Annotated in this window: 57 protein-coding genes, 1 tRNA gene and 1 other RNA gene (2 of these 59 running past the window's edge); 19 read left to right on the top strand and 40 right to left on the bottom strand. The window is 67.3% G+C overall.

What is annotated here, in order from left to right:
- The 18 genes from Q331_RS0103850 to nifA all read right to left on the bottom strand — a co-directional run.
- Positions 1 to 86: the start of an aminotransferase class V-fold PLP-dependent enzyme gene (locus tag Q331_RS0103850; RefSeq protein ID WP_026379586.1), read on the bottom strand. 1135 nt of this gene lie to the left of the window's left edge; only the first 86 of its 1221 coding nucleotides appear in the window; it begins with the start codon at positions 84 to 86; the stop codon falls past the left edge of the window.
- Between the two features lies 1 nt (position 87).
- Positions 88 to 327 carry a NifU family protein gene (locus Q331_RS24025; RefSeq protein WP_210164900.1) on the bottom strand — a complete coding sequence of 80 codons (240 nt, stop codon included), beginning with the start codon at positions 325 to 327 and terminating at the stop codon, positions 88 to 90.
- A 182-nt stretch (positions 328 to 509) separates the two neighbouring features.
- The gene (locus Q331_RS0103840; RefSeq protein WP_026379585.1) at positions 510 to 830 is read right to left on the bottom strand and encodes a HesB/IscA family protein; all 321 of its coding nucleotides are present in this window, start codon (positions 828 to 830) and stop codon (positions 510 to 512) included.
- Between the two features lie 138 nt (positions 831 to 968).
- Positions 969 to 1574 (bottom strand): nitrogen fixation protein NifQ, encoded by a 606-nt coding sequence (locus tag Q331_RS0103835; RefSeq protein ID WP_026379584.1) that lies wholly within the window; start codon positions 1572 to 1574, stop codon positions 969 to 971.
- 2 nt (positions 1575 to 1576) lie between these two features.
- Positions 1577 to 1876, bottom strand: coding sequence for a ferredoxin III, nif-specific (gene fdxB, locus Q331_RS0103830; protein WP_026379583.1), 300 nt, complete (start codon positions 1874 to 1876; stop codon positions 1577 to 1579).
- 97 nt (positions 1877 to 1973) lie between these two features.
- Positions 1974 to 2453: a NifX-associated nitrogen fixation protein gene (locus tag Q331_RS0103825; protein WP_026379582.1), complete on the bottom strand. Its 480-nt coding sequence runs from the start codon at positions 2451 to 2453 to the stop codon at positions 1974 to 1976.
- Between the two features lie 5 nt (positions 2454 to 2458).
- The gene (gene nifX, locus Q331_RS0103820) at positions 2459 to 2944 is read right to left on the bottom strand and encodes a nitrogen fixation protein NifX (protein WP_026379581.1); all 486 of its coding nucleotides are present in this window, start codon (positions 2942 to 2944) and stop codon (positions 2459 to 2461) included.
- A complete protein-coding gene (gene nifN / locus Q331_RS0103815; RefSeq protein ID WP_026379580.1) occupies positions 2916 to 4313 on the bottom strand; it encodes a nitrogenase iron-molybdenum cofactor biosynthesis protein NifN in 1398 nt (465 codons plus the stop codon). Before nifN ends, nifX begins: the two co-directional genes overlap by 29 nt.
- A 13-nt stretch (positions 4314 to 4326) precedes the next feature.
- A complete protein-coding gene (gene nifE / locus Q331_RS0103810; protein WP_026379579.1) occupies positions 4327 to 5763 on the bottom strand; it encodes a nitrogenase iron-molybdenum cofactor biosynthesis protein NifE in 1437 nt (478 codons plus the stop codon).
- Between the two features lie 20 nt (positions 5764 to 5783).
- Complete coding sequence (gene nifK / locus Q331_RS0103805; RefSeq protein ID WP_026379578.1) at positions 5784 to 7319, bottom strand: nitrogenase molybdenum-iron protein subunit beta; 1536 nt, start codon at positions 7317 to 7319, stop codon at positions 5784 to 5786.
- Between the two features lie 43 nt (positions 7320 to 7362).
- Positions 7363 to 8865, bottom strand: coding sequence for a nitrogenase molybdenum-iron protein alpha chain (gene nifD / locus Q331_RS0103800; protein WP_026379577.1), 1503 nt, complete (start codon positions 8863 to 8865; stop codon positions 7363 to 7365).
- Between the two features lie 68 nt (positions 8866 to 8933).
- Positions 8934 to 9824 carry a nitrogenase iron protein gene (nifH, locus tag Q331_RS0103795; RefSeq protein ID WP_026379576.1) on the bottom strand — a complete coding sequence of 297 codons (891 nt, stop codon included), beginning with the start codon at positions 9822 to 9824 and terminating at the stop codon, positions 8934 to 8936.
- Between the two features lie 229 nt (positions 9825 to 10053).
- On the bottom strand, positions 10054 to 10929 hold the full coding sequence (locus tag Q331_RS19860) for an SIR2 family NAD-dependent protein deacylase (RefSeq protein ID WP_051630514.1): 876 nt from the start codon (positions 10927 to 10929) through the stop codon (positions 10054 to 10056).
- On the bottom strand, positions 10926 to 11141 hold the full coding sequence (nifT, locus tag Q331_RS0103785; protein WP_026379575.1) for a putative nitrogen fixation protein NifT: 216 nt from the start codon (positions 11139 to 11141) through the stop codon (positions 10926 to 10928). Before nifT ends, Q331_RS19860 begins: the two co-directional genes overlap by 4 nt.
- A complete protein-coding gene (locus tag Q331_RS0103780; RefSeq protein ID WP_026379574.1) occupies positions 11138 to 11437 on the bottom strand; it encodes a nitrogen fixation protein NifZ in 300 nt (99 codons plus the stop codon). Before Q331_RS0103780 ends, nifT begins: the two co-directional genes overlap by 4 nt.
- Positions 11438 to 11454: 17 nt before the next feature.
- Positions 11455 to 11649, bottom strand: coding sequence for a 4Fe-4S dicluster domain-containing protein (locus Q331_RS0103775; protein ID WP_026379573.1), 195 nt, complete (start codon positions 11647 to 11649; stop codon positions 11455 to 11457).
- Positions 11650 to 11662: 13 nt separating this feature from the next.
- Positions 11663 to 13102, bottom strand: a complete 1440-nt coding sequence (gene nifB, locus Q331_RS0103770; protein WP_084174754.1) for a nitrogenase cofactor biosynthesis protein NifB — start codon at positions 13100 to 13102, stop codon at positions 11663 to 11665.
- A 256-nt stretch (positions 13103 to 13358) separates the two neighbouring features.
- Entirely contained in the window at positions 13359 to 15107 is a 1749-nt protein-coding gene (gene nifA / locus Q331_RS0103765; RefSeq protein ID WP_084174727.1) for a nif-specific transcriptional activator NifA, read from the bottom strand.
- A 360-nt stretch (positions 15108 to 15467) separates the two neighbouring features.
- On the opposite strand from nifA, the gene Q331_RS0103760 reads away from it, so the two are divergent.
- The gene (locus Q331_RS0103760) at positions 15468 to 15665 is read left to right on the top strand and encodes a hypothetical protein (protein ID WP_026379570.1); all 198 of its coding nucleotides are present in this window, start codon (positions 15468 to 15470) and stop codon (positions 15663 to 15665) included.
- 112 nt (positions 15666 to 15777) lie between these two features.
- Here the strand turns inward: Q331_RS0103760 and Q331_RS0103755 are convergent.
- Positions 15778 to 15853, bottom strand: a tRNA-Lys gene (locus Q331_RS0103755).
- A gap of 210 nt (positions 15854 to 16063) precedes the next feature.
- Here Q331_RS0103755 and betB point away from each other — a divergent pair.
- Complete coding sequence (betB, locus tag Q331_RS0103750) at positions 16064 to 17464, top strand: betaine-aldehyde dehydrogenase (protein ID WP_407637761.1); 1401 nt, start codon at positions 16064 to 16066, stop codon at positions 17462 to 17464.
- Positions 17465 to 17504: 40 nt separating this feature from the next.
- Positions 17505 to 18815, top strand: coding sequence for an aspartate aminotransferase family protein (locus Q331_RS0103745; protein WP_026379568.1), 1311 nt, complete (start codon positions 17505 to 17507; stop codon positions 18813 to 18815).
- Positions 18816 to 18864: 49 nt separating this feature from the next.
- On the opposite strand, the gene Q331_RS19855 is transcribed toward Q331_RS0103745, so the two are convergent.
- The 4 genes from Q331_RS19855 to Q331_RS0103725 form a co-directional block, all read right to left on the bottom strand.
- On the bottom strand, positions 18865 to 19677 hold the full coding sequence (locus tag Q331_RS19855) for a heparan-alpha-glucosaminide N-acetyltransferase (RefSeq protein ID WP_051630512.1): 813 nt from the start codon (positions 19675 to 19677) through the stop codon (positions 18865 to 18867).
- A 32-nt stretch (positions 19678 to 19709) separates the two neighbouring features.
- Entirely contained in the window at positions 19710 to 21281 is a 1572-nt protein-coding gene (locus Q331_RS0103735) for a 2-isopropylmalate synthase (protein ID WP_026379567.1), read from the bottom strand.
- A 306-nt stretch (positions 21282 to 21587) separates the two neighbouring features.
- Complete coding sequence (locus tag Q331_RS0103730; RefSeq protein ID WP_026379566.1) at positions 21588 to 22487, bottom strand: PhzF family phenazine biosynthesis protein; 900 nt, start codon at positions 22485 to 22487, stop codon at positions 21588 to 21590.
- 28 nt (positions 22488 to 22515) lie between these two features.
- Positions 22516 to 23760 (bottom strand): cation:proton antiporter, encoded by a 1245-nt coding sequence (locus tag Q331_RS0103725; protein WP_026379565.1) that lies wholly within the window; start codon positions 23758 to 23760, stop codon positions 22516 to 22518.
- 204 nt (positions 23761 to 23964) lie between these two features.
- On the opposite strand from Q331_RS0103725, the gene Q331_RS0103720 reads away from it, so the two are divergent.
- Positions 23965 to 24216 (top strand): PilZ domain-containing protein, encoded by a 252-nt coding sequence (locus Q331_RS0103720; protein WP_026379564.1) that lies wholly within the window; start codon positions 23965 to 23967, stop codon positions 24214 to 24216.
- 57 nt (positions 24217 to 24273) lie between these two features.
- Here Q331_RS0103720 and ilvC read toward each other — a convergent pair whose 3' ends face one another.
- Positions 24274 to 25293: a ketol-acid reductoisomerase gene (gene ilvC / locus Q331_RS0103715; RefSeq protein ID WP_026379563.1), complete on the bottom strand. Its 1020-nt coding sequence runs from the start codon at positions 25291 to 25293 to the stop codon at positions 24274 to 24276.
- A gap of 426 nt (positions 25294 to 25719) precedes the next feature.
- On the opposite strand from ilvC, the gene Q331_RS0103705 reads away from it, so the two are divergent.
- Together Q331_RS0103705 and Q331_RS0103700 are read left to right on the top strand one after the other, a co-directional pair.
- The gene (locus tag Q331_RS0103705) at positions 25720 to 27015 is read left to right on the top strand and encodes a radical SAM/SPASM domain-containing protein (protein WP_026379562.1); all 1296 of its coding nucleotides are present in this window, start codon (positions 25720 to 25722) and stop codon (positions 27013 to 27015) included.
- Positions 27008 to 27262, top strand: a complete 255-nt coding sequence (locus Q331_RS0103700) for a hypothetical protein (protein ID WP_026379561.1) — start codon at positions 27008 to 27010, stop codon at positions 27260 to 27262. Before Q331_RS0103705 ends, Q331_RS0103700 begins: the two co-directional genes overlap by 8 nt.
- Before the next feature lie 50 nt (positions 27263 to 27312).
- Here the strand turns inward: Q331_RS0103700 and Q331_RS0103695 are convergent, their stop codons facing one another.
- From Q331_RS0103695 to Q331_RS0103685, 3 genes are all read right to left on the bottom strand, one after another.
- Complete coding sequence (locus Q331_RS0103695) at positions 27313 to 28335, bottom strand: hypothetical protein (RefSeq protein ID WP_026379560.1); 1023 nt, start codon at positions 28333 to 28335, stop codon at positions 27313 to 27315.
- A 9-nt stretch (positions 28336 to 28344) separates the two neighbouring features.
- Positions 28345 to 29709, bottom strand: a complete 1365-nt coding sequence (locus Q331_RS0103690) for an MBOAT family O-acyltransferase (RefSeq protein ID WP_026379559.1) — start codon at positions 29707 to 29709, stop codon at positions 28345 to 28347.
- Positions 29710 to 29874: 165 nt separating this feature from the next.
- Entirely contained in the window at positions 29875 to 31011 is a 1137-nt protein-coding gene (locus tag Q331_RS0103685; protein WP_026379558.1) for an ATP-dependent DNA helicase, read from the bottom strand.
- A 274-nt stretch (positions 31012 to 31285) separates the two neighbouring features.
- On the opposite strand from Q331_RS0103685, the gene Q331_RS23375 reads away from it, so the two are divergent.
- On the top strand, positions 31286 to 31888 hold the full coding sequence (locus tag Q331_RS23375; RefSeq protein ID WP_084174723.1) for an NYN domain-containing protein: 603 nt from the start codon (positions 31286 to 31288) through the stop codon (positions 31886 to 31888).
- A gap of 40 nt (positions 31889 to 31928) precedes the next feature.
- Here the strand turns inward: Q331_RS23375 and Q331_RS0103675 are convergent, their stop codons facing one another.
- A complete protein-coding gene (locus tag Q331_RS0103675) occupies positions 31929 to 32366 on the bottom strand; it encodes a hypothetical protein (RefSeq protein WP_026379557.1) in 438 nt (145 codons plus the stop codon).
- 345 nt (positions 32367 to 32711) lie between these two features.
- Between Q331_RS0103675 and Q331_RS0103670 the strand changes: the two genes are divergently transcribed.
- On the top strand, positions 32712 to 33029 hold the full coding sequence (locus Q331_RS0103670) for a hypothetical protein (protein WP_026379556.1): 318 nt from the start codon (positions 32712 to 32714) through the stop codon (positions 33027 to 33029).
- Between the two features lie 123 nt (positions 33030 to 33152).
- Entirely contained in the window at positions 33153 to 33584 is a 432-nt protein-coding gene (locus tag Q331_RS19850; RefSeq protein ID WP_156953253.1) for a cysteine rich repeat-containing protein, read from the top strand.
- A 65-nt stretch (positions 33585 to 33649) separates the two neighbouring features.
- Here Q331_RS19850 and Q331_RS0103655 read toward each other — a convergent pair whose 3' ends face one another.
- The 3 genes from Q331_RS0103655 to Q331_RS0103645 all read right to left on the bottom strand — a co-directional run bounded on the left by Q331_RS0103655 (position 33650) and on the right by Q331_RS0103645 (position 36741).
- Entirely contained in the window at positions 33650 to 34243 is a 594-nt protein-coding gene (locus tag Q331_RS0103655) for a LysE family translocator (protein ID WP_026379555.1), read from the bottom strand.
- 89 nt (positions 34244 to 34332) lie between these two features.
- The gene (gene ilvN, locus Q331_RS0103650) at positions 34333 to 34929 is read right to left on the bottom strand and encodes an acetolactate synthase small subunit (RefSeq protein WP_156953252.1); all 597 of its coding nucleotides are present in this window, start codon (positions 34927 to 34929) and stop codon (positions 34333 to 34335) included.
- A 51-nt stretch (positions 34930 to 34980) separates the two neighbouring features.
- Positions 34981 to 36741 (bottom strand): acetolactate synthase 3 large subunit, encoded by a 1761-nt coding sequence (locus Q331_RS0103645; protein ID WP_026379553.1) that lies wholly within the window; start codon positions 36739 to 36741, stop codon positions 34981 to 34983.
- A gap of 328 nt (positions 36742 to 37069) precedes the next feature.
- Here Q331_RS0103645 and Q331_RS22860 point away from each other — a divergent pair, with 328 nt between their 5' ends.
- Positions 37070 to 37930 (top strand): glycosyltransferase family 17 protein, encoded by an 861-nt coding sequence (locus Q331_RS22860; protein ID WP_051630509.1) that lies wholly within the window; start codon positions 37070 to 37072, stop codon positions 37928 to 37930.
- 175 nt (positions 37931 to 38105) lie between these two features.
- Positions 38106 to 39479: a sensor histidine kinase gene (locus Q331_RS0103635; RefSeq protein ID WP_026379552.1), complete on the top strand. Its 1374-nt coding sequence runs from the start codon at positions 38106 to 38108 to the stop codon at positions 39477 to 39479.
- A gap of 19 nt (positions 39480 to 39498) precedes the next feature.
- Here Q331_RS0103635 and miaA read toward each other — a convergent pair whose 3' ends face one another.
- Positions 39499 to 40413 carry a tRNA (adenosine(37)-N6)-dimethylallyltransferase MiaA gene (gene miaA, locus Q331_RS0103630; RefSeq protein ID WP_051630507.1) on the bottom strand — a complete coding sequence of 305 codons (915 nt, stop codon included), beginning with the start codon at positions 40411 to 40413 and terminating at the stop codon, positions 39499 to 39501.
- Here miaA and serB point away from each other — a divergent pair.
- Entirely contained in the window at positions 40412 to 41323 is a 912-nt protein-coding gene (serB, locus tag Q331_RS0103625) for a phosphoserine phosphatase SerB (protein WP_026379711.1), read from the top strand. The two genes, miaA and serB, sit on opposite strands and share 2 nt — an antisense overlap.
- On the top strand, positions 41320 to 41889 hold the full coding sequence (locus Q331_RS0103620; protein WP_034490935.1) for a GNAT family N-acetyltransferase: 570 nt from the start codon (positions 41320 to 41322) through the stop codon (positions 41887 to 41889). The genes serB and Q331_RS0103620 overlap by 4 nt, the downstream gene beginning before the upstream one ends.
- Positions 41890 to 41902: 13 nt before the next feature.
- Here Q331_RS0103620 and Q331_RS19840 read toward each other — a convergent pair whose 3' ends face one another.
- The 7 genes from Q331_RS19840 to Q331_RS0103585 form a co-directional block, all read right to left on the bottom strand.
- Positions 41903 to 43423: a DegQ family serine endoprotease gene (locus Q331_RS19840; RefSeq protein ID WP_051630505.1), complete on the bottom strand. Its 1521-nt coding sequence runs from the start codon at positions 43421 to 43423 to the stop codon at positions 41903 to 41905.
- A gap of 40 nt (positions 43424 to 43463) precedes the next feature.
- A complete protein-coding gene (locus tag Q331_RS0103610) occupies positions 43464 to 43649 on the bottom strand; it encodes a DUF2065 domain-containing protein (RefSeq protein WP_026379549.1) in 186 nt (61 codons plus the stop codon).
- A complete protein-coding gene (gene hflC / locus Q331_RS19835; RefSeq protein ID WP_084174721.1) occupies positions 43646 to 44737 on the bottom strand; it encodes a protease modulator HflC in 1092 nt (363 codons plus the stop codon). The genes Q331_RS0103610 and hflC overlap by 4 nt, the downstream gene beginning before the upstream one ends.
- On the bottom strand, positions 44734 to 45873 hold the full coding sequence (gene hflK / locus Q331_RS0103600; protein ID WP_026379548.1) for an FtsH protease activity modulator HflK: 1140 nt from the start codon (positions 45871 to 45873) through the stop codon (positions 44734 to 44736). The genes hflC and hflK overlap by 4 nt, the downstream gene beginning before the upstream one ends.
- 206 nt (positions 45874 to 46079) lie before the next feature.
- Complete coding sequence (locus Q331_RS0103595) at positions 46080 to 46592, bottom strand: dihydrofolate reductase (RefSeq protein WP_026379547.1); 513 nt, start codon at positions 46590 to 46592, stop codon at positions 46080 to 46082.
- Positions 46589 to 47383 (bottom strand): thymidylate synthase, encoded by a 795-nt coding sequence (locus Q331_RS0103590; RefSeq protein ID WP_026379546.1) that lies wholly within the window; start codon positions 47381 to 47383, stop codon positions 46589 to 46591. Before Q331_RS0103590 ends, Q331_RS0103595 begins: the two co-directional genes overlap by 4 nt.
- Before the next feature lie 62 nt (positions 47384 to 47445).
- Positions 47446 to 48090, bottom strand: a complete 645-nt coding sequence (locus Q331_RS0103585) for a TetR/AcrR family transcriptional regulator (RefSeq protein ID WP_156953251.1) — start codon at positions 48088 to 48090, stop codon at positions 47446 to 47448.
- A 204-nt stretch (positions 48091 to 48294) separates the two neighbouring features.
- On the opposite strand from Q331_RS0103585, the gene ssrA reads away from it, so the two are divergent.
- The 6 genes from ssrA to Q331_RS0103560 all read left to right on the top strand — a co-directional run bounded on the left by ssrA (position 48295) and on the right by Q331_RS0103560 (position 52296).
- Positions 48295 to 48685: a transfer-messenger RNA gene (gene ssrA, locus Q331_RS23370) on the top strand.
- A gap of 113 nt (positions 48686 to 48798) precedes the next feature.
- Positions 48799 to 49398 (top strand): SspB family protein, encoded by a 600-nt coding sequence (locus Q331_RS0103580; RefSeq protein ID WP_026379544.1) that lies wholly within the window; start codon positions 48799 to 48801, stop codon positions 49396 to 49398.
- A 99-nt stretch (positions 49399 to 49497) separates the two neighbouring features.
- Positions 49498 to 50892 (top strand): class II fumarate hydratase, encoded by a 1395-nt coding sequence (gene fumC / locus Q331_RS0103575; protein WP_026379543.1) that lies wholly within the window; start codon positions 49498 to 49500, stop codon positions 50890 to 50892.
- 34 nt (positions 50893 to 50926) lie between these two features.
- A complete protein-coding gene (locus tag Q331_RS0103570; protein ID WP_026379542.1) occupies positions 50927 to 51121 on the top strand; it encodes a DUF4169 family protein in 195 nt (64 codons plus the stop codon).
- A gap of 8 nt (positions 51122 to 51129) precedes the next feature.
- Entirely contained in the window at positions 51130 to 52074 is a 945-nt protein-coding gene (locus tag Q331_RS23655) for a hypothetical protein (protein WP_026379541.1), read from the top strand.
- A 12-nt stretch (positions 52075 to 52086) separates the two neighbouring features.
- Complete coding sequence (locus Q331_RS0103560; protein ID WP_026379540.1) at positions 52087 to 52296, top strand: ribbon-helix-helix domain-containing protein; 210 nt, start codon at positions 52087 to 52089, stop codon at positions 52294 to 52296.
- 48 nt (positions 52297 to 52344) lie between these two features.
- Here the strand turns inward: Q331_RS0103560 and Q331_RS0103555 are convergent, their stop codons facing one another.
- A protein-coding gene (locus Q331_RS0103555; protein WP_281173884.1) for an AsmA family protein crosses the window boundary here: on the bottom strand, positions 52345 to 54779 show its 3' portion. Its footprint extends 1420 nt past the window's final position; only the last 2435 of its 3855 coding nucleotides appear in the window; its start codon lies off the right edge, out of view; the stop codon is at positions 52345 to 52347.

The raw sequence follows: 54779 nt of genomic DNA, 5'->3' as shown, positions 1-54779 counted from the left end.
AGCATCGCTTCAAGGACGAGCGGATCGACCCGCGTCGTGGCGTTGGCGTCGAGATAGACGGAGCGTTTGTGGACCTTTGCCGACATCTCAGCCCTCCGCCTTGACGGGGACGACGCGCACGGGCACGCCGAGCCTTGCCATCAGCTTCATCTGGATGCCGCCCACGGTGACGGAGGCGAGCTGGCAGCCGATGCAGGCGCCCGTCAGCGCGATGAAGACCTTGTTGCCCTGAACATCGACGAGCCGGCAATCGCCGCCGTCGCGGGCGAGATAGGGTCGGATTTCCGCAAGCGCCGCCTCCACGCGCCGGAATTTTTCCGCGCGCATTTCTTCCCGCTCCGGCGCGGCCGGCGCCACGGCGGCGGCCTCCGGCCTGCCGGTGCGGGAGCCCTCGCTACGTTGTACGGAAGAAAGCGGGACAAGAATCGTGCGCCGCGGCGCTGTCCGGCTTTCTCCCGGACGCGGCGCGCCAGCGCGCTTCAACTGGGTCTGCGACATCGCCGCCTCCCTCAGCCGAAGGACTTGCCGCAGGCGCAGCTCCAGGCCGCCTGCGGATTGTCGAAGGTGAAGCCGGCGCCTTCCAGGCTGGAGACGAAATCGACCGTCGTGCCGGCAAGATGCGGCAGGCTCTCCTCGTCGACGAAGAGGCGGATGCCCCCGCTCTCAAAGACGGCGTCTTCGGGCTCGCCGGATGCCACCAGCCCCATCATGTATTTGAAGCCGGCGCAGCCGCCGACCTCCACCATCAGGCGCAGGCCCTCCACGGGATGCTCGGCCCCTTCAATCGCTTGCCGCAGCGCCGATGCGGCCGTCTCGGTGAGATGGATCATGGCAAGGCTCCTTCCGGCAGAGACGGAGCAAGGGCCGTGCCAGTCGCTAAGTGATTGAAAAGGCGGGGCTCGACAGCGCCCGCCAATGTCGGCTTCTTCCCATTGTCGCAAAGCCGACAGGCCGGTCGGAGACGCCGCTCAGATCGCCGCCTCGGCCGCGCGGCGGGTGCGCGCGAGAAGGCTCTCGCCCGTCTCCTCGCCGAAGCAGGCCTCGAAATCGCAGCATTCGGAGCAGGAGGGCGCCGTGCACAGGGCGTAGGCCGCATCGGCGCAGATCGTCCGGTAGAAGAATTTCTTCCACTTCATATCCTGGTGGTTGCGCGCCGCCAGCGGCGCGAAGTGCCGCCGCATCAAGAGGCCGAGCTCGTCGCGGCTTTGAAGGCCGAGATCCTGCCACAGATGGTTTGGCCGCTGCGCCCGGCGCGCCACCATCGCCGCGAAATAAGGCTCCAGCGCCGAGCGCCCGGTGGCAAAGCGCTGCAAGAGGTGAAGAAGCGAGGCCTCCTCCTCGCCGCGTTCCGGCGCTTCGCACGCCGCTATCGGCTCCAGCAGCCAGCCCGCATCGGCGAACAGCGCCTCGACGAAAAAGGCGAGTTCGCCTCCCGCAAGCCCCGAGCCGGCGCAGAGCCCCCCTTCCTCTGCGCCGGCAAGGGCGAGGACCGAGGCGGCGACATGGCAATCGAAGCGATCCGCCGCGCCGCCGCGCCCCGCCATCAGCCGGTCGTAGGTCTCGACCGGCTGCATCCTCAGGCCGCCAGGCTCTCCGGCGCATGCGTCTGCGCGCCGGTGGGACAGACGCGGTAGCAGGCGCCGCAACCGATGCAATTGCCGCCATCGGCGATCACCATCACCTTGCGCTCCAGCTCCTCCTCGTCCTCGTCATCCATATCGACGAAATCGCCGTCCTCGGTGACGCCGCGTAGCGTCATCACGGCGCGGGCGCAGACCTTGAAGCAGCGCCCGCAGCCGATGCAGACCTTCGGGTCGATCGCCGTCAGATATTCCGGCACCCATGGCCGCCCGTCGCGCGTCGCAAACCCTGCCATTTCGTCATCCCCTCGCTTGTCGGGCCCCTTGCTTTTCGGGCCGCTTGCTTGTTGGGCCCCTGCTCGTCGGGCGCCCCCGCGCCCTTGTCTTCACCTCTCAGGCGCGCGCCACCTGCGGATAGGCGGCCATCTCGCGCCGCGCCTCCTCCACCAGCTTCGTCCCCGCCTCCGCCAGCGCCGCAAGGCTTGAAAAGCCGAAGCGGTGCACGTCGCGCAGCGATCTGGCGAGAACGACGAGCTTGCCGGTCGTCACGATCACCCGGCCGAAGCCCTCGTAATGCAGGCTCATCATCGGCGTCGCCATCAGCCCGGTCTCGCGCTCCAGGGCGAGGCCGACGGCGCGGTAGAATTTCTCCACCCGTTCCACCTGGTCGGGGTCCGGGTCGCCGATGATCGGGATCTGGCGCCGCGCCTCGGCCGTGACGACATAATCGCCAAGCAGCTCGCTATCGGGCTTGTCCTCCCAGACGCCATAGGTGTCGTCGGCGCGCAGAAGCGCCGCCAGCGCCCGGATGAACGGCGTGGAGAGCGCCTGCGCGTCGTCCATCACCTGCCGCGCCACGGTCTCGGCCGCCATCGCCCTCACCCCTCGCCCTGGAGGAAATCCAACTTGCGCGGCGCCGCCGCGCCCATCGCCTTGCGCAGCCAGGGCGGCGGCGTTCCCGCCATCATCTGCTGCACGCGCGCGATCACCTCCTCGATCGGCTCCGGCGCCGGCAGCTTCACCGGATGGATGCGCGCGTTGATGACCTTGGCCGCCGATGGCCCGCCGATGGCGAGGCAGAAGAGGAGATGGCAGCCGGCGAGCGCCTCCACCTTCGGGGCGATCCGGTCCTCGCCCTCCTGGCGGTGGGCGCCGCTCTCGTCGGCAACCTCCTCGAAGGCGGCCGCCGCCACGAAACGGCTGTCCCGCGCCGTCACCTCGTAGATGGCGAGTTTCCGCGCCGAGCCGAAATGAGCGTTGAGGCTTTTCATGTCCTGCGTGGCGATGGCAACGCGCAGTTTCGGCTCCCCCGCGCCCGCCTGCCCCACGCCCTCCTCAACCAGCTGCAAATGTCGCGCCAGCATGGCGGCCCTCCTGAAGCGTGACCGCCGGCACCTCGGCGGCCGCAAAATCCTCCGGCCTCGCCTCGCCGATATCGGCGAGGAACATATTCGCCACCTCGTAGAGAAGCTGGCGCGTGCCGGCATAGCCAAGGCTCGTGCGGTGCTGCACGCCGAGCCGGTCGAAGATGGGAAAGCCCATGCGCAGATGCTTGACGCCAAGCCGCTCGGCGGCCTGCCTGCCATGGCTGTGGGTGACGATCATCTCCGCCCCCGCCGCGCCGGCCCTTTCCTCCAGATCCATGAGGTCGCCGACGACGACCTCCTCGCAGGGAAGCGACGCCAGAAGCGGCGAATGCGAACTCGTCGTCACGGCCGTGACGATCTTTGCCCCGAGCCCGGCGAGGAAGAAGGCCATGGCCGTCAGAAGGTCCGGATCGGCGGCAATGGCGATGCGCCTGCCGCCGAGGAAGAAATGGCAGTCGAGCATGGCGTCGAGAAGCTGGCTGCGCTGGCGCTTTATCTCCGGCGGCGCCTCCTGCCCGGAGAGCTTCGACAGATGGGCGATGAGCGCGTCCGCCGGCTCAAGGCCGGTCAGGCTGGCGAAGAGCCGCGAAGGCACCCCGGTCAGCCCTTCCAGCGCCTCGGCCGCCGGGCGCATATGCTCGCCGATGGCGATGGTGGCGAGCGCCTCGCCGAGATCGGCGATGTCGGCAAGCGCCGTGCCGCCGGAGGTGGTCGGCGAGAAGGCCTCGTTCACATGCCCGTCGAGCGAGCCGGAAAGGTCCGGCAGCACCACCGGGACAAGGCCGAAGGCGGCGATCGTGGCCTTCAGCGCGTCGATATCGGCCGCCGTCTGGTGCACGCCGGCAAGCACGTTCACCTGCCGCGCCGCCCTTCCCCGCCGCTCGCCGGGCACGACGAGGCTCTCCATGATGGCGGTCACCGCCCGCGACCATCCCTCCTCCAGCGCCCCGGCATAGTCGGGCGTTGCAGCCATGACGACGGCGGTGCGGTCGAGCTCGCGCCGCCGCCGCAGGATGGCGGCGAGATCGGCGGCGAAATCCTCGCCGCGCGTTTCCATCAGCGCCGTGGAAGCGATGCCGATGAAGGCCGGCTGCATGCGCGCCGCGACATTGACAAGCGCCTCCTCCAAATTCTCCGCCCCGCCGAGCACCGTCTCCACCTCGCCGATGCCGGTGGTTTGCAGCGGCATGTCCTCCTTGAAGTGCCGCACCGTCAGCGTCAGCGCGAAGGAGGCGCAGCCCTGCGCCCCGTGAAGCAGCGGCACCGCCCCGTCGATGCCGAGATAGGCGAGCGCCGCGCCGAGCGGCGCCGAGCTCTTCAAAGGATTGATGGAAACGTCCTTTTTCGGCGCGACGACAATGGCCATTTTTCCTTCCCCCTCAGGCGCTTTGCGGCAAGGGCGCCGGCGCTATCTCGGCGGCTTTCTCGCCCGCCGCCTCCCAGGGCGCCGGGCGGCGGACATCCTCCCAGACCGGGTTGGTGAGCGAGCGCGCCAGTTCCGCGACGAGGTTCGCCATGCCGTCATAGCCGGCATAGGCCTGGTGGCGCTCCTGGTTGATGTCGAGCCAGGGCACCTTGGCCTTCAGCGCGGAAAACTGCGACTTGCCGCCGGAAAGGAGGATGTCGGCCTCGCCGCGTTTGAGGCGCTGGTACATCTCCCGCGCCGGCACGGCGCCGACCATCTGCGGGTCCTCCATCAAGTCGGTGATGCGCGCCTTGTCGCCCTCCGTCGATTTCCTCACCGAGGTGGCGACGACGACCATGCCGATCTCCTGCAGCGCGGAGACGATCGACCAAGATTTCACCCCGCCGGTGTAAAGAAGCACCCGCTTGCCGGCGAGCGCCGCGCGGTAGGGCTCAATCCGCCGCCAGGCGCGCGCCTCCTCGGCTTCAATCAGCGCCTCGGCGCGCTCGCCGAGATCGGCCGGCGCCCCCCTTTCCACCAGCATCCGCGCCAGCGTCCGCAGCGCCTCGGAGGTATCGGAGATGCCGTAGAAGCTGCCCTCGAAATAGGGAATGCCCCAGCGCTCCTGCATCTTGCGGGCGAGGTTGATGAAGGCGGCCGAGCAGCTCACCATCGTCACCCGCGCCCGGTGGGCGCTCGCCACCTCGCGGTAACGCGCATCGCCGGTGATGGAGGCAAGCACCCGGATGCCGAGCTTTTCCAGGAGCGGCTTCACCTGCCACAGCTCGCCGGAAAGGTTGAACTCACCGAGAATCGCGATGTCCGTCGGCCCCGTCCTATCCGGCTCCACCGTGCCGATGACATGCTCCAGGAGCGCCTCGCCGGCGAGCTTGTTGCCGAGATTCTTCGAGCCGGCGAAGCCCGGCGCGTGCACGGGAATGCAGGGCGTGCCGAGCTTTTCGCTGGCATGCTTGCACACCGCGTCGATGTCGTCGCCGATCATCGCCGGCACGCAGGTCTCGTAGACGAAGATGGCCGGCGGGCGATAGCGGGCGAGCGCCTCTTGGATCGCCCCCCAAAGCCGTTTCTCGCCATGGCCCATGACGATATCAAGCTCCGACATGTCGGTGGTCATGCCGAGCCGGTAGGTCTTCGGCCCGGAGGAAGCCACGTTGCGCCCGTCCCAGGCATTGCCCTCGCAGGCGAGCGGGCCGTGCACCAGATGCACCGCGTCGGTGATCGGCTGCAGCGCGATCTTCGCCCCGTCGAAGGCGCAGCCGCCGGCGGCGGCCCCCGGCGTCAGCCGCCTGGCGCAGCCCTTCTTGCGCTCCGCCTCGCTCTTGGCCTGGTTGGTGGCGCAGCCGGGCTCGTTGAAGAGCTCGGCCACTTTCGCCTTGAGGTTCTCGCCCATCGGGGCCTCCCTCACCCGGCCTAGCGGGTCAGATCGAAGGAGATGTCGGCGCCCGCCGCGCCCGCCGCCTCGTCGAGCTTGTCGAAGATGGCGTCGAGCAGCGTGACCAGCACCCTCAGCCCGCCCTGGTAGCCCAGGACCGGGAAGCGGTGATGGTGGTGCCGGTCGAAGATCGGGAAGGTGAGGCGCACCAGCTTGGTGCCGGTGTCGCGCTCCAGATACTTGCCGTAGGAGCTGCCGATGAGAAGGTCGACCGGCTCCGTGGCGAGCAGCGAGCGCATGTGCCACAGATCCTTGCCCGGCCACGCCTTGCAGCCCTCCCCGAAGGGCGAGGTGGCGAACAGCGCCTCCATCTTCTCGCCCCAGGCCTTGGTGGCGTTGGTGGCGAGGCAATGTTTCGGCTCGCCGCCCGTCTCCAGGACGAAGCGGGCCATGCCGTAGACGAAATCGGGATCGCCGAAGATGGCGTAGCTCTTGCCGTGCAGATAGGACTGGCTGTCGGCGAGCGCGTCGACGAGGCGCCCGCGCTCCTTCCTCAACTCCTCCGGGATCGGCTTGCCGGAAAGCTCCGACAGCTTCATGACGAGCTCGTCCGTGCCGGCGACGCCGAGCGGATAATGAAGCGCCGCCGTCGCCTGGCCGAAGCTCGCCGCGTATTCCAGCGTCTTGTGGCTGCAGGCCTCCTGCAGGCTGAGCGTCGCCCTGGCGCCCGCCGCCGCCTCGGTGGCGGCCAGGCTGGTGCCGCCGTCATACATGCGGAAGGCGCCGTCGGAAGGCGTGTCGAACTGGTCGGAGACGTCGGAGAGGATCGTCGCCTTTATCCCCATCAGATAGAGGATGCGCTTCAATTCGCGGTTGTTGCCGACCGCATAGCCGTCGAAGCCCGGCACGATGTTGAGCGTGTCGTTCCTCTCAGCCTCCTTGCCCTTCCAGAAATGCTCCAGAATGCCCTTCAGCATGTTGTCGTAGCCGGTCGTATGGCTGCCGACGAAGGCGGGCGTATGGGCGAAGGGAACGTGGAAGTCCTGCGGGATCGCCTCCTTCTCCTTGGCGTTGATGATGAAGGATTGCAGATCGTCGCCGATCACCTCCGCCATGCAGGTGGTGGAGACGGCGATCATCTTCGGTTCGTAGAGCGCGTGCGCGTTGCGCAGCCCCTCGATCATGTTGGCAAGGCCGCCGAAGACCGCCGCATCCTCCGTCATCGACGAGGAAACGGCCGAGCACGGCTCCTTGAAGTGCCGCGCCAGATGCGAGCGATAATAGGCGACGCAGCCCTGGCTGCCATGCACGAAGCTCAAGGTCTTCTCAAACCCGGCCGCCGCGAAGACGGCGCCGAGCGGCTGGCAGGCCTTGGCCGGGTTGATGCACAGCGACTTGCGGGCGAAGTTCTTCTCCCGGTAGTCCCAGCTCTTCGTCCAGTCGGCGATTTCCGCCACCTTCTCGGCGGGCGGCATGTCCTCCACCTCGGCCCGCTTTCTGGCGAGCATCTCCTGGTATTCCGGCTGGCGGAACAAGGGCGCGTGGTCGAGGACCTTTTCTGCGGATTGCGGCATCTTTCGTCCCTTTCCTGAAGGACGTTGAACGTCTCGGCGGCGCCTATTCGGCGGCTTCCGCCAGCTCGGCTTGGCTTGCGGCCCAGGGCGCGTCGAACAGGCCCCAGACCGGGTTGTTGATGGCCAGATCCATGTCGCGGGCGAAGATGGCGAAGCCGTCATAGCCGTGATAGGGGCCGGAATAGTCCCAGGAATGCATCTGCCGGAACGGCACGCCCATCTTCTGGATGGGGTACTTTTCCTTGATCCCGGAGCCGACGAGGTCCGGCCTGATCGCTTCGATGAAACGCTCCAGCTCGTAGCTGGTCACGTCGTCGTAGATGAGGGTGCCTTCCTTCACGTAATGGCCGGTGCGCTGGTAATCGTCGTTATGGGCGAATTCGTAGCCCGTGCCGGCGATCTCCATGCCCAGATCCTCATAGGCCGTGACGACATGACGGGGCCTGAGGCCGCCGACATAGAGCATCACCTTCTTGCCTTTCAGGCGCGGCCCGTATTTGGCGATGACGGCATCGACCAGCGGCTGGTACTTGGCGATCACCTTCTCCGCGTTCGCCTTGATGGTGTCGTCGAAATGGCTGGCGATATGGCGCAGCGACTGGGCGATCTGGCTTGGCCCGAAGAAGTTGTACTCCGTCCAGGGAACGCCGTACTTCTCCTCCATGTGCCGGCAGATATAGTTCATCGACCGGTAGCAATGGATGAGGTTGAGCCTGGCCTTGGGCGCCCGCTCCAGCTCCTTCAGCGTCGCATCGCCCGACCAGGAAGCGAGGACGTTGAGGCCCATCTCTTCCAGGAGGATGCGCGAGGCCCAGGCATCGCCGCCGATATTGTAGTCGCCGATGATGTTGACGGCGTAGGGGCCGATCTCCTCCTCGTCCGCCTCGCCCTTGCCCAAGACCCAGTCGCGGATCGCATCGTTGGCGATATGGTGGCCGAGCGATTGCGACACGCCGCGAAAGCCCTCGCAGCGCACCGGCACGACGGTCTTGCCGGTCTCCTTCTTCTTCTTGCGCGCCACCGCCTCGATATCGTCGCCGATGAGGCCGATCGGGCATTCCGACTGCACGGTGACGCCCTTGGCGAGGGGGAAGAGCTCGTTGATCTCGTCGATGATCGTCTCAAGCTTCTTGTCGCCGCCGAAGACGATGTCCTTCTCCTGGAAATCGGAGGTGAACTGCATCGTCCCGAAGCTGTCGACGCCGGTCGTGCCGGTGTAGTAGTTGCGCCGCTGCGACCAGGAATACTGGCCGCACCCGACCGGCCCGTGGCTGATATGCACCATGTCCTTGACCGGGCCCCAGACGACGCCCTTGGAGCCGGCATAGGCGCAGCCGCGGACGGTCATCACGCCGGGGATCGACTTGATGTTCGACTTCACCCCGCATGCGCTGACGAGGCCCTCGCTCTCCTCCTCCGCGCTCGGCGCGGCGGCGGCGGCAAGGTGCCGGCGGCGCTTCTTGGCCGCCTTGTCGGGATAGGCTTTCAAGACCTCTTCGATGAGGTCGGCGCTGGCGGCGCCCGCATTCTCGTCATCCAGGCTCATCGCTGTGTCCTCGAAAAGGAAGGTTGGGAGGGCGCTGGCCGCCGCGGCCGCCGCCCCGGTGTCTTGCCTCAGGCCGCTTCCTGCTCCGCCTCCTTGGCGGCGAGCTCGGCGAGGGCCTGCTCCTCGGTCTTCATGATGCCGAAATCGAGCAGCATCTGCTCAAGCTCGTCCATGGAGACCGGCGTCGGGATGGTGCCCTGGCCGGAATTTTCGTGGATCTTCCGGGCCAGCGTCCGGTATTCCTCCGCCTGCTTGGAATCGGGCGCGTATTCGATGACCGTCTGGCGGCGCAGCTCGGCGTGCTGGACGATGTTGTCGCGCGGCACGAAATGGATGAGCTTGGTGTTGAGCTTCTCCGCCAGGGCCTCCGACAATTCGATCTCGCGGTCGGTCTGGCGCTCGTTGCAGATGAGGCCGCCGAGGCGCACGCCGCCCGAATGGGCGTATTTCAGGATTCCCTTGGAGATGTTGTTGGCGGCGTAGAGCGCCATCATCTCGCCGGACATGACGATGTAGATTTCCTGCGCCTTGTTCTCGCGGATCGGCATGGCGAAGCCGCCGCACACGACGTCGCCGAGAACGTCGTAGGAGACGTAGTCGACATCGTCGTAGGCGCCGTTCTCTTCCAGGAAATTGATGGCGGTGATGACGCCCCGCCCGGCGCAGCCGACGCCCGGCTCCGGACCGCCGGACTCCGTGCATTTGATGCCTTTGTAGCCGATCTTCAGAACCTCCTCCAACTCAAGGTCCTCCACCGAGCCGGCCTCCGCGGCCAGACTCAGCACCGTGTCCTGCATCTTGGTGTTGAGGATGAGACGGGTGGAATCGGCCTTCGGATCGCAGCCGACGATCAGGATGCGCTGGCCCATCTCGACCAAAGCGGCCAGGGTGTTCTGCGATGTGGTGGATTTGCCGATGCCGCCCTTGCCGTAGAACGCGATCTGGCGAAGTGAGCTCATATCCTTGTCTCCTCAGTGTCGGGTTCGAGGAATCTCGTCGGCGCTGTGGCCGCCCGCTTTCTTCCACGCAAAGCCCGTGCCAGAAGGCCCGAGAAGAAAAAACAACGTAATGTCAGTGACTTGAGAAAAGGCGCCCGAACGCGCCAACCCGACAGTCGCTGTCCGGTCTCCGACAATCGCGACAGCTCTGCGGCGTCGAGGGGAGGTTTTGTCGTGCGTGGGGGGAAGCTCAGGCGCGCGGCGCCAGTGCCTCCGCGAGGCAGTCCGGGCTCGCGGCCACCGGCAGGATCGCCTGGCTGGCAAGAAAGCGCCATTCGTTGCGCGTCAGCCGCTCCGGCGCCACCAGGGCGTAATGCGGTCCGCGCGATCGCTTCATGATCTGGCGGGCATAAAGGCGCAAGGTCTGCTCGTCGAAGCGGCAGCCGAGAAAGACGAAGCCGCGCTCCCGGCGCCGTGTCTTCACCAGTTCCGGGATCGGCGTCTGGATGTCGATTTCCGTCAGCACTTCCACATAATCGGCATCGGCGACGAGGAAGTTGCCGGCCGGCGCCGCCGCCCCGTGCGGCTTGTAGAGGAGGCTCGCCCAGCCATGCGCCGGCGGCGCGACGATCTCCGCGCCCGTCACGTCGTAAAAGGCATACCAGCGCGCCTCCCCGACGCCGGCGCGGCAAATGCCCTGCGCCTCGCCCCAATCGGAGCGGCACGACAGGGCGGCGCGCATCGCCCCGTCATACCAGGTGTCGACGATGAGCGGGATCTGCGAGAGCCTTGCCAGCGCGCCATGCAGCGCGCTCGGCGTCACCGGCTTGCCGAAGGCTTGCGCCATCAGGGCGTTGAGCGTCTTGCGGTGCCGGCGCGTCTCGATGAACTGGGCGGCGGCGAAAGCATTGCCGCGCGCCCGCCCCGGCAGCGCCACCTTCGCCGCCAGGAAGGCGGCAAGCTCGCCATGGCTTTTCGGAACGCCGCCATCTTCCCCGCCGGCATCTTCCTCAAGAACGCCCGGCCCGAGATAGGGGATGAGCCGGCCCTGCGCGAGCCCGTCGGCGATGGCGGCGAGCGCGGCCCCCCTTTCCGCGACGGCCGGCCGTTCCAACGGGGCGCTCACGCCGACGCGTCCGCCAGCTTCCTGGCCTCCACCGTGATCGGCAGGCGCGTCTCGGCCGGCATCTCCGGCATTTCCAGCACCCAGCCGTTCTTCAGCTTCACCCAGCCGCCCCAGAGCGTGTCGTGCTCGCTCGCCACGATAGGCTCTTCAAGGTCCTTCTTGGCGACATAGGCGAAAAGCCCTTTCGCCGTGCGGCGGATCATCACCTTCATGGCCTCCCCTCCTCCTCGCTCGTCCGTTCTTCGCCGGCCGAAATCAGCTCGCGGGCGAGCATGCCGACGACATGGCCGCTGGCGATGAACTCCACGGCGTAGACGTAGTGGCGCTGCAGGTAGGTGCCGATATCGCGCACATACCCCTCCTCGCCCTTCCTCGCCAGCACCTCGCCGATCTCCCGTCCGGCGAAGGTGCCGTCGTTGCGCACGAGCTTCTCCGCCCGCACGCGCGCGCCCGGCGCGAAGGCCGGCGGGCGGTGAAGCTCGCTCTCAAGCTCGCGGCCGAGGCCCATCGCCACCTCCCGCTCGCTCAGGCCGGCACGCAGGTATCGGGCACCGGGCACACGGCGGCGCATTGCGGGGCATCGAAATGCCCCTCGCATTCGGTGCACGTGTCGGCGTCGACGACATAGGTGTCGCCCTTGAACTTGATCGCCGCGTTCGGGCATTCGAACTCGCAGGCGCCGCACACCGTGCATTGCGACTTGATGATCTTGTAGGCCATGTCGTCTCTCCTTCTATCCGGCTTTCAAGGTTGACCGCCCCGTCTCGCTCGTCGTCGTGAAGGCGGCCGCGTACCAGCCGGCGATGCCCGCCTCGATCCATTCGTAGGCATGGGCCTCGCTGGCCGTAATGCCGGCGGCCGCCAGCTTCTTCTTCGGCGCCTCGCCGATCTTGGCGACGAGGACGACCGCGACGCCTTCCAGCGCCGCGATGGCGCCCTCAAGCGCCTCCGCCTCGCCGAAGCCGCCCTTGCAATAGCTCTCCACCCGGCGCGCCCCCACGAAGCCGACGCCCTTCGCCGACACCTCAAAGACGAGGAATTCCGTGGCATGGCCGAAATGCTGGTTGATGCGCCCGCCGCCGCGGCTCGCCACGGCGACGAGGCGGCTCGGCGCCGCCTCGATCCGGCGCAGCTGCGCCTCCGCTTTTCGTCGGCTTACCGCCAGCTCGCCGCGTTCCCTGACGACCACCTCGCGGTATTCGGCGCGCCCTGCCGGATCGTAGGCGGCCTCATCGGGAAGCTTGCCGAGGGTGAATTCCTGCCCCCGATCCTCGCCGAGAATGCCGACCGCATCGGCCCGGCATTGCCGGCAATGGCGCATCAACCGCGCCCCCTCGCCGAGCCTGTCCTGCAGCGCCTTCAGTTCCATCGGCCGCGGCCCGCGCTGGCCCGTCAGGCCGAAATGGGTGCCGTGCGCGGGATCGGAGATGAGCGGCATGACGTTGTGAAGGAAGGCCCCGGCCTCCTTCATCGCCGCGCCGACCTCCAGAAGATGCGCATCGTTGACGCCGGGGATCATCACCGAATTGACCTTCACCAGGACGGAGCGCTCCACCAGCATGCGCAGCCCGAGCATTTGCCGCTCGTGCAGGATCCGCGAGGCCTCCACGCCCTCCCAGCGGCGATGCTGGTGGAAGATCCAGGGATAGATCCTCGCCCCGACCTCCGGCTCGATCATGTTGATGGTGATCGTCACATGGTCGATGCCGAGCGCGGCGATCTCCTCCACCCGTTCCGGCAGGGCGAGCCCGTTGGTGGAAAGGCACAGCGTCAGGTCGGGGATGGCCTCCCGCACCGCCTCGAACGTCGCCTTCGTCCTTGCCCAGTCGTAGCAGGCGTCCCCCGGCCCGGCGATGCCGAGGACGGAGAGCTGCGGCACCGCGTTGGCGACGGCGACGACCTTCCTCGCCGCCTCCTCCGGCCTCAGCCGTTCGGAGACGACCCCCGGCCGGCTCTCATTGGCGCAGTCGAATTTCCGATTGCAGTAATGGCACTGCATGTTGCAGGCGGGCGCCACGGCCACATGCATGCGGGCGAAATAACGGTGCGCCTCCTCCGCATAGCAGGGATGGTCCTTCACCTTCTCCCAGATCTCGGCCGGCATCGCGCCCGCCCCGCCCGGCGCCCCGCAGGCCCCTGCCGCGCAACCATCCTTGCCGAGCTCGGCGCGCATCGCCTTGCTCGAGCTCGGCCCCTTCAGACCGTCAAGAGAGATAAGCTCCGCCACGCATGCCTCCGCGCCATGACCCGCAAGCCGGCCCGCGAGACGACCTCGCAGGCCTTCAATCGCAACGCAGCAAAGCCCGTGCCAGAACGCGGCAGGCGCGATTTCAGAGGCTTAGGGCGAAAAGCGCACGGGCCTCCCTGTCGCCCCTTCGACAGGATTGTCGGGTCTGCGACACAGCCCCGGAGCGTCGTCGGCCGGCGCGTCAGAACCGCTTGATGGGGATGGAGTGCTTTCGGAGCGCGTAGCCGATCTGGCGCGGCGTCATGCCGAGAAGCCGCGCCGCCTTGGCCTGCACCCATCCGGCCTTCTCCATCGCCTCCACCAGCCGCTCGCGCTCCGAGCGTCCCTCGCCCCCTGGCACCGGGCAGGCCCCCGGCGCCGGACAGGCGCTCTCTGCCCGCTCGCCCACGGTGGAGGCGGCCGCCTGCGCCGGCGGCGCGGCCCTGCCGCTTGGCGAGATTGCGGCCGGCATCACCGGCAGCGGCGTGAAGCCGCCGGGAAAGGTCGGCGCCGCCGGGCTTCTCGTCCCCTGCCACAAGACGGAGGAAAGGCAGCCCTCATCGCGGCAGGCGAAATCGTCGGCGGTGATCTTCGCCCCGCGCGCCAGCGTCGCCGTGCGCCGGATGCAGTTCTCAAGCTCGCGCACATTGCCGGGAAAGTAGCACCCGGAAAGAAGCTGCATCGCCTCCGGCGCCAGCATCAGCGCCGTGCCATGCTCCTTGTTGAAGCGGGCAAGGATGTCGGCGGCCAGGAGCGGCACGTCGCCGGAGCGCTCGCGCAGCGGCGGCAGGAAAATCGGCACGACGGAGATGCGGTAGTAGAGATCGGCGCGGAACTCCCCGCGCGCCACCGCCCCCTCCAGGTCGCGGTTGGTGGCGCAGACGAGGCGCACATCCACCTTGATCGATTTCGTCCCACCGACGCGCTCGAACTCGCCCTCCTGCAAGACCCTGAGGAGCTTGGCCTGGAAGGCAGGCGAGATCTCGCCGATCTCGTCGAGGAAGAGCGTGCCGCCATCGGCGAGCTCAAAGCGCCCCTTGCGCTGGGCAATCGCGCCGGTGAAGGCGCCCTTCTCGTGACCGAACAGCTCCGATTCCAGGACGCTCTCCGGCAGGGCGGCGCAGTTGAGCTTGACGAACGGCCCCTCGCGCCGCGGCGACAATTCGTGCAAGGCGCAGGCGAAGAGCTCCTTGCCGGTGCCCGATTCCCCGCGCAAGAGCACGGCGGAGCGGCTGCGCGCCACCACCTTCACCTTGTCGAGCGCCGCCATCAACGCCGGGCTCTCGCCGACGATGCCGCCCACCTTGCCCGTCGCCGGCGTGATCTTCGCCGCCGAAAGCTGTTTCTCCAGCCGCCGCTGCTCCTCCATCAGCCGCTCGCGGTCGCGCGCCACGGTTCTGTGCAGCCTGAGCGTCTGGCCGACGAGATTGGCAATCAGCGTCAGAAAGCGCACATCCTGGTCGAAGGGCACATGCCCGAGTTCCGAATAGGCGCGGTCGATGGTCAGCGTGCCGATGACCTCGCGCTCCTCCTTGATCGGCACGCCGATCAAGGAGAAGGGCATGTCGTCATCGGGCCCCCAGCCGGCGAGGTCGGAGCCGGCGAACAGCCGGTCGGTGCGCACATTCGGCACCACCAGCGGCATCTTGGTGGCGATAATGCGCCCGATCGCCTCTTCCGGCAGGCGGCGGAAGTAGCGCTGCGCGCTCGCCTCGCTCCAGCCGGAGCCGACGACGATCTCAGGCTCGCCGCTCTTGTCCAGAAGCGCGATCAGCCCGTGGCGCATGTCCAGGAAGCTGGAAAGAAGCGACAAGACGCCGGCCAGCGTCGTCTCCAGCCGGTTCGGCAAGGCGAGAAGCTTGGAAATCTCGTAGATGCCGGTCAGCTCCACCTCCGCGCGGCTCGCCGGCCGCGGTAGGGCGGAAGGGATCGGTGTGGCTGCAATCGTCACGGCAGGTGCTCCGCAATGCGCCCCGGCCGGGCGCTCATACTGTGTTCAAACCTCTTGTGCATATGCGAAAGAAACGGGCATCGGCATGAGAGGGGCCGCCGCCGAAAAGCGGCCCGAAAGCCGCATCGAGGCTGCAAGAATTCTGAAGAGAACGCCTGGCCACCTTTCATCCACCGATCCGCCTCTAAGTCTATCGATGCAGAATCCGTGCCAGACGCCCCCTATATCGCCGCAAATTCTTGCTACGTCTTGACGTATATCAAGGTCGCCTTGCCACCACGACGTAAGCTGCGCAACTGGGGAGACATGCCGCCGGCGGCCCGACAGCAGGAAAGGCTCTCCCCGGGGGGAGACGGGACCATGGGAATCCTCAAGGACATTCTGGCCAAGCTCGGCATCGCGCCGGGCGAAACGCAAGCGCCCGAGACGCGCGGCGCGGCGGCGTCGGCCGAGCCCGACGAGCCTATGGGCGACGCGCAGGAGGCAGCGCCGGCCGAGGCAGCGCCGGCCGAAGAGCCGCAGCCGAAGCCGCCCGGCGAGGAGCCGCGAGGCGGCTGAGGAACGCCCTGCGCACGAAAGGCCGCGAGCTCCGTCGACCGTTCGGCCCCTTCTTGCGGCCGCACGGTCCCGAACCGCCCTCAGGCGCCATCCGCTAAGTGCTTGAAAAGATTGGTGGGTGAGCAGGGACTCGAACCCTGGACCCGCTGATTAAGAGTCAGCTGCTCTACCAACTGAGCTACACACCCGTCCGTGTGGGCGCTGTATAGTGTCGCCGGCCCGCCTCTGCAAGCGCTAGCCGGCTTGCAAAGGCGCGTTTGCGGGAGAAATTGCCTTTCCGCCCGCTCTTCGACAATTTGGGCACCCACCAGCATAGCGGCGGCCCTCCCATGAACGCACCCCTCTTTCCTCCCCTTGCCTGCCACATCGGTGGCCACAAGCTTCCCGGCGGCGGGCAGATGCTTCTCACCGAGAATCCGGCGACCGGCGAGGCGCTGGCGCATTTCGCCGCCGCCGATGCCGCCGCCGTCGACCGCGCCGTGGCCGCCGCCGCCGCCGCGCAGCGGCACTGGCTCGCCATGGCGCCGGCCGCGCGCGGGCGCGTGCTTTATCGCGTCGCCGCCCTCCTGCGCCAGCGGGTGGACGACTTGGCGCGGCTGGAAGTGTTCGATACCGGCAAGCCCATCCAGGAAGCACCGGAGGCCGATATCGGCTCGGCCGCCGATTGCTTTGAGTTCTTCGCCGGCCTCACCCAGGTCGTCCACGGCGAGCACATGCCGCTGACGGACGAGGCCTTCGCCTATACGCGGCGCGAGCCGTTCGGCGTCTGCGCCGGCATCGGCGCCTGGAACTATCCGCTCCAGATCGCCTCCTGGAAGACGGCCCCGGCACTCGCCGCCGGCAATGCCATGGTCTTCAAGCCGAGCGAATTGACGCCGCTGACGGCCCTGAAGCTCGCCGAGATCGTCGAGGAGGCCGGTGCCCCGGCCGGGCTCTTCAACGTCGTCCTCGGCGCCGGCGAGACGGGCGCGGCGCTGACCCGCCATCCCGGCATCGCCAAGGTCTCCGTCACCGGCTCCGTGCCGACCGGGCGGCGCGTCATGGCGGCGGCCGCCGAGACCTTGAAGCACGTCACCATGGAGCTCGGCGGCAAGTCGGCGCTCGTCGTTTTCGCCGATGCCGACATGGATGATTCGGTTTCTGCGGCGATGCTCGCAAACTTCTATACCCAGGGCGAAATCTGCTCCAACGGCACGCGCGTCTTCGTGCATGAATCGATAGCGGAGGAATTCCTCGCAAGGCTCGTTGAGCGCACCGAAAACATCCTTGTCGGCGACCCGCTCGATGCGGCGACGCAGATGGGGCCGCTGATTTCCGCGGCGCATCTTGAAAAGGTGCTCGGCTTCGTGGCGCGGGCCGAGCGCGCCGGCGCCAGGCTCTTGACCGGCGGCAGGCGCCTGACCGGGGACGGGCTCGGCAACGGCCATTTCATGCGGCCCGCCATCTTCGCCGCCTGCCATGACGGCATGGAGATCGTGCGCGAGGAGATTTTCGGGCCGGTGATGAGCGTGCTCACCTTCGCCGAGGAGGAAGAGGCGGTGAGAAGGGCCAATGCCAGCCAGTACGGCCTCGCCGCCGGGCTGATGACGCGCGACCTTGCCCGCGCCCACCGCGTCGCCGCCGCGCTTGAGGCCGGCACCGTCTGGGTGAACGCCTATAACCTCACCCCCATCGCCATGCCCTTCGGCGGGGTGAAGCAATCCGGCATCGGCCGCGAGAACGGCCTCGCCGCGCTCGATTTCTACACCGAGCGCAAGAGCGTCTACGTCAATCTCGGCAAGGTCGAGGCGCCCTATTGAGGTGGCCTCGCGCCACGAAAGGCTGCCGAAGGAGAGGCATATGTCGCTGAACGAAGACCCCGCATTCTGGGCCGCCGCCGGCAAGCACCTGACCCGGTACGGGCCGAGCTTTGAGAAGATCATCGTGGAGCGGGCTGCGGGCAGCTTCGTCTACGACGCCGATGGGCGGGCGATTTTGGACTTCACCTCCGGGCAGATGAGCGCCGTCCTCGGCCACACCCATCCCGATATCGTGGCGACCGTCGAGCGGCAGATGGGCGAGGTCGCCCATCTGTTCAGCGGCATGCTGTCCCGGCCCGTCGTGGAGCTCGCCACCCGGCTTGCGGGCCTCGCGCCCGGCCTTGAGCGCGTGCAGCTTCTGACCACCGGCGCGGAATCGAACGAAGCCGCCATCCGCATGGCCAAGCTCGTCACCGGCGGGCACGAGATCGTCGCCTTCGCACAAAGCTGGCACGGCATGACCGGCGCGGCCGTCTCCGCGACCTACAGCGCCGGCCGCAGGGGCTACGGTCCGGCCGCTGTCGGCTCCTTCGTCATTCCCGCGCCGAACGCCTACCGTCCGCGCTTCGCCCATCCGGACGGCACGAACGACTGGCAGAGCGAGCTTGACGACGCCTTCTGGCTGATCGACCGCCAGTCGACCGGCAATCTTGCCGCCTTCATCGCCGAGCCGATCCTGTCGAGTGGCGGCGTCTTGGAGCTGCCGCCCGGCTATCTCGCCGCGCTGAAAAGCAAATGCGAGGAGCGCGGCATGCTCCTCATCCTCGACGAGGCGCAGACCGGCATCGGGCGGACAGGCCACATGTTCGCCTTCCAGCGCGACGGCGTCACGCCCGACATCATGACCCTATCGAAGACGCTCGGCGCCGGCCTGCCGCTCGCTGCCGTCATGAGTGCCGAGGAGATCGAGGAAAAGGCGTTCCAGAAGGGTTTTCTCTTCTACACCACGCACGTCTCCGACCCGCTGCCGGCGGCGATCGGCGTGACGGTCCTGGATGTGGTGGAGCGCGACGGCCTCGCTCGGCAGGCCGCAAGGCGCGGCGAGCGCCTGCGCCAGGGCCTCCTGGCGCTGCAGCAAAGGTTCGAATGCATCGGCGACGTGCGCGGGCGGGGCCTACTTCTCGGCCTGGAAATCGTCACCGACCGGAAGACGAAGGCCCCTGGCTACGAGCTTGGCGTCGCGATCATGGAGGAGGCCATGAAGCGCGGCCTCAGCATGAACATCGTCAAGCTCCTCGGCATGGGCAGCGTCTTCCGCATCGCCCCGCCGCTGACCGTTTCCGATGCCGAGATCGACCGGGCGGTCGAGATCATGTCGGACGCGATCGAGGCGGCCGTCAGCGCGCATTGACCGCCGGGCCGACGGAACCGCCGCGCCGCCCGCCGGCTTGCGGGGACCCCTACCGATAGATCAGCCAGGCATAGGCATAGACGGCGCCGAACAGCACCGGCTGGTGGAGAAGATAGATGATGAGCGAATAGCGCCCGGCGAAGGCGAGCGCTTCGGATACCGGCCCCTTCAGTGGCTTGCCCAGCACCCGGCGCGCCGCCTCGCTCGCAACGATCAGCCGCCCCGCCACGATGCCGCCCAGCACCACCCCGAACCAGGGAAAGACCGGCACGAAATCGTTGCTCACCGGCCAATAGGTCATCAACCCGAGGAATTGCAGATAGCGCCAGTTGAAGGCCGGGCCGGCGAGAAATTCCGCCCCGAAGAGGAAGAACAGCGCGGCGAGCGCGACGAGCCAGGTCGGCAGGCGCAGGAAGGCGAGCCCGAGTACGCTGGCAAGCGCGATCTGGTGCAGGATGCCGAAGAAGACATAGGCGCCCGGGAAGGCGAGATAGGTGACGAGCGTGATCGCCGCCGCGCCCGCCACCACCTGGGAAAGCCGCTTCAGGAACGGCCGCGCCCGAATGCCGGAGCGATGCGCCAGGACGAGGCTGACGCCCACCAGCGCCAGGAAGGATCCGGCGATGGAGCGCGCGAAGACGATCCATCCCGGCGAGCTGGCGACCTGCGCCTCGGTGAAGCCGAAGAAGGCGAGATCCCAGGAGAAATGATAGACCGCCATGGCGACGAGCGCCGCGCCCCTGGCGACGTCGATCCAGGGCAGGCGCGCGAGCCGTCCGGCGGCCGCCGCCGGTTCGAGGCGCGCTCCCGCGCGCCCCGCCCTCGTCTCGTCGATCTCGGCCGCCGGCGCTTTTCGCTGCAAGAAGGCTCCGCCTGCCCTTGAGGCCCGGCCGCTCAGACGGCGAGGCGCTGCGGATGCAGGCGCTCGCCGCGGGCGATCAGCTTGTTGACGGCGGCAAGATACGCCTTGGCCGAAGCCACCAGCGTATCGGGATCGCTCGCCCGTCCCGTCATCGCCCGCCCGTCCTCATCTTCCAGGCGCACCGAGACTTCCGCCTGCGCGTCGGTGCCGCCGGTGACGGCATGCACCTGGTAGAGCGCCAGCGTCGCCTCGTGCGGCACCAGGCCCTTGATGGCGTTGAAGGCCGCGTCCACCGGCCCGTTGCCGCTCGCCTGGAAGGTGCGGTGCGGGCCGCCCTCCTGGCTGATCGTCAGCGTCGCCGATTGCGGGCCCATCGTGCCGGCGATGACGGTGAGCGCCTCCAGCTTGATGCGGTCGGCGGCGTTGGCGATGTTCTCGTCCACCAGCGCCTCGATATCCTCGTCGAAGACGTGCTTCTTGCGGTCCGCCAGCGCCTTGAAGCGGTTGAAGGCGTCGGCGAAGGCGTTCTCGCCGAGCTCGTAGCCGAGCTCCTTCAGCTTGGTGCGGAAGGCGTTGCGGCCCGAATGCTTGCCCATGACGAGGTTGGTCTTCGACACCCCGACCGATTCCGGCGTCATGATCTCGTAGGTCTGGGTATGTTTCAGCATCCCGTCCTGGTGGATGCCGCTTTCGTGGGCGAAGGCGTTCCGCCCGACGATGGCCTTGTTGTACTGCACCGGGAAGGAGGTCGCCGCCGCCACCATCTTGGAGGCGCGCGTCAGCATCTTGGTGTCGATGCCGGTATGATAGGGCAGGACGTCGCGGCGGGTGTCGATCGCCATGACGATCTCCTCCAGCGCCGCATTGCCGGCCCGCTCGCCGATGCCGTTGATGGTGCATTCGATCTGCCGGCAGCCGCCGGCGACCCCGGCCAGCGAATTGGCCACCGCCATGCCCAGATCGTTGTGGCAATGCACGGAGAACACGGCCTTGTCGGCGTTCGGCACCGCCTCGCGCAGGCGGATGAAGAGGTCGCGATATTCGTCCGGCGTCGTGTAGCCGACCGTATCGGGGATGTTGATGGTGCCGGCGCCGGCGTTGATCGCCGCCTCAACGCAGCGGCACAGGAAGTCGAACTCGGTCCTTGTGCCGTCCTCGGCCGACCATTCCACGTCGTCGACGAAGCCCCGCGCCCGCGTGACCGATTCGGTGACCAGCCGCAGCACCTCTTCCGGCTCCTTCTGCAGCTTGAATTTCATGTGCACCGGCGAGGTGGAGATGAAGGTGTGGATGCGCGGTCGCTTGGCGTGGCGCACCGCCTCCCCCGCCCGGTCGATATCGCCCGGATGGGCGCGGGCGAGGCCTGCGATGACGGCCGTCTTCGCCCGCCGGGCGATCTCCGCGACCGCCTGAAAGTCGCCCTCGGAGGCGATCGGAAATCCCGCCTCGATGATGTCGACGCCCATGGCGTCGAGGAAGGCGGCGACCTCCAGCTTCTCCTCGAAGGTCATGGTGGCGCCGGGGCATTGCTCGCCGTCGCGCAAGGTGGTGTCGAAGATGACGACGCGATCGCCCTCGGCGCGTACTTCGTCGGTGATGGACATGTCTTGTATCTCCTGGCCGGTCACCCGGCTGGCCTACCTGGAGGCGCTGAACGTTTCACTTCAAGGTTCGCTTGATCCCCTGAGTGTCCGCCCTGCGCAGCTTGACAAGCCCGGGCTGTCGACGCTCAGGGGCGCCTAAGGAGAAGCAGGTCGAGCGGAAGGGCCGTGTCGCGCAAGGCGCGGCCGGCCGCCAAGGCGCTGCGATGTGTCGCTTCAAAGCGCATCGTTGTGGCGTCTCGCTCGTATCCGTTGCGTCTATTTACGCCCGCTCGGGTAAAAAATCAACGAAGGCCCGCCCGGACCGGCTCAGGCGCTGAGCATGCCCTCCATCACCCTGACCGCGCCGCCGCCGATGCGCACATTGGCAAGGCTGGCGCGGCTGACGGTGATCTCCAGGCGGATGATCGAGGGCCTTCCCATCTCGTAGCCCTGCTCGATCAGGATGGCGTGGTCGCCTTCCGTCGGCTGGTCGAATTTCAGCACCGGCCCGGCGAAGGCGGCGGCCGCCGAGCCGGTCGCCGGATCTTCCGCGATACCGGCTGTCGGCGCCAGCATGCGGGCGCGGAACTGGTGGTCGTGGCCTTCCGGGTCGCGGCAATAGAGAAACACCCCGTCCTTCTTGAAGGTCGCCTCCCAGGCCGGCGCGATCGCCTCCACGGCGGCGAGCGCGGCGCGGTTCTGCACCGGGATGAAGTAATAGGGCACGCCCGCCGACCAGACGCTCGGCCGGTGATTTTCGAACAGCAGCTCGCCGCTGGTCAGCCCGCAGGCCGCCGCGATCGCATCGGACGAAGGGGCCGGGCCGATCTCGGCCGGCAGTTTGGGGCAGTCGAACTCGGCGAAGCCGGAATGGTCGAAAAGCCTGACGCCGCAGCGCACCGGGCCGATCGCCTCCTCCAGCACCACCACCGCGTCCTGCTCGCCCTCCGGTTCGCCGAAGCGCTCCGCCGCCAGGCACACGGCCGCGCCCACCGTCGGATGGCCGGCGAAGGGCAGCTCGCAGGCCGGGGTGAAGATGCGGATCTTCGCCGAATGCGCCGGATTGTCGGCCGGCTCCACGAACACCGTCTCCGACAGGTTGAATTCGCGGGCGATCGCCTGCATGGCGTCCTGGGCCAGGCCCTCCGTATCGAGCACCACCGCCAGCTGGTTGCCGGCAAGGGCTTTCTCGGTGAAGACGTCGTAGATTCGGTAACGGCGCTGCATGTGGCTCCCGATCGCTGCTTAGCCGGACCTAGCGGAAGACGACCCGGCGCACCAGCCCACCGATGGTCAGACCCTGAACGACGACGGAAAAAACCACCACCACATAGGTCGCCACCAGGATCGGATCCTTGGCCGCGCTCGCCGGCAGCGACAGCGCCAGCGCCACGGAGATGCCGCCGCGCACGCCGCCCCAGGTCAGCACCGGGATGGAGCCGGCGGTGAAGGTGCGTTTGAGCGACAGCAGCGTGATCGGCACCAGGACGGCGACGAACCGCGCCATCAAGACGAGCGGGATGGAGGCGACGGCGAGCCCGGCCAGCGAGGGATCGATGGCGATGATGACGACCTCCAGCCCGATGAGCAGGAAGAGGACGGAATTGAGCAATTCGTCGACAACCTCCCAGAAGCGGAAGAGATAGCCCTTCGTCTCCTCGCTCATCGCCATGCGCTGTCCGCGATTGCCGACGACGAGGCCGGCGACGACGACGGCGATGGGCCCCGACATGTGCAGCGCCAGCGCCATCGCGTAGAGCCCGGTGACCAGCGCCAGGGTGATGAGGATCTCCATGGCGTAATCGTCGATCGAGCGCATCAGCCGCACCGCGGCCCAACCGCCGGCGAGACCGAGGAGCACGCCCCCGCCCGCCTCCAGAAGGAAGATCTCGCCGATTTCGATCGCTTGCAGCTCCCCGCCCCCCGCGGCGATCGCCACAAGCACGGTGAAGACGACGATGCCCACGCCGTCGTTGAAAAGGCTCTCCCCGGCGATCTTCACTTCCAGGCTCTCCGGCACGCGCACCGATTTCAGGAGCGACAGGACGGCGACCGGATCGGTCGGGCTGATCAGCGCCCCGAAGACCAGCGCCCAGGCGAGCGCGATATCGACGCCGAGCCAGCGCGCCAGGAAGAAGAAGCCGAAGCCGACGATGGCGGTGGAGATGACGACGCCGAGGCTGGCCATCAGCCCGACCGCCCATTTCTCGTCGCGCAACAGGCCGATATCGACATGCATGGCGCCGGCAAACAAGAGGAAGGCCAGCATGCCGTGCATCAGCGTCTCGAAGAAATCGACCTGACCGACGATGCCGGCGAAGGCCTCGCCCACTTGCATGCCCGGCAAGAGCGCGTCGAGCGCCAGCACCGCCAGCGAGGCGCCGAGCGCCATGACGAGCATGGCGATGGTGTGCGGCAGCCGGATGAAGCGCTCGTTGAGCCAGCCGAACAGCGCCGAGACGACCAAGAGCAGCGCCGAAATATCCAAAAGACTGAGCATCGCCTCCCCCCGGGGCTTCAATTCTGTGCGGTTTATTGCTCCCTGGCGCCGCATCTGCTGCGCACCGGGCCGAAAATGCAAGCACTGCGAGCGATCCATGCTCGCAATAACGGGCGGATCGACCGTCAGAATTGGCGTTGCATTTACGCTTCCTGAACGGCCCTCAGCTTAGGATGGAGCACCTAAGAACAGGAATGTAAAACGATGGAAGGACAGGAAAAGCGCTCTCAGCATCGGGCCAGGGCCTTGAAGGGTGCCAAGATCGTGCTCAACAGCCGGCATTCGACGATCGACTGCCTCGTGCGCGACCTCTCCGAAGACGGCGCCAAGCTGAAGGTGGAAGACCCCCTCAACGTGCCGGAGAGCTTCGAGCTCCTGATGGGCGCCGATGAGAGCCTGCGCCGTGCGCGGGTGATCTGGCGCGAGGGGCAGTTCGTCGGCGTCAAGTTCGAATGAACTTCAATGAAAAGGGGCGCCGCGGCGCCCCTTGACGGTTCAGGCCTTCCGGAAGGCTCAGTTCTTATCTTTGTCGACGAGCTGGTTCGCCTTGATCCAGGGCATCATGCCGCGCAGCTTGTCGCCCACTTCCTCGATCGGATGGGCGTCGTTGAGACGCCGCGTCGCCTTGAAGCGCGCCTGCCCGGCCCGGCACTCCGCCATCCAGTCGGAGGTGAACTTGCCGGTCTGGATGTCCTTGAGGACGCGGCGCATCTCCGCCTTGGTCTCCTCGGTGACGATGCGCGGGCCGGAGACGTACTCGCCGAATTCGGCCGTGTTGGAGATCGAGTAGTTCATATTGGCGATGCCGCCCTCGTAGATGAGGTCGACGATGAGCTTCACCTCGTGCAGGCACTCAAAATACGCCATCTCCGGAGCGTAACCGGCCTCCACCAGCGTCTCGAAGCCGCCGCGGATGAGCTCCACCAGGCCGCCGCACAACACCACCTGCTCGCCGAAGAGATCGGTCTCGCACTCCTCCTTGAAGGTCGTCTCGATGATGCCGGAGCGCCCGCCGCCGATCGCCGAGGCATAGGAGAGCGCCAGGTCGTGGGCATTGCCGGTGGCGTCCTGGTCGACGGCGATGAGGCAGGGCACGCCGCCGCCGCGCTGATATTCGGAGCGCACCGTATGGCCCGGCCCCTTCGGCGCGATCATCAAAACGTCGATGGTGTCCTTGGGCTCGATCAGCGAGAAATGCACGTTGAGGCCATGGGCGAAGGCGATCGCCGCCCCGTCCTTCAGGTTCGGCGCGATGTGCTCGGCATAGGTGTCGCCCTGCAACTCATCCGGGATGCACATCATCAACAGGTCGCCCCAGGCGGCAGCGTCGGCGACCGACATCACCTTCAGGCCGGCCTCTTCGGCCTTCTTCGCCGAGGCGGAGCCGGGACGCAGAGCAATCGCCAGCTCCTTGACGCCGGAATCGCGCAAATTCAGCGCATGGGCATGGCCCTGGCTGCCATAACCGACGATGACGACCTTTTTGTCCTTGATGAGATTCACGTCCGCATCGCGGTCGTAGTAAACGCGCATGAGGCCACCCTTCCTGAAGGCATGAGAGCCGGCCCGCATGGCGGGGCCGGATGATGAGATCGGCGGCGTTCTAGCTGGCGGATGCGTCAGGGGCAACCAGGGGCTTGCCGCCCCTCCCGCGGTTGCGCCGTCAAGGCCAGCCCTCGCCTCCCAAGAGCGCGCGCCTGCCGGCCGCCCATCCCCGCCGGGCGCCCTCCCCGAAGGCCGACTGCTCTTGCGCATCAACGGCAAAGAAAATCAGCATATCCAATAAGTTGCCTACCAAAAACAAAGAAAAAAAACACAATTGTCAATAAATCTTCATATATGATAGGAATATACTTCTAAGATGAACATCTTTACTTCTGATTTCATGCATGATAACCCTACGTAAACAAGAAGACATGATGCGTCTTGCGCATGTCATCAAGAGCGGGATTCTGTCAAATGGCGCGCTGGTCCAGCTACAATATCTTTGCGCCGCAAGAAGATGGCGCCGCCCTGTGCTTCAATGCGCGCACCGGCGCCATCCTGCGTCTCGACGCGGCGCGCTACGCCGAAATCCTCCGCGAAGAAGACCTCGACGACGACGTCTTCGCGTTGTTTTTCGAACAGGGCATCATCGTGGAGGACGACACCGACGAGATCGCGCTCATTGAGGCGCGCCACGAGGAGGCGCGCGGCGACCCTTCCTCGCTCTCCATCACCATCGAGCTGACGGAAGCCTGCAATTTCCGCTGCGCCTATTGCTATCAGGCCCACGCCAAGGAGCATCTCACCGAGGAGGCGGAGCGGCGCATCGGCCTCTTCCTCGCCCGCAAGCTCGATGAGCTGAGCCATCTGCATATCAACTGGTTCGGCGGCGAACCGCTCACCCGTCTGCCGGTGATGCGGCGCCTGGCGACCCGGCTCGCCGCGCAGGCGCGCGAAAGCGACTGCCGTGTGACCCAGCATGTCACCACCAACGGTTATCTCTTGACGCCGGACGTCGCCGCCGAGTTGAGGGAGCTCGGCATCGGCAATGTGCAGATCACGCTCGACGGGGCGCGCGCCGCGCACGACGCCTCGCGCCCGCTCGCCTCCGGGCTGGGCAGCTACGAGCGCGTCCTGGCCGGCTGCCGCAACGTCATCGACGCCGGCATGGAGCTGCTGGTGCGCATCAACCTCACCCGCCTCAACTGCGATACGGTGGAGGAATTGCTCGACGACCTCATCGCCCACGCCATCACGCCCGACAAGGCGGCGATCCATGTCGTGCGCGCCGTCGATCACGGCAATCTCGGCGAAGGCCCGGCCTCCATCTGCTTCCGCAATGCCGAATTCGCCGAGCGCTGGGGCCGCATCCTGGAAAGCGTCGCTCAGCGCGGCTTCGGCACGCCCTCCGTGTCGCCGATTGCCTACAACTGCCCCTTTGACCTGGAGCAGGCGGTGATGATCGGCCGCGACGCGAGCCTGCGCCAATGCTCTTCCACCGACGGGGTGATCGCACAGATCGGGCCAGACGGCGAGGAAGTGAAGGCGGGCGGCGCCTATCAGCGCATCAAGACGCACCGGCCGACCGACGACGCGGGCTGCCGCAGCTGCCGGTTCCTGCCGCTGTGCATGGGCGGCTGCGCTTATCTGCGCGAGCGCGGCGAGGAGGCATGCAATCCGGAGCGCTACATCATGCCCCAGCTCGTGACGCTCTATGCGCGACAGAGCTCTCCTCAAGAAACGGAGAGGATAGGAGGAAATGATGGCTGATCTTCAGACTGCGCTCGACACCACCGTCAATTGCTGCAACGGCCGGGTCGGGCGGCGCATCATGGAGCTGGCGGCGCAGGACGAGCGCTTCGCCCGGCTCGCCCAGCCGACCGGTATCGAGCTCGTCCAGGCGGCGGCCAAGGCCGGCCTTGCCGCTTCCGATACCGTCAATTGCTGCAACGGCCGCGTCGGCCGGCAGATGAACCTGAAGGATATCGTGGCCGAGCTTTCCGCCACGGCCGAATGATCGGCGGCGCCAAGCCGTGCTGAGTTGGAGGCCTCGCCATCGGCGGGGCCTCATTGCGTGCCGGCAAGCGCCGCCGCCCCGCTTTCGGCCGCCGCCGCGGCCATCGCGGCGATGATCTCATCGCCGACGCCGAGCCGCCAATGCAGCCGGTCCCAGTAATTCTCGTCCTTGCGCGTCATCTGCGAAGGCACGCGCAGATCGACATAGGCCGCGCCGTGGCGCCCGGCGAGTTCGGCCACCCGCCGCTTGCATTCGCCCTCCCGCGCCGCCTCGCGCGAGCCCGGCACCGGCTGGGCGGCGACATGCACCGGCATGAAGGCGAGGATGACGGTCGAGCCAGGCGCCCGCCCCAGGATATCCTGAAGCCATGAAAGAGCCGGGAAGCGCCAGGCCGCGCGCATGGCCGCATCGGCCGCGAAGGCCGGTTCCACCGGTCGGATCGGATGCCGGCCGTCCGGCCAAAGATGCGCCCGCGCCTTCTCAAGGCTCCAATTCGCCTCCCCGCCGGTGAAGTCGCCGAAGCCGTCGCCGTCGTAGCGTGGCCTCTCCAGCCCGAGCCAGCGCCCCACATGCCGTCCGGCGATCTCCACCGTCTTGAAGTTGAGATGATAGAAAAGCGCCGGCCACAGGCGCTCGCCGTAAAGCCATTCGGGAAAGCCGCGCGGGGTGATGCGATGCGTGTCGGCGTCGTCCGCGCACCAGACGACATCGAGGCCGACGATGAGCGTGCGCGGCGGCCCGTTCACACGCTCGAAGAGATCGAAGACGCGGTATTGCTCGAAGGCGCGGGCGGAGTTCATGGCAAGGTTGGCGAAGGAGCCTCCGAAGGTCTCTTCCAGCTCCGCCGGCCGCAGGAGCCGGCTCGTGGAGGTGCCGAGCACCAGGCTGTCATGGACCTTCCGGCGGACGATCTGCGGGTACATGTAGCGCTGGTTGACGTCCATCAGCGCCCGCTCGCCGGAAAAACCGATCGGCGAGGCGCCGTAAGGGTCGATGACGAGGACGAAGGCGAGGAGCGCGGCCAGAAGGCCGGCCGCCGTCAGGATGAAGGTGCTGGCATAGGCCTTCCACATCGCCGCACCTCAGAACTGGAAGTAGATGAAGCTGACGGGCGCGCCCTCGCCCACTTCAAGGACGGCGGCGACGAAGCCGGCGGCCGCGAGCGCGGCGACGGCGCGATAGGGCTTCAGCTGCTCGAAGGCGAAGGTCACGCTCGCGGGCCCGAGGACGGCGATGGCCGCGCCGACGGCAATCAGCGCCCAGCCCTCGCCGGGCGCTGCCCCGCCGAGCCCGGCAAGGCCGGCGAGCATCGCCGTCGCGGAAGCAAAGTCGACGGCCCGGAAGAGCACCCAGCCGATGAGCACGAAGCCCATGGTGATGGCCCAGCTCACCACATAGGGCAGGCGCACCGGCACGGCCCCGAAGCCCCGCGCCACGATGAGGCCGGCGCCATGCATCAGCCCCCAGACGACGAAGGTCCAGCCCGCCCCGTGCCAGAGGCCGCACAGCCCCATCGTCGCCATGGCGGCGAAGACGTAGCGGCGCGTCCCATGGCGGCTGCCGCCGAGGGGGATGTAGACGTAGTCGCGCAAAAAGCGAGACAGGGTGATGTGCCAGCGCCGCCAGAATTCCTGCAGGTTGCGGGCCCTATAGGGCGCGTCGAAATTGGTCGGCAGGCGGATGCCCATCACCATGGCGAGCCCGATCGCCATGTCGGAATAGGCGGAAAAGTCGAAGAAGAGCTGCAGCGAGAAGGCGAGCGCGCCGCTCCAGGCATCGCCGAGGCCGGGCGCCCCGCCGGTGGCCGCCGCGAAGGCGCCATCGGCGATCGGCGCCAGCTGGTCGGCCAGAAACACCTTTTTGAGGAGCCCGATGACGAACAGCGTCGCGCCGCGCCCGATGCGCTCGCCGAGCCCCGGGCGCAGCGGATCCTGGTCGAATTGCAGCATGATCTCGTTGTGGCGCACGATCGGCCCGGCAATCAGCTGCGGGAAGAAGCTGACGTAAAGGACGAAGCGGCGCAGCCCGTAGCGCGGCGCCACGCCGCGCTGCGCATCGGCGAGATAGGAGATGATCTGGAAGGTGTAGAAGCTGATGCCGATCGGCAGGATGAGGGCGCTGCGCGGCAAGGGCTCGCCGAGAAGCGCCTCCAGGCTCTCCACGGCGAAATCGGCGTATTTGAACAGTGCCAGCACGCCGAGATTGAGCGCGATCCCGAGCGGCAACAGGAAGCGGAAGCCCGGCCGGGCAAAGCGCACCAAGAGCCAGCTCAAGACCGCCTGGCCAAAGAGCAGCGGCAGGAAGCGCGCGTCCCACCAGCCGTAGAAGAAGGCCGAGGCGACGATGAGCATCCATTCGCGCGCCACCATCCGTCGCGCGAGCAGGAAGAAGGCGCCGAAGACGACAGGCAGAAAAAGCAGCAGGAAGACCTGCGACTGAAAGAGCAACGCGGCCGCTCCTCTGACGAGGTTTTCGCGCCGATCAGGCGGCGCGTCTTACTTTCCCCATAGCCGCTTTCATCGGCACTCACTATGACCGGATCGGCACGCGGCGGCGTCGATTCGTGCCGTCATCCTTGCAAGCGCCCGCCTCGCCCGCGCCCGCAGCGCGCCTCACTTGACGATGGTGATCTTCTCCGCCGCCCTGGTAATGGCGGTGTAGAGCCATCGCGCCCGGTTGTCGGAAAAGGCGAAGCTCTCGTCAAAGAGGACGAGATCGTCCCATTGCGAGCCCTGCGCCTTGTGCACGGTCAGCGTGTAGCCGAAGTCGAAATCGTCGAAGCGCCGCTTCAGCGCCCAGCCGGGATCGGTGTCGGGGTCCTCGAAGGCAGATTTCAGCACCCGCACCTTTGCCTTCGGCCCGCTCGGGCCTTCGTCGAGGGCCGAAAGCAGGAGCTGCAGGCCCGGCCCGCGTGGCGCCCCGACGCTGTCGACCGACCACAGGCTGCCATTGAGAAGCCCCTTCTTCGGGTCGTTCCTGAGGCAGACCAGCCGGTCGCCGAATTGCGGCAACGCGCCCTCAAAACCCTTCAGTGTCCTCAGCCGTTGGTTGTAGAGCCTTCGCGTGCGGTTGCGCCCGACCAGCACCTGGTCGGCGGCCAGCACGATCTCCTGATCCACCTCCCGCTTGGAGATGACGCGGCTGTCGCCGTAGCTGCCATAGTCGATGCGCGCCCCCTCCCGCGCCCGCATGGCAAGGTCGATGATCGGGCTCTCGCGCGCCTGGCGGTGCACCTCGGTGAGGAGAATGTCCGGCTCCGCCTCGGTGAAGAAGCCGGCACCGCCCTCCCCGGCCTTCACCGGCGGCAGCTGCCCGGGGTCGCCGAGGACGAGGATGGGCGTGCCGAAGGATAGAAGGTCGTGGCCGAGCGCCTCGTCGACCATGGAGCATTCGTCGACGATGACGAGGGCTGCCTGCGCCACCGTGCTGGAGCGATTGAGCGAGAAGGTCGGCGTCACCGTCGTCTTGCCGCTGGTCTCGTCCTCCACCGCCTCCTCGCCGCGCGGACGGTAGATCAGCGAATGGATGGTGCGCGCCTTCTCAGCGCCCCGTGCGCGCAGCACCTGCGCCGCCTTGCCGGTATAGGCGGCGAAGAGAACCTCGCCGTCGACGCCCTCGGCGATGTGCTGGGCGAGCGTCGTCTTGCCGGTGCCGGCATAGCCGAAAAGGCGGAAAATCTGCTTTTCCGGCTTCTTCAGCCATGTCGAGACGGCCTTCAGCGCCGCATCCTGCTGAGGGGAGAACTGCATCGCCGCTCCTTAGGCGAGACGGCGCGCGAAGGCCAGCCTACGGTCCTCGAGAACCCCTCTGATGCCGAGTTAGCCTCCGAGCAGCAAACGGGCTCGGCCGACCGAATAACCGCGATGCGACAACCTACCATCGCGGTTCCACATTGACCCCGCCGTATGCAGCGGCCATATAATAAGCTCAAATAGCCCCCTGTCGGACTTGGCCGGAAACGGTCCCCGGCAGGGTTTTTTTGTCGGGGGAGATCGTCCGGTGGAAGGAAGGCGTGTTTACGCTATGGCCTTCGTCGACGGACAGAACCTCTATCGACACGCCAAGGACGCGTTCGGCCACCACCATCCGAACTACGACCCGATCAAGCTCCACAATGCCGTCTGCGCTGCAAACGGCTGGACGCCTAATCTTGTGCGCCTTTACACAGGCGTTCCTGACCCAAAACACTCTCCGATGTGGGCTGGCTATTGGAGCAACCGGGTCTTAGCTTTGAAGCGAGCAGGCGTTCACGTGACAACCCGTCCGATACGCTACAATCCAGAAACCAGAGTAACACCTTCAGGCGAAGAGCTTGTCATTTACGTCCCTAAAGAGAAGGGCGTCGATCTTCGACTTGCTCTCGACCTCCTCAAGTGTGCACGGAAGCGTCAGTTTGATGTTGCGGTCCTATTCAGCCAAGACCAAGACTTAGCGGAGATCGTCGATGAGGTGAAGGAGATCGCGAAAGAGCAGGAGCGCGAGATACGGATATGCTGTCCTTTTCCTCATGGGCCGCATGCAACCTCACGGCGCGGTGTTGACCGGACGGACTGGTTCCCCATGAATCAGGCGTTCTATGATGCCTGCCTCGATCCTCGCGACTATCGCCCAGCACGTAATCGATAAACTACTTTAAGATAGCGCTGAGATCTCACAAACTCGCCAATCAATAATCTACCCTCACGCAACACCCCGTCCCAGTCACCGGGTTCGGGCTCGCCGTCTCCGCCCCCTGGTTGAAGCTCGCCGTCACGGAAAAATCCGTCACCTCGTCGTTCGGCTCCACGCAGCTTTGCCCGACGATGGAGGCGATGAGGTCGAGCGGGCCGCCGGTCGTCACTTCGAAATCGTTGGGGCTGCCCTGCAACACGCAGGCGTCGACGACGATGGGCGCCGTCTGCCAGTTCGGGTTCTCCGGATCGACGAAGGTGACAACCTGGTTGCCCGCCCCGTCGAGCGAGGTGGTGAACTGCCAGTTGGGCTCAAAGCCGCTGCACTGAAAGCGGATGTCGAGACAGGCATCGGCCGCAAGCGCGCCGGCGGCCGGCAAGGCGCCGGCAGCAAGTATCAAAGAAGACAGGATCAAGTTGAGCGAACGCCGCATCGCAAACTCCCTCCCTTAGGGACATCCAGGAGCATGTCCTTATCGCCGGACAGGATAGCACAATGGTGTCGCGAGCATGACCGCCCTGAGAGCGCCCGGAGATGACCGGCGACAATGGAAAGGCGACGCAGAGGCACCCGGGAGAAAGAACCGCCACCACTTCCGGCAACGAGAGCCCCGCGCACGGCTTACTGTCGTGAAATGACAATACGTGCCGATTATCGTGATGTAAGCTTGCGACGAAAAAGCTTGGATTTCGCCGCTTGGGCACTCCGAACTTCAAGCCGGGCGCCCTGAACTTCAAGCCGGGCACCCTGAACCGCAATAGGACGAACGGGGGTAAGCATGCGGGTTTCGGCGATCTTCGCGGCCGGTCTCGGCCTTCTGCTCGGGTTCTCTTTGTCGATGCCATCGGATGGCGGCGAGGATGGCGGCAAGGCCGCCGTCTCCATCGAGCTGGCCATGCCGTCGGCGCTCGCGCAGCCATACCACAACCGAGGCGTGGCCCGGCGGACCGCGCGGCGCACCTCCCGGCGCGTGGTCCGCCGCAATACCCTGCCGGCCGGCTGCGCCTGGAGGGCGCCCTATCATTATTGCGGCGGCGTCTATTACCAGCCGGTCGTGGAAAGCGGGCGCACGGTCTACATCGTCGTCAATCCGTAGGCAGCGTTCCAGCGCCCTCGCCCGCCGGAACGAGGCGCGGGCGGGCCTTTCCGGCGAACGGAAGATCCACAGCGGAAGATCCAAAAAAAAGCGGAAGATCCAAAAAAAGCGAGGGATACTTCGATGCCTTCATCCTTGTTGAAAGCGGCGGCGGGGCGCGCCGCCCTGGCCGCCGTTCTGCTCGTTGCCGCCATGCCCCTTTCCGGCGCCTCGGCGGCCTCCGTCTTTGAGGCCTGCTCGGAGGAACTGACGAGCTATTGCGGCGAGGTCACGCCGGGCAACGGTCGCATCGCCGCCTGTCTCTACGCCCATGAGGACAAGCTTTCGGAAGGCTGCGACGCCGCCATCGTCGAATTGGCCGACCAGCTCGACTGGTTCATGGCGAGCCTGACCGACGCGCTGCAAACCTGCGCGCCCGATATCGAGAAATTCTGCGCCGCCACGGAGCTCGGCGAAGGCCGCATCTATCGCTGCCTCGCCGCCCATCGCGAAGCGCTGGCGCCCGAATGCCAGGGCGTCGTCACCGGTATCGCCGAGCGCCTGACGAAGGAATAGGCGAAGCGGCCCTCGGATGCTGCGAGATCACACCGCGCGGCGCGGCGTCGTCCCCGGCGCTGCCCTTAGCGCAGCATCGGCCACAGCGAGGCGACGAGCGCCAGGCTCATGGCGATGTTGAACCATTTCAGCCGCACCGGATGGGCGAGCCAGTCCTTCAGCGCCGAGCCGAAGCCGGTCCACAGCACGATCGCCGGGGTTGAGGCGCAGAAGAAGGCGCCGATGACGGCGCCCGCCGTCAACAGATAGGCGTCGGGGTCGGTGAAGGCGGCGATCGCGGCAAGGCCCACCACCCAGCTCTTCGGATTGATCAGCTGGAACAGCGTCGCCTGGCCGAAGCTGAGCGGGCCGCGTCCCGTCTCCGCCTCGTGGATGGCGCGCGAGCCGGCGATCTTCCAGGCAAGGTAGAGAAGGTAGGAACCGCCGATCACCTTGAGGACGATGTAGATGGCGGGAAAGCGCTCCACCAGCGTCCCGATGCCGAAGCCGAGGGCGAACAGCAGCGCCATGAAGCCGACGATGGTGCCGATCATATGCGGCACGGTGCGGCGGAAGCCGAAATTCACGCCCGAGGCGAGCAGCATCAGATTGTTCGGCCCCGGCGTCAGCGCCGAGACGAGCACGAACAAGATGAGGGCGGAAAGGACTTCCGGCGACATGAAGGCAGCCTCGGCGGCGAGAACGAGCTGGAGCGCCCCGCGCAAGGAGCTCCCGCGGGGCGAAAGGGCTTAATGAGCAGAAAGGCGGCTCAGGAAGGCTCCGCTCCGCGCGACAGGGCGGCCACGCCCGTGCGGCAGACCTCGACGAGCCCCATGGGCTGCATGATGGAGATGAACTGCTCCACCTTGGTGGAGCGACCGGTCATCTGAAAGATGAAATGCTCCGTCGTGGCGTCGACCACCTCCGCCTTGAAGGCGTCGGCCAGCCTCAGCGCCTCCAGCCGCTTCTCGCCCTTGCCGGCGACCTTGACGAGGGCGAGCTCGCGCTCGAGCGGCTTTTCCTGGTTGCGCGCCCTTGCCACCTCCGAAAGGTCGGTCACGCGGTGCACCGGGACGAGGCGCACCAGTTGGTTCTTGATCTGCTCCAGGACCGCGCGCGAGCCGCGCGTGACGATAGTGATGCGCGACAGATGCTTCTCGTGCTCCGTCTCCGACACGGTGAGGCTCTCGATATTGTAGCCGCGTCCGGAGAACAGGCCGATGACGCGGGCCAGCACCCCCGGCTCGTTGTCGACCAGGACGGAAAGCGTATGCGCCTCCTCCGGATCGTGCCGCTCCTCGATGAAATAGGCCGAGGCGGGCGGCGTCAGGGCCGGCTTGCCGGTCATCGTCGTAGGATCGCTCATCTGTCTGGTCTCATCTTTGTCAGGCGCGAGCGCCTCGCGCCGCCGCCATTGTCACACGAGAGCCTTGCCGCCGGCAAAGGCCGCTTCCGCCTCGCTGTCGGCCTCCGCCGGCAAAATCATCTCGTTATGCGCCTTGCCGGAGGGAATCATCGGGAAGCAGTTCTCAAGGTTCGCCACCCGGCAGTCGAAGAGCACCGGCCGCTTCACCTTGATCATCTCGGCGAGCGCGTCGTCGAGCTCGCCCGGCTTCTCCGCCCTGATGCCGACGCAGCCATAGGCCTCCGCCAGACGCACGAAGTCGGGCAGGGATTCCATATAGGAATGCGACAGCCGGTTGCCGTGCAGGAGCTGCTGCCACTGGCGCACCATGCCCATATAGCAATTGTTCATGATGAAGATCTTGATCGGCAGGTCGTGCTGCACCGCCGTCGACATCTCCTGCATCGTCATCAGCACCGAAGCGTCGCCGGCGATGTCGATGACAAGGCTATCAGGATGCGCCACCTGCACGCCGAGCGCCGCCGGCAGCCCGTAGCCCATCGTGCCGAGCCCGCCGGAGGTCATCCACCGTTTCGGTTGGTCGAAATGGTAGAACTGCGCCGCCCACATCTGGTGCTGGCCGACCTCGGTGGTGATGTAGGTGTCGAGATCCTTCGTCGCCGCATAGAGCCGCTCGATGGCGTATTGCGGCATGATGACGTCGGCGTTCGGCCGGTAGGCGAGCGAGCGGCGCGCCTTCCAGGTGTCGATCTGCTTCCACCAGGCCCCAAGGTCGGGCTTGGGCGCGCGCGCCTTCCAGTCCTTCAGCATCTCGGCGAGCACCCGGCCGACATCGCCGATGATCGGCACGTCGGCGCGCACGTTCTTGTTGATGGAGGAGGGGTCGATATCGATGTGGATCTTCACCGATCCCGGAGAGAAGGCGTCGGTGCGGCCGGTGATGCGATCGTCGAAGCGCGCCCCGATGCACACCATCACGTCGCAATCGTGCATGGCCATATTGGCCTCGTAGGTGCCGTGCATGCCGAGCATGCCGAGCCAGTTCTTGCCCGAGGCCGGATAGGCGCCGAGCCCCATCAAGGTGGAGGTGATGGGAAAGCCGGTCGCGGCGACGAGCTCGCGCAGAAGCTGGCTCGCCTCCGGCCCGGAATTGACGACGCCGCCGCCGGTGTAAAGGACCGGCCGCCTGGCGCTCGCCATCAGCTCCACGGCTCGCTCTATCTGCGTCGGGTCGCCGTTGAGGCGCGGCTCGTAGCCCTGATAGGAGGAGCGGCCCTGCCCGTTCGGCCGGTAATAGGTGCCGGTGGCGAACTGCACGTCCTTGGGAATGTCGACGACCACCGGGCCCGGCCGGCCGGTGGTGGCGACATGGAAGGCCTCGTGCAGGATGCGCGGCAGCTCGGCGATGTCGCGCACCAGCCAATTGTACTTGGTACACGGCCGGGTGATGCCCACCGTGTCGCATTCCTGAAAGCCGTCGGTGCCGATGAGATGCGTCGGCACCTGGCCAGTGATGCAAACGAGCGGGATGGAATCCATCAAGGCGTCGGTCAGCGGCGTGACCATGTTGGTGGCGCCGGGGCCGGAGGTGACGAGGACGACGCCGGGCTTGCCGGTGGAGCGGGCATAGCCTTCCGCCGCATGGCCGGCCCCCTGCTCGTGGCGCACCAGGATGTGCCGGATCTCCTCCTGCTGGAAGATCTCGTCGTAGATCGGCAGGACGGCGCCGCCCGGATAGCCGAACAGGTGCTCCACGTCGTGGTCCCGCAAGGCCTGCAGGACCATTTCCGCGCCGGTCATTTCTTTACCCATCGTCCTCTCCGAATAGCCATCATCGGACTACGCTTCATTTCGGCAATAAAAAAGGCCCCCGAGGGAGCCTTGAGCGCGCACCACCTTACCTCGCGGCGACCTAGACGGCCACCCCGGCGGTGCGCGACGATACGATAAGCAGAGCTTTCGACATGCGCCGCTTCTAGGCGTATTGCCGGCAAGGGTCAAGCGAGGATCGTATCTCGGCCCTGGCGGGGGCAAGACGAGAAGACCTGCCCACTCTTGCACAATCGGCTCCCTCCGGCCAAAGATCATCGGCTGGGGGACGCGCATACGCCGCGCACACGAGTGACGGGCAGAAGCCTCGATGCGCCTATTCGACTGTTTCATCTTCAACGACGAGCTGGACGTGCTGGAGATTCGCCTGCGCGAGCTCGGCGATGTTGTCGACCGCTTCGTTCTGGTGGAGGCGAGCGAGACCCAATCTGGCCGCCGCAAGCCATTCTATTTCGAAGAGAACCGGTCCCGCTTCGCGCCTTACTTGGAGAAGATTGTCCATGTGAGCATCGACTTCCCCGATTGCCTGCCCCCGGCGCGCGGCAAGCGCGCCCGCGAGCGCATTTGGGAGCGCGAGCATTATCAGCGCGATCAGATCGCCCGCGGCCTTGCAGAGGCCGCGCCGTCCGATCTCGTTCTCATCTCCGACGTCGACGAGATCGTGCGGGCCGACGCCCTCGCTGCGGTGCGCGATTCCGGCCGCGCCGGCGACCGGCTCACCGTCTTCGAGCTGACCACCCACCGTTTCCATCTCGATCTGTTTTATCCGGACGAGACCTGCCTGTTGTGCTCGCGGCTGCTTGAGAAACGGCATCTTTCGACGCCGCAGCTGGTGCGCATGGCGCAGGCGCGCATCAGCAAGCGCCGCCGCTATCCCGATCCCCTCGGCCAGGCCCTGCTGCGGTTGAGGAACCGCGTTTCCAGCGGCATCGGCCTTCCCGTCGAGATCGTCCCGCAGGCCGGCTGGCATTTCTCCTCCATGGGCGATCTCGCTGCCTTTCGTCGCAAGCTGGGCGCCGTGACGGAGGGCCCGATGGTGACCGCCGCCGGCGTGGAAGCTGCCTATAGGCGCTTTCGTCAGGGCCTTGCGCCCTATCCGCGCGAGCGCCTGCCGGCCTGCGTCGCTTCCGGCGATTTCGACCATCTCCTCGCCGCCGCCCCGAGCGGTTGAAAAAAGAGGCCTCATCTTTGCCGATTACCAGAACGACCTTCCTTTCCCCTCATCGCCGCATGCAAGGTGCCTCGCCGCCCATCCGGCATCGCCAAACTCCGCACTTATGGCCCCAAACGTGTAGACTTCGCCCGCTAATGCGCCCCAGCCACGACCCGCGATCGCTTTAGGAACCATGGACGCCACTCTCCCGCCGAGCCGCTATCAGCGCCTGCGCATGGCCCTGGGCCGCACGCGCAAGCAGATCCTCCTGGCGCGCGTGGCGCTGTTTGCGCTTCTCATCGCCGCCGTGGGCGCCATCCTGTTTCTCGCCCTGCGCGCCGACCGCACGGACGATTGGGTGGAGCACACACTGCGGATGCGCGGCGAGATCGAAGGGCTCCTGACCACCCTGCGCGAGGCGGAAGGCGCCCAGCGCGGCTATCTGCTGACCGGCGATGCCACCTATCTCAACCCCTATCGCCCCGCCGTGACCGTGCTGCCCGATCAGATCGACAAGCTGCGCGTTCTCCTGGCCGACGATCGCGCCCAGACCGCCCGGCTCGACGCGGCCTCCACGCTCTTGCGCAGCCGTGTTGCGGAGATGAACGAAACCATCGAACTCTTCGCTTCCGGTCGCCGGGAAGAGGCGCGCAGGCGCGTGGAGGAGCAGGGGCGCGCCGTCTCCAACGGCATCGTGCAGCAGCTCAACGAGCTCGACGCGGAGGAGGTGCGCAACCTCGCCCTGCGCCAGGCGCGACAGCGCCAGGACCGCGACCTTCTCCTCATCGCCATCGTCATCGCCCTGCTCGCCACAGGCGGACTGGCGACGGCGCTCCTGCGCGCCGAGCGGCTGCATGTCGCCGAGCTCAACGCCGCCAACGCCTCGCTGGAGGAGCGCGTGCGCGCCCGCACCGCCGAACTGGAAAGCGAGCGCCATCGCGTGGAGACCCTCCTCAGCGACGTCAATCACCGCGTCGGCAACAACCTGTCGATGGTCTCCTCCATCCTCGCCCTGCAGGGGCGCAAGACCGACAATGGCGAGGCGCGCGCGGTCCTCGATGCGGCACGCGAGCATATCGGCGCCATCGCCTCCGCCCAGCGGCGCCTGCATCTTCTCGCCGGCCGCGACACGGTGCGGCTCGATACCTATCTGGAGCCCCTTCTGGAGGATTTGCAGGAGCTCCTGGCCGGCCGCGCCGTCGCCCTGAAGCTCAATGCGGAGCCGCTTGAGCTGCGCAGCAAGGATGTCGTCTCCATCGGCATCATCGTCAACGAGCTCGTCACCAACGCCATCAAGCACGCCTTTCCGCCGGGCGAAGAAGGCACGGTGCTGATCCGCGCCCGGTCGGTGAGCGAGCCCGGCCCCGGCTACGTGGTGGAAATCCTCGACGATGGCATCGGCTATCACGAGAAGGAGGGGGCGGGCGAGCAGGAGGGGCTTGGCCGCGTCATCGTCATGTCGATGTCCCACAGCCTCGGCTCCGAGATGCAGACCCTGCCCGCCGACCCCTCCAACGCGGAGCGCCCCGGCACGTTGCACCGTCTCTTCGTGCCCTCCAAGGCGTGAGCCCCGCCGACGCGCCGGCTCAAGGGCCGAGCGCCGTCCAGCCCTCGCCGAGCTGGTGCCGCAGCCAGGTAAGCTGGCGCTTGGCGTAGCGCCGGCTTTCCCGCTGCGCCTCGGCCACCGCCTCGGCAAGGCCGATCTCGCCTGCAAGATGGGCCATCAGCGGAGGCACGCCGATGGCCTTCATCGCCGGCAGGTCGGGGGCAAGGCCTCGGGCGCGCAGCGCCCGCGCCTCCTCCAGCGCCCCCGCCTCCATCATCGCCTCAAAGCGCGCCTCGATGGCGCCGTAGAGCGCTTCGCGCTCCGGCAGCAGGACGAAGCGCCGGCCCTCCGGCACCGGCGCGCCCGCCCGCCCGGCGCGCCGCCATTCCAGGATCGAGCGCCCGCTCGCCAGGAAGATCTCCAGCGCCCTTGCCAGTCGCTGCGTGTCGGAGGGCCGGATGGCGGCGCGTGCCTGCGGATCGACCTCGGCGAGCCGCTCCGCCAGACCCGCCGGCCCCGCTCGCGCGGCGAGTTCTCCCACACGCGCCCTGACCTCGGCCGGCACCTTCGGCATCGGCGACAGCCCCTCCGTCAGCGCCTTGAAGTAAAGGCCCGTGCCGCCGACAAAAATCGGAGTCAGCCGCAGCTCCCGCGCCTCTTCCAGCGCCGCCGCCGCCTCGCCGAGCCAGCGGCCGGTCGAATAACGCTCGGCGACGTCGACATGGCCGAAGAGCCGATGCGCCACCTCGCCGAGCTCATCCTGGCGCGGGCGCGCCGTCAAAATCTGAAGGTCGCGATAGACCTGCATGGAATCGGCGTTGATCAGCATCGCCGGTCGCTCAAGGGCCGCCAGTTTCTCGGCGAGGTGGAGGGCGAGCTGCGTCTTGCCGCTCGCCGTCGGCCCGGCTATCAGCACCACCTCTCCCGCCCCGATGTTTTCAGGATCGATCCGCATGTCCTTTGTCCTAACCCTGATCGGCTGCAAGGCGAAGGCGCCGCTCCATGAGGCGCTGCTGGATGCGGTGAAGGCCGCCCTCCACGCGGCCGGTCTTCAGCCGGGCGAGACGCATTGGCTGTCGGCTGAGGAAGCCTGCGACCTTGCCTTTGCGGGCGATCCGGCCGCCGCCCTTCAGGCGGCGCGCGGCGCCATCGGCGAAGCGCCGGTCGACCTTGCCGCCCTGCCCGCGGAGGGGCGGCGCAAGCGGCTCCTCATCGCCGACATGGATTCCACCCTCATCGACCAGGAATGCATCGACGAGCTCGCCGCCGAGGCCGGCCTCGGGGAGAAGGTCGCCGCCATCACCGCCCGCGCCATGGCCGGCGAGATCGATTTCGAGCCGGCCCTGCGCGAGCGCGTGGCGCTTCTGGAGGATCTGCCGGTCGCCATCGTGGAGCGTCTGCTTGCCACCCGCATCACCTTGAAGCGCGGCGGCGCCACCCTTATCGCCACGATGCGCGCTCACGGCGCCCATACGATCCTCGTCTCCGGCGGCTTTACCGTCTTCGCCGCCGAGATCGCCCGCCGCCTCGGCATCGACGAGATCCACGCCAACAAGCTCCTGGAAGCGGATGGCCGTTTCACCGGCAAGGTCGCCGAGCCGATCCTCGGCCGCGATGCCAAGCTTGCCACGCTGAAGGCGGCGCTCGCCCGTCTCGGTCTTCAGCCGGCCGAGGCGCTCGCCGTCGGCGACGGCGCCAACGACGCCGCCATGGTCCGCCATGCCGGCCTAGGCGTGGCGCTGCACGGCAAGCCCGCCCTGGTGCGCGAGGCCGACGCCGATATCCGCCATGGCGATCTTAGCGCGCTTCTCTATCTTCAGGGCTATCGCCGCGACCAATTCTGCGTGCCGACGGAGACGACGTGACAAGGCTTCGCAGCGAGCGCCTCATCCTGCGGCCTTGGGAGGAGCGCGACCGAGACTTCTGGGCCGCCCTCAACGCCGACCCTGAGGTCATGCGCTTCTTTGAGAAGGTGCGCAACCGCGCCGAATCGGACCGCGTCTTTGCGCGGCTTGAGGCGCATTTCGTCCGCCACGGATTCGGCTTCTGGGTGCTGGAGCGCAGGCTGGACGGCGAGGCGGTCGGCTTCACCGGCCTGCAACACGTCGATCGCGCCCTGCCCTTCGCCCCGGCGGTGGAGATCGGCTGGCGGCTGAAGCGCAGCGCCTGGGGCGAGGGCTATGCCAGCGAGGCGGCCCGCGCCTGTCTCGCCTATGCCTTCGATGTCCTGCGGCTTGAAAAAGTCGTCTCCTTCGCCGTGCCGGCCAACGAGGCCTCTCTGGCGGTAATGCGGCGCATCGGCATGCAACGGGCTCCGGAACTGGATTTCGACCACCCGTTCCTGCCGCGCAATTCGCCGCTGCGGCGCCATATCACCTGGCTGATCTCTGCGGAGGAATGGCGGCGCGCCGGCGCAGCCGGCGGCCCGTAAAGCCTTGCAGGCCCTATTGCGGCGAGGAATCCTCCGCCGCATCCGGCTCCGGCTCCAGCCGCAGCGCCACGAAGCGTAGCTGCCCGCCGGGGCTTGCCACCAGAAGCAGCGCCGACTGCCGGTCCTCGCCGCGCAGCTCCGAAACCCGGCGGGTCACGTCCTCGGGCGTGGAAACCGCCTCCTGGCCGACCTCCACGATGACGTCGCCGGGCTGGATGCGGTTCTCCTCCGCGGCGCTGCCCGGCTCCACATCGGTAACGAGCACGCCCCGCGTCTCGCTGGGAATGCCGAATTCGGCGCGCGCATCCGGCGTCAGCCGCTGCAGCGCCAGGCCGAGCGTCATGGTGGCGTCTTCTTCCTGCACATCGGGTCCGCTATCCTCGCCGCTGCGGCCGGCGATCAGCTGCTCTTCCTCTTCCAGCCGGCCGAGCTCTGCGCGCACCGTCAGCTCCTGGCCCTTGCGCAGCACGGTCACCTCCACGTCCTTGCCCACCGGCGTATCGGCGACGATGCCCGGAAGGTCGCGCATGGAGGGAACCTCTCTGCCGTCGAACTCCACGATGACGTCGCCCGGCACCAGCCCCGCATCGGCCGCCGGCCCGCCTTCGGTAACGCCGGCGACGAGCGCGCCCTCCGCGCTGTCCATGCCGAGGCTTTCGGCGATCTCCTCGGTGACTTCCTGGATGCGCACGCCCAGCCAGCCGCGGCGCGTCTCGCCGTATTGGCGCAGCTGGTCGATGACCGGCACGGCGATCTCCGCCGGCACGGCGAAGCCGATGCCGATCGAGCCGCCGGTCGGCGAGATGATGGCCGTGTTGATGCCGACCACCTCGCCGTCGAGATTGAAGAGCGGCCCGCCGGAATTGCCGCGGTTGATGGAGGCGTCGGTCTGGATGAAGCGGTCGTAGGGGCCGGAGTTGATGTCGCGCTCCAGCGCCGAGACGATGCCGACCGTCACCGTGCCGCCGAAGCCGAAAGGATTGCCGATCGCCATCACCCAGTCGCCGATCCTGAGCCTTTCAGAATCGCCGAAGCGCAAAGCCTGCAGCGGCTTTTCCGGCTCCACCTTGAGGAGCGCCAGATCGGTCTTGGAATCGCGCCCGATGACCTCCGCCTTCAACTTGGTGCCGTCGGCGAAATTGGCGATGATCTCGTCGGCCTCGGCGATGACGTGGTTGTTGGTGACGATGATGCCGGAAGGATCGACGACGAAGCCGGAGCCGAGCGACTGCACCCGCCGCGAAGGCTGATCGCCCTCGTCCTGATTGCGGTTGAAGAAATCCTCAAAGAATTCCTGGAAGGGCGAGCCCTCCGGCACTTCCGGCACGGGAATGCCGCGCGAGGCGCGCACGCGCTGCGAGGTGGAGATATTGACGACGGAGCCGAGAAGGCCCTCCGCCAGATCGGCGAAGCTGTCGGGGGCCGGGCGCGCCTGCGCCAGGCCGAAGCCGCCGCTTGCCATCAGGGCCAGCACCAAGAAGAGGCGCAATATCGCCTGCCTCGCCCGCTTGATGCGGAAAACTGCCTCGCTCATGGCTCACCTCCACCTGCCGGACCCTCGCCCGGCTCGCCGTTCACGCCCGTGCCAGCCATACGATTGCCACGCCGAGCACCGCCGAGACCAGCCCCACGGTACGAAGCGTGTCCGAAGGGCTGGCGACGGCCTGTTCTGCGACACGCTTCATGAAGTCGGGAAATAGCGCATAAAGCGCGCCTTCCAGGGCAAGAACGAGGCCGAGGGCGACGAAGATGTCGCTCATTGCGTCGTCGTCGCCGATCCTGCCTCGCCCTGTTGTGCCGTATCCGACGCCCCGTTCTCAACCGCCCCGGTCCCTTCCGGCGGCAGGGCGCCGCCGTCGGTGCCGCCGGGCGGCAGCGTGTCGAGCGGCGGCAGCGGCTCGTCCTGCACCTCCGGCGCGATCCGCGGCAGCGGCGCGTCGGCACCCGGACCGCCCGCGCCCGGGCTGGCTGACTCAGCACCTGCCAGAGCGTCGCGGAAATAGCGGAAGAACTCCGAATCCGGCTGCAGCACCATGGTCGTGCCGGTTCCCTCGATCGCCCGGTTATAGGCGAGCATGGAGCGGTAGAACTCGAAGAACTCCTCGTCCTGGGTGAAGGCGCGGGCGAAGATGGAGTTGCGCTGCGCATCGCCCTCGCCGCGCAGAACCTCCGAATCGCGGTTGGCTTCGGCCACCGTCACCTGCGCCTCGCGGTCGGCCTCCGCGCGGATCCGCGCCGCTTCCTGCGTGCCGCGGGCTCTGAGCTCGGCGGCTTCCGCCAGACGCTCCGCCTTCATCCGGTCGAAGGTTTGCTGCGAGACTTCCGGCAACAGGTCGGTGCGCTTGATACGCACATCGACGATTTCGATGCCGAGATCGGCGGCGAGCGGGCGAAGCTGATCGCGCACGTCGCGCATCATCTCGATGCGCTGGTCGGAGAGCGCCGCCTCGAAGGAGCGCTGGCCGTAGACCCGGCGCAGCGAGGCGTCGAGACGCGTCTGCAGGTTCTGCTGGGCGATTTGCAGGGAGCCCGAAACGTTCTCGCGGAACTCCGCCGGATCGACGATGCGGAAGGCGACGAAGGCGTCGACGAGATAGCGCCGGCCGTCGCGCACCTGCACGCGGATGTCCTCGATCTCGAAGGAAAGGATGCGATCTTCGATGATCTGCACCGTCTCCACGAAATTGGTCGGGATCTTGAAGTAGATCCCCGGCTCCTTGATCACCCGGGTGATCTCGCCGAAGCGCAGCACCAGCGCCTGCTGGCGCTCGTTGACCACGAAGACGGACGAATAGACGAGGATGAAGAGCACCGCCAGGACGGCGAGGATGATCCACAAGCGTCTCACTGCGAGCCTCCCTGGCTGGTGCCGGTCGCCGTCGTCTGGCCGCTGCTGCGGCTCTGGGTGGAGCGGTCGCGCTGGAGCTCGTTGAGCGGCAGATAGGGCACCACGCCCTGCTGGCCTTCGCCCGTCTCCAGGATGACCTTGTTGGAATCGCGCAGGACTTCCTCCAGCGTCTCAAGATACATGCGCTTGCGCGTCACCTCCGGCGCCAGCCGGTACTCCGCGAAGATGGACAAGAAGCGCTGCGCCTCGCCTTGCGCCTCCGCGATGGTGGATTCCTTGTAGCCGCGGGCCGCCTCGCGGATTTGCGAGGCCTGGCCGCGCGCCTCGCCCAGGCGCCGGTTGGCGTATTGCTCCGCCTCGCGCTGGAAACGGTCGAGATCCTGCTGGGCGCGCTGCACCTCCTCGAAGGCGTCGGCGACTTCGGCCGGCGGATCGGCCCGCTCCAGCTGCACGCCGACGACGGTGATGCCGGCGCCGTAATCGTCGAGCGTCGTCTGCAGCTGCTGGCGCACCGCCTCTTCCACTTCCGCGCGCCGCTCCGTGCGCACTTCCTCGGCCCGCGAACGGCCGACATATTCGCGCATGGCGCTTTCGGCGATGCGGCGCACGAAGGCTTCCGGATCGGCGACGTTGAAGAGGAATTTCTTCGGCTCTGAGACCCGCCAGATGACGGAGAAGACGACATCGACGATGTTCTGGTCGCCCGACAGCATCAGGCTGGCATCGCCGCTGGTGCGGTTGGTGCTGGTGCCGATGGTCTCGCGGCGCTGGCGGATATTGACGATCTCCACCGTCTCCAACGGCCACCAATGGAAATGCAGGCCCGGCCCGGCCACGTCGTCCTTGGGCTGGCCGAAGACCAGCTCCTGGCCGAGCTCGTCCGGCTGCACCTGATAGACCGCGTTGGTCAGCCAGATGGCGACGAGCACGATGACGATGAGAGCGGCGATCGCCTGATTGCCGCGCCCGCCGGAGGGAAAGACGCTCTTCAGCCGGTCCTGGCCGCGCCGGATAAGGTCTTCCAGATCGGGCGACTGGGGGCCACCTTGCGGCTGCTGCGGACCGGAGCCCCAGGGCCCTCCGCGATTGCCGCCGGACCCGCCCCAGGGACCGCCATTATTGTTGTTCCAGGGCATTCAGCCTCCTCGTTACGCCCGGCCCCAATCCGGGCACGAGCCACCCCAAAGTGTCGCGCGGGTTATAGGTAACCGCAGCCAGCCCTTCAACGGAGCGGCGATGATAAAGCGGGCCGTTCGAGCGATATGTCGCCCGCATGCGGCGAGCGATGGTCCGCAAATGGGCATTTTTGCCTGGGCACGCAAGAACGAAGCCGGCAAAAGCCTCAGCCCCGCTCCAAGATGGTGAAGACCGCGCTTGCCGTGTCGCCCTTTCGCGCCGTCAGCGCCTCGCGCGCCACCTCGCGCCACGGACCCCTGTCGAAATCGGGAAAGAAGACGTCGCCCTGCGGCTCCGCCTCAATTTCGGTGAAGTAGATGCGCTCCGCTTGCGGCAGCGCCTCGGTGAAGAGCGAAGCGCCGCCGATCACGCAGATTTCATCGGCGCCGAGCCGCTTCGCCGCGGCCTCGCCGAGGCGAATGGCCCCCGCGAAGCTGTGCGCCACCTCCACGCCGGGCGCCGCGAAGGTCGCGTCGCGGGAAAGCACGATATTGGCGCGCCCGTCGAGCGCCCCCGGCAGGCTCTGGAAGGTACGCCGCCCCATGATCAGCGGCTTGCCCATGGTCGTGGCGCGAAAGCGCGCGAGATCCGCCCGCGAGCGCCATGGCAGCCCCCCTTCCCGGCCGATCACCCCGTTCCTGGCGACGCCGACGACGATGGCGAGCGGCACCTCGCTCACACCGCCACCTTGGCGGCGATATGCGGATGCGGGTCGTAGCCGAGGAGATCGAAATCCTCGTAGACGAAATCGAAGATGGAATGCACGTCGGGGTTCAGCCGCATCTCAGGCAGCGCCCTCGGCGCGCGCGTCAGTTGCAGCTTCGCCTGCTCGATGTGGTTCAGGTAAAGATGCGCATCGCCGAAGCTGTGGATAAACGCGCCCGGCTTCAGCCCGCTCACCTGCGCCATCATTAGCGTCAGCAGTGCGTAGGAGGCGATGTTGAAGGGCACGCCGAGAAAAATGTCGGCCGAGCGCTGGTAGAGCTGGCAGGAGAGTTTTCCCTCCGCGACATAGAACTGGAAGAGGCAGTGGCAGGGCGGCAGCGCCATCTTGTCGACATCGGCCGGGTTCCAGGCGGTGACGATCAGGCGGCGTGAATCAGGATTGGAGCGAATGCCCTCAACCACCTGAGCGATCTGGTCGATCTGCCGTCCGTCCGGCGCTGCCCAGGAGCGCCATTGCCGGCCGTAGACGGGGCCGAGATCGCCGTTTTCATCGGCCCATTCGTCCCAGATGCGCACCCCGTTTTCCTTCAGGGTGCGGATGTTGGTGTCGCCGGCGAGGAACCACAGAAGCTCGTGGATGATGGATTTCACATGCAGCTTCTTGGTCGTCACCAGCGGAAAGCCGTCTTCGAGCTCAAAGCGCATCTGATGGCCGAAGACCGACAAGGTGCCGGTGCCGGTGCGGTCCTCCTTCTTCGTGCCTTCGCCGAGCACGCGCGCGAGCAGGTCGAGATATGGCTGCATGGGGGCAATCTAGGGCGATTCTTCGCCGTGGGCATCGCCGCGGCAAAAAGCTTCCCCAGCCATCACAGAAGCGAAAGCTGGCCGTTGCCCTTTCCCGTCGTTGCCGGCGCGTCCAGCCCGGCAAGGTGGCAGGCGACGAGGTGCTCGATGGTCGGGCGCACGCTGTCGAGGCGGATGGTTCTGAGGCGGCCGGTGGCCGATAGGATGAGGAGCCCGTGCATGGCCGCCCACAGGCCGCGCGCCGATTGCCGGGCACGCGCCGCGTCAATGCCCGTGCCATGCGCCGCGATGGCCGCCTCGATGCCCGCGAAGAGGCGGTCGATGGAGGCCTGATGGGGCGCCTCCGCCCCGCCCTCCGGCATCTCGCTCTCGAAGACGGCGAGCCAGCGCCGGCGATTGGCCTGGACGAAAGCCATGTAGCGGTCGGCGAAATCCATCAGCACCGCGCGCGTCGGCCGGCCCTGCGCCTTCACCCCGGAGATCGCCGCTGCAAGGTCGGCGAAGGTGCGCGCGTTCACCGCCGCGATCAGCCCCCCGAGATTGTCGAAGACGTTGTAGGTGGTGCCGACGGCGACGCCGACCTCCGAGGCGACGCGCCGCGCGGTGACGGCGCCGACGCCCTCCTCGGCGATGATCCTCTCGGCGGCCTCGATCATGGCCGCCTTGAGATCGACGCTCCTGCGCCTCGCGCCTTTAGCTTCAGCCAATGCACCCTCCAACGCCCCTTCATTAGCCCAAGGCCGCGGCCCTTGCCACGCAGACTTGAACAACGTTCAGGGGAAAGCTGACAAGAACATCGTTCATGAACGATGTTCACCACTCGAATGAGGGAGACAAGGATGATCGCCTGTTCGCTCAGACCCTTTGCATGGATGGCCCCTGCGCCGGCAAAGCCTTCCCTGCCCCCTTACGCCTTTGAAATCGCCGCCGCCTTGGCCTATATTCGCGGGTGCCGGGGCAACCCGGCTATGGCGATAAATGGTCTGCGTAATAAGCCTATCGGACCCGGGGGCGGTACCCGGCGCCTCCACCATCAACGGCCCAGGGCGCGACCTGGCAAGGCCCGGCGACGACGATCAAGGGCCGCTGCTGATGGGGGCGAAATAGGATCGACGAGGGTGTAAAGGCAGCGCTTTCGCCCGGCATGGTTCCGCCGTTATCGGGCCGTTTCAATAGTTGCCAACGACAACTATGCTGAGGCTCGTCTCGCTGCGTAATGCAGCCTGACTGCTTCGATTGAAGCCCTGGCGGTTAGCCCCGTCAGGCGGGGTCCGGAGGCACCTGGCAACAGAAGCCTCCAATTCCTTACCTCCACCCCGGCTCGCATCCCACCCGGTGCAGAAAACTGTGCCGTGGCAGCCGGAAAGCGGCCGAGCCATATTGCTCGTCGCCCCTGCGCGACCTACCTTTCAGCCATGGCGGCCGACCTTATCCGATACGACGTTCTCACCCAGGAAGCCCTGCGCGGCGTCATCCGCAAGGTGATTGCCGAAGTGGCGCAGACCGGGCTTCCCGGCGAGCATCATTTCTTCATCACCTTCGACACGCGCCATCCCGGCGTCAGGATCTCCTCGCGTCTGAAGGCGCAGTATCCTGAAGAGATGACCATCGTCCTGCAGCATCAGTTCTGGGACCTTTCCGTCACCGATACGACCTTCGAGGTCGGCCTTTCCTTCAACGGCGTGCCGGAACGGCTCCTGGTGCCGCTGCGCGCGGTGAAGGCCTTCGTCGACCCGCATGCCAGTTTCGGGCTGAAATTCGACGTGCCTTCCGCGGACAATGAGATGTCGGCGGAGGCCGGCCCCGATACGCCCCTCGGCGAGCTCGGCCCGCCTTTGCCGAGCCCGCTGCCGCCGGCCATCCTGGAGCCCGGCGCCGGCGAGGCCGCGCCCTCTCCCTCCGGCAAGAAGAAGAAGGCCGCTCTCGCGAAGGAGGGCGCCGCCGGTCCGGAAGATGCCGAGGCCAAGGAGGGCGCCGAGGTCGTCTCGCTCGACGCCTTCCGCAAGAAGAACTGAGGCCCTGCGCGGTCGTCGCGCCACGCCGGATAGCTCCCTCTTGCTCCTTTGCTTCGCGGATGGGAAAAGGCGGCGAACCCGCCGCATCTGCAGAGTGAAATGACCCAAGACACCCGCACTGAGACCGATTCCTTCGGTCCGCTCCAAGTCCCGTCCGACAAGTACTGGGGCGCGCAGACCGCGCGCTCGCTGAAGAATTTCGACATCGGCGCCGAGCGCATGCCGCGCCCGCTCGTCCGCGCCCTCGGTCTCGTCAAATGCGCCGCCGCGGAGGTCAATCGCGATCTCGGGCAGCTTGACGCCAAGCTCGCCGAGGCGATCTCCGCCGCCGCCCAGGAGGTCGCCACCGGCAAGCTGAACGATCATTTCCCGCTCGTCGTCTGGCAGACCGGCTCCGGCACCCAGTCCAACATGAACGCCAACGAGGTCATCGCCAACCGCGCCATCGAAATCCTCGGCGGCACGCTCGGCTCCAAGGAGCCGGTGCATCCCAATGATCACGTCAATCGCGGCCAGTCCTCCAACGACACCTTCCCGACGGCCATGCACATCGCCGCGGCGGAAGAGATCGTCCACCGCCTGATTCCGGCCGTGGAGCATCTGCGCAGCGCCCTCAACGGCCGCGCCAAGGCTTTCGCCCAGATCATCAAGATCGGCCGCACCCACACCCAGGACGCGACGCCGGTGACGCTCGGACAGGAATTCTCCGGCTATGTGGCGCAGCTCAGCTACGCCCTGGAGCGCATCCGCGAGGGCGTCGACTATCTCTTCGAGCTCGCCCAGGGCGGCACCGCCGTCGGCACCGGCCTCAACGCCCATCCCGATTTCGCCGAGAAGTTCGCCGCCGCGGTCGCCGAGGCGACCGGCCTTCCCTTCCGCACGGCGCCGAACAAGTTCGAGGCGCTCGCCGCCAACGACGCCTATGTCAACGCCCATGGCGCCGTGAACACGCTCGCCGTGTCGCTGTTCAAGATCGCCAACGATATCCGCCTTCTCGGCTCCGGGCCGCGCTCCGGCCTCGGCGAGCTCATCCTGCCGGAGAACGAGCCCGGCTCCTCCATCATGCCCGGCAAGGTGAACCCGACCCAATGCGAGGCGATGACCATGGTCTGCGCGCAGGTGATGGGCAACAACACCACCATCACCTTCGCCGGCAGCCAGGGCCATTTCGAGCTCAACGTCTACAAGCCGGTCATGGCCTACAACATGCTGCAGTCCATCGACCTTCTCGCCGGCGCCTGCCGCTCCTTCGCCGATAATTGCGTTGCCGGCATCAAGGCGAACGAGGCGCGCATCGACGAGCTGATGCGCCGCTCCTTGATGCTGGTGACGGCGCTGGCGCCGAAAATCGGCTACGATAACGCCACCAAGGTCGCCAAGGAGGCGCACAAGAACGGCACCACCTTGAAGGAGGAGGCGGTTCGGCTAGGCTTCGTCAGCGAGGCGGAGTTCGATGCGATCGTGCGACCGGAGAAGATGATTGGCCCGCACTGAGGAGCATTGAAGGGCAGGCGAACGGGAGGCGTGGATGGCCGAGATCGTCAATCTGCGGCGTGCCCGAAAGGCGAAGGCGCGGGCCGACAAGGCCGAGGCCGCTGAGGAAAGCCGGGCAAGGCACGGCCTTTCCAGAGCGGAACGGCTTGCCGCGCGCCGCGTTCGCGAAGAAGAGGCGCGCCGTCTTGACGGCCACCGCCTCCGGCCCGACGGGCCCGCAAGCGAATGAGATCCGCCATGCCGACCGCAATCCGCTTTCTGCCGCTCGCCCTGACGCTCCTGCCGGGCCTCGCCCTGGCGCAGGAGGATCCGACGAAGGGCGTGCGCCAAATCCTTCCGATGTCGCCGAGCACGCAGACCGAGCAGCCGCTCGCCCCCTCCAGCGGGGCGGAGCCGGCCCAGCAGCCGGCCTCGCCGCCCGCCCCGTCGGCCGCCGAGACCCCGAGCGCGCCCGAGCCGCAATCGATGCCCGAACCGGCACCGCGCCAAGAGGCCGCCCCGGCCCCCGAACCGGCCCCCACCCAGCCGACAGAAGCCCAGCCAACCGAGACCCAGCCGGCCCCAACTCAGCCGGCCCCAACTCAGCCGGCCCCAACTCAGCCGGCAGATGCCCAGCCGGCGCCTTCCGCCGAGCCGCCCGGCGCGGCCGCGATGACAGAGACCCCGGCCGATTACGCCTGGCGCATGAGCCGCACCGAGACGGGGGCCTCGGCCTTCATCGCCGGCTGCGATGAATGCGATGACGTGCCGCTCAGCGTCACCTGCACGATTTCCGGCAACGACGTCACCATTCGCCCCGCCCTCGGCGTGGAGGGCGCCAATCAGGGCGATCTCGTCGAGGTCGCCTTCGAGATCGACCGCGACATCTTCCGCCGCGACGGCCGCCTCGCCTACAGCGAGCTCGATGCCGCCTTTCTGCCTGAGATCACGGTGGAGCCTTCCGATCCGATGCTTTACGCCCTGGCGCTTGGCAACGACCTGACCGTGTCGATGGGCCAGCAGCGCGCCAGGCTGACGCTGAAGGGCTCGGCCGCGGCCTTGCGTTCCATGCGCGCCGCCTGCGAGGCGCCTGCGCCCAGCACCGCCCCGGTCGGGCCTTCCGCGCCGCTCCAGCCGATCCAGCCGATCCAGCCGCCGGGCGGCATCCTCATCGTTCCGCCCCCGCCCGGCTCGGGCGGCTGAACGGAAGAAGGGGTGAGGAAGCGTTCCGTCGTCATCGCCGGCCATCCGACCAGCGTCAGCCTGGAAGAGCCGTTCTGGGAGGAGCTGAAGAAGATGGCGGCGGCGCAGGGCAAGCCGGTCGGGCGGATGATTGAGGAAATCGACGCCGCGCGCCAGGGCGACAACCTTTCCTCCGCCGTTCGCATCGCCGTGCTTGCCTATGTGAAGCGCGAGGCCTCTTAGAGCGTCTTCTGAAACAGGCCGGCGCTCACCGCCCGGAAGACGTCCTCGTCAATTCGCCGCCGGCGGCAACAGGTTGAGCGGTTCGCCCGTCGCAGAGCCGGCCGGAGGCGCCGGAGGCGGCAGCGGCTCCTCCAGGATCCGCCCCAGACGGCGCGCAAAGGCCTCCTGGTCGTCGGAGCTGCCGGCGGGCGTCGGGCTGCCGGCGGGGGTTGGCGCGGCGCTGGCTTGCGGCTCTGCGGCCCCTTCGCCATCGCCGGCTCCGGCCGGAGCCGGCTCCTGCGCCTCCGCTTCGGCCGCCGCCGCCGCGGCTTCGTCCTCCTCCACCTGTCTTACCGTCGCGGCCGCTTCGGCCGCCGCTTCGGCCTGCCGCCTCGCCTCTTCGGCTCGTCTTTGCTCTTCTTCGGCCCGGCGCCGAGCCTCCTCGGCCCGCCGCGCCGCTTCCTCGCGCTCGCGCGCCTCGGCCTCGGCGGCAAGGCGTGCCGCCTCCTCCGCCTCGCGCTTCTTGCGCGCTTCCACTTCGCGCTGCCGCCTCAGCTCGCGCCGCAGCCGGTCCGCCTCCAGGATTTCCGCCTGCAGCTTCTCCACCCGCTCCACCTCTTTCTCAAAGGCGCGCACGGTGAGAAAGCCGAGGAACGGCGTGACGTCGATGCTGCGCTCCGGCGCGCGGACGGGCCCGGCGAAGACGATGCCCACCTCCGGCTCCGCCCCCGTCACCTTGTCCTCGCCCGCATCCACCTTCAGCGACCAGTCGGAGGTAAGCCTCATGCGATTGAGGTCGATGGCGGCGTTGCCGAGCATGGTGGCGCTGCCGGCCCCCTCCAGCTTCAGCGTCGACAGCCGCACCATCCCCGAGGTGACGGCGAAGGAGCCGGTGGCGCGCTGAAAGGCGAGCGTGCCGGCGTCGAGATGTCCCGAAAAGGCTTCCGCCACCGGCTCGCGCTCCAGCTTCAGCCCGGCATCGGCGGCGCGGATGATGGAGCCGAAGGCCTGCGGGTTCGTGTAGCGCAACAACCCGTCCTCCAGAGTGAAGGAGCCGCTGCCGTTCAAGGTGGAGACGACGCCCGAATAGGAGCGCCCGCGCCCGGTCATTTCCATGGAGGCGGAAAGCCGCCCGTTGGCGACGGCCCGCCCCTCCTGCTGCCAGGCGATTTCGGCCAGCAGCGCGTCGGCGAGCGCGGCGCGCAAGGTGACCGGCCGCGCCCCCTCGCCGGCGCCGATCGCCAGCGCCCCGGTGAGCCGCCCGCCGGCGAGATCGGCGGAAAAATCGTCGAGCCTGAGGCCGCCATCTACGTAGCGATAGGCGAAGGAAGCGTTGCGCAGCTCCTTGCCGAGGCCGCTATCCGCCCTCTCCGCGCGCACCGCCAGGTCGAGCGACACCCCTTCCGGCAGCGCCGGGCTGAAGGCGGCTTCGGGCCAGCCCTCGGCGCCGTATTGCGGCTTGACGCCGAGCGCGGTGGCGGCGGCAAGCGGCAGCGAGACCTCCTGAAGGCGCAGCTCGCCGCCGAGCTTCAGCCCGCCCTCGCCCCTTGCCGCGGTCAGATGGCCGCCGACCCGGCTGCCCTCGAAGCTCGCCTCGGCAAGCTCCAGCCGCGCCTGGCCCGCCGTAACGGAAAGCTCGCCCTTGGCGGCCATGCCGTGCCCCTCGCCGATTCCCGGCAGCGCCACGCCGGCCAGAAGCAGCGCCGTGTCGATGTCCTCCGTCGCCACCGACACCTCGCCCGTCAGCGAAGGCTCCGCCGCGCCCCTCTCGCCGCGTCCGGCGAAGGCGAAGCTGACGCCGGCCGCCTCGCCGCTGGCGCGCACGCTCCCGCCGGCCTTCGCCGAGCCTTCCAGCGTCAGCGACAGCCGCGCCGGCCCGGTGCCCGGCAGCGGCACGATGTCGAGGCCGAGCTGGCCGGCAAGCGCCGAGGTATCGTCGGAGCGCAGCAAAAGATCGGCCCGGCCGGCAAGTTCCTCCAGCCCCCTCAGGCCGGCGCTGCCGTCGGCGGTCAGCGAAACCTGCGTGCCGCCGAAGCCGCCGGAAAGGTCGAGCGTGAAGGCGCCGCCGGCCGTCGCCGTCGCCGAAAGCATCGCATCGGCGGGCGAGAGCGCCTCGGCGCGGCCCTCAAGCTGTTCGGCGAGCCGGCTCGCCGGCAACAGGCCGCGCAGGAAGCTCGCCGCCCCGGCAAGGCTTTCGGCGCGCATTTCGGCCGAGATGCGGCCCTCCGGCGCGCCGAAGAATTCCTCAATCCGCCCGCTGGCGGTGATGTCGGCGCCGGCGAGCCCGGTGAGCGAAAGGTTAGAGATATCCAGGCTGTTGCCGGCAAGAACGCCGGAAAGCTGCGCTTCTTCCGCCCGCGCCCCGCCGGCCGAAAGGCCGCCGGCGGAGAGCGACAGCGCCACGCGGTCGAAGTCGCCGTTCCTCAGCCTGTCGCCGGCGAGAAGGTCCAGAACGGCCCGGCCTTCTTCCAGCGCCAGTTCCTGCGCATCGAGCTCCACCTCGG

Origin of the sequence: Afifella pfennigii DSM 17143 (genome assembly GCF_000688515.1) — a bacterium.
In the GTDB taxonomy this organism is placed as follows: Bacteria; Pseudomonadota; Alphaproteobacteria; order Rhizobiales; family Afifellaceae; genus Afifella; species Afifella pfennigii.
The sequence above is the reverse complement of the archived record's forward strand: the minus strand, read 5'-3'. Positions and strand labels throughout refer to the sequence as shown.

Excerpts from the sequence above, each read along its gene's own strand:
- Q331_RS24025 (WP_210164900.1), bottom strand. The coding sequence starts at position 327 with ATGCGCGCGGAAAAATTCCGGCGCGTGGAGGCGGCGCTTGCGGAAATC.
- Q331_RS0103840 (WP_026379585.1), bottom strand. The coding sequence starts at position 830 with ATGATCCATCTCACCGAGACGGCCGCATCGGCGCTGCGGCAAGCGATT.
- Q331_RS0103835 (WP_026379584.1), bottom strand. The coding sequence starts at position 1,574 with ATGCAGCCGGTCGAGACCTACGACCGGCTGATGGCGGGGCGCGGCGGC.
- fdxB (WP_026379583.1), bottom strand. The coding sequence starts at position 1,876 with ATGGCAGGGTTTGCGACGCGCGACGGGCGGCCATGGGTGCCGGAATAT.
- Q331_RS0103825 (WP_026379582.1), bottom strand. The coding sequence starts at position 2,453 with ATGGCGGCCGAGACCGTGGCGCGGCAGGTGATGGACGACGCGCAGGCG.
- nifX (WP_026379581.1), bottom strand. The coding sequence starts at position 2,944 with ATGCTGGCGCGACATTTGCAGCTGGTTGAGGAGGGCGTGGGGCAGGCG.
- nifN (WP_026379580.1), bottom strand. The coding sequence starts at position 4,313 with ATGGCCATTGTCGTCGCGCCGAAAAAGGACGTTTCCATCAATCCTTTG.
- nifE (WP_026379579.1), bottom strand. The coding sequence starts at position 5,763 with ATGGGCGAGAACCTCAAGGCGAAAGTGGCCGAGCTCTTCAACGAGCCC.
- nifK (WP_026379578.1), bottom strand. The coding sequence starts at position 7,319 with ATGCCGCAATCCGCAGAAAAGGTCCTCGACCACGCGCCCTTGTTCCGC.
- nifD (WP_026379577.1), bottom strand. The coding sequence starts at position 8,865 with ATGAGCCTGGATGACGAGAATGCGGGCGCCGCCAGCGCCGACCTCATC.
- nifH (WP_026379576.1), bottom strand. The coding sequence starts at position 9,824 with ATGAGCTCACTTCGCCAGATCGCGTTCTACGGCAAGGGCGGCATCGGC.
- nifT (WP_026379575.1), bottom strand. The coding sequence starts at position 11,141 with ATGAAGGTGATGATCCGCCGCACGGCGAAAGGGCTTTTCGCCTATGTC.
- Q331_RS0103780 (WP_026379574.1), bottom strand. The coding sequence starts at position 11,437 with ATGGGCCTCGGCCGCGAGCTTGAGAGCGAGCTTCACCGCCCGCCGGCC.
- Q331_RS0103775 (WP_026379573.1), bottom strand. The coding sequence starts at position 11,649 with ATGGCCTACAAGATCATCAAGTCGCAATGCACGGTGTGCGGCGCCTGC.
- nifB (WP_084174754.1), bottom strand. The coding sequence starts at position 13,102 with ATGCGCGCCGAGCTCGGCAAGGATGGTTGCGCGGCAGGGGCCTGCGGG.
- Q331_RS0103760 (WP_026379570.1), top strand. The coding sequence starts at position 15,468 with ATGGGAATCCTCAAGGACATTCTGGCCAAGCTCGGCATCGCGCCGGGC.
- betB (WP_407637761.1), top strand. The coding sequence starts at position 16,064 with ATGCTTCTCACCGAGAATCCGGCGACCGGCGAGGCGCTGGCGCATTTC.
- Q331_RS0103745 (WP_026379568.1), top strand. The coding sequence starts at position 17,505 with ATGTCGCTGAACGAAGACCCCGCATTCTGGGCCGCCGCCGGCAAGCAC.
- Q331_RS0103735 (WP_026379567.1), bottom strand. The coding sequence starts at position 21,281 with ATGTCCATCACCGACGAAGTACGCGCCGAGGGCGATCGCGTCGTCATC.
- Q331_RS0103730 (WP_026379566.1), bottom strand. The coding sequence starts at position 22,487 with ATGCAGCGCCGTTACCGAATCTACGACGTCTTCACCGAGAAAGCCCTT.
- Q331_RS0103725 (WP_026379565.1), bottom strand. The coding sequence starts at position 23,760 with ATGCTCAGTCTTTTGGATATTTCGGCGCTGCTCTTGGTCGTCTCGGCG.
- Q331_RS0103720 (WP_026379564.1), top strand. The coding sequence starts at position 23,965 with ATGGAAGGACAGGAAAAGCGCTCTCAGCATCGGGCCAGGGCCTTGAAG.
- ilvC (WP_026379563.1), bottom strand. The coding sequence starts at position 25,293 with ATGCGCGTTTACTACGACCGCGATGCGGACGTGAATCTCATCAAGGAC.
- Q331_RS0103705 (WP_026379562.1), top strand. The coding sequence starts at position 25,720 with ATGGCGCGCTGGTCCAGCTACAATATCTTTGCGCCGCAAGAAGATGGC.
- Q331_RS0103700 (WP_026379561.1), top strand. The coding sequence starts at position 27,008 with ATGGCTGATCTTCAGACTGCGCTCGACACCACCGTCAATTGCTGCAAC.
- Q331_RS0103695 (WP_026379560.1), bottom strand. The coding sequence starts at position 28,335 with ATGTGGAAGGCCTATGCCAGCACCTTCATCCTGACGGCGGCCGGCCTT.
- Q331_RS0103685 (WP_026379558.1), bottom strand. The coding sequence starts at position 31,011 with ATGCAGTTCTCCCCTCAGCAGGATGCGGCGCTGAAGGCCGTCTCGACA.
- Q331_RS23375 (WP_084174723.1), top strand. The coding sequence starts at position 31,286 with ATGGCCTTCGTCGACGGACAGAACCTCTATCGACACGCCAAGGACGCG.
- Q331_RS0103675 (WP_026379557.1), bottom strand. The coding sequence starts at position 32,366 with ATGCGGCGTTCGCTCAACTTGATCCTGTCTTCTTTGATACTTGCTGCC.
- Q331_RS0103670 (WP_026379556.1), top strand. The coding sequence starts at position 32,712 with ATGCGGGTTTCGGCGATCTTCGCGGCCGGTCTCGGCCTTCTGCTCGGG.
- Q331_RS19850 (WP_156953253.1), top strand. The coding sequence starts at position 33,153 with ATGCCTTCATCCTTGTTGAAAGCGGCGGCGGGGCGCGCCGCCCTGGCC.
- Q331_RS0103655 (WP_026379555.1), bottom strand. The coding sequence starts at position 34,243 with ATGTCGCCGGAAGTCCTTTCCGCCCTCATCTTGTTCGTGCTCGTCTCG.
- ilvN (WP_156953252.1), bottom strand. The coding sequence starts at position 34,929 with ATGAGCGATCCTACGACGATGACCGGCAAGCCGGCCCTGACGCCGCCC.
- Q331_RS0103645 (WP_026379553.1), bottom strand. The coding sequence starts at position 36,741 with ATGGGTAAAGAAATGACCGGCGCGGAAATGGTCCTGCAGGCCTTGCGG.
- Q331_RS22860 (WP_051630509.1), top strand. The coding sequence starts at position 37,070 with ATGCGCCTATTCGACTGTTTCATCTTCAACGACGAGCTGGACGTGCTG.
- Q331_RS0103635 (WP_026379552.1), top strand. The coding sequence starts at position 38,106 with ATGGACGCCACTCTCCCGCCGAGCCGCTATCAGCGCCTGCGCATGGCC.
- serB (WP_026379711.1), top strand. The coding sequence starts at position 40,412 with ATGTCCTTTGTCCTAACCCTGATCGGCTGCAAGGCGAAGGCGCCGCTC.
- miaA (WP_051630507.1), bottom strand. The coding sequence starts at position 40,413 with ATGCGGATCGATCCTGAAAACATCGGGGCGGGAGAGGTGGTGCTGATA.
- Q331_RS19840 (WP_051630505.1), bottom strand. The coding sequence starts at position 43,423 with ATGAGCGAGGCAGTTTTCCGCATCAAGCGGGCGAGGCAGGCGATATTG.
- Q331_RS0103610 (WP_026379549.1), bottom strand. The coding sequence starts at position 43,649 with ATGAGCGACATCTTCGTCGCCCTCGGCCTCGTTCTTGCCCTGGAAGGC.
- hflK (WP_026379548.1), bottom strand. The coding sequence starts at position 45,873 with ATGCCCTGGAACAACAATAATGGCGGTCCCTGGGGCGGGTCCGGCGGC.
- Q331_RS0103590 (WP_026379546.1), bottom strand. The coding sequence starts at position 47,383 with ATGCAGCCATATCTCGACCTGCTCGCGCGCGTGCTCGGCGAAGGCACG.
- Q331_RS0103580 (WP_026379544.1), top strand. The coding sequence starts at position 48,799 with ATGGCGGCCGACCTTATCCGATACGACGTTCTCACCCAGGAAGCCCTG.
- fumC (WP_026379543.1), top strand. The coding sequence starts at position 49,498 with ATGACCCAAGACACCCGCACTGAGACCGATTCCTTCGGTCCGCTCCAA.
- Q331_RS0103570 (WP_026379542.1), top strand. The coding sequence starts at position 50,927 with ATGGCCGAGATCGTCAATCTGCGGCGTGCCCGAAAGGCGAAGGCGCGG.
- Q331_RS23655 (WP_026379541.1), top strand. The coding sequence starts at position 51,130 with ATGCCGACCGCAATCCGCTTTCTGCCGCTCGCCCTGACGCTCCTGCCG.